Source organism: Neorhizobium sp. SHOUNA12A (assembly GCF_023006505.1).
In the GTDB taxonomy this organism is placed as follows: Bacteria; Pseudomonadota; Alphaproteobacteria; order Rhizobiales; family Rhizobiaceae; genus Neorhizobium.
In genome coordinates this window covers 1-56,175 of sequence record NZ_JALBGV010000001.1, presented here as the reverse complement: position 1 = coordinate 56,175, position 56,175 = coordinate 1, and the positions used below count along the sequence as shown (strand labels likewise).

At 61.7% G+C, this 56,175-nt stretch carries 55 protein-coding genes and 2 pseudogenes (1 of these 57 only partly in view); 41 read left to right on the top strand and 16 right to left on the bottom strand.

The genetic code is table 11. The features are described 5' to 3' along the window. The 17 genes from MOV63_RS00285 to MOV63_RS00205 all read left to right on the top strand — a co-directional run. On the top strand, positions 1-609 hold the 3' portion of the coding sequence (locus MOV63_RS00285) for a nucleoside hydrolase (RefSeq protein ID WP_247031025.1). It extends 333 nt beyond the left edge of the window; the window shows 609 of its 942 coding nt (coding positions 334-942); its start codon lies beyond the left edge, outside the window; its stop codon occupies positions 607-609. Next, complete coding sequence (locus MOV63_RS00280; protein WP_247031024.1) at positions 606-2,393, top strand: adenine deaminase; 1,788 nt, start codon at positions 606-608, stop codon at positions 2,391-2,393. Before MOV63_RS00285 ends, MOV63_RS00280 begins: the two co-directional genes overlap by 4 nt. Before the next feature lie 9 nt (positions 2,394-2,402). After that, positions 2,403-3,080, top strand: a complete 678-nt coding sequence (locus MOV63_RS00275; protein ID WP_247031023.1) for a phosphoribosyltransferase — start codon at positions 2,403-2,405, stop codon at positions 3,078-3,080. Positions 3,081-3,172: 92 nt separating this feature from the next. Beyond that, positions 3,173-4,222: a dipeptidase gene (locus MOV63_RS00270; RefSeq protein ID WP_247031022.1), complete on the top strand. Its 1,050-nt coding sequence runs from the start codon at positions 3,173-3,175 to the stop codon at positions 4,220-4,222. A 43-nt stretch (positions 4,223-4,265) separates the two neighbouring features. After that, positions 4,266-5,909 carry an ABC transporter substrate-binding protein gene (locus tag MOV63_RS00265; RefSeq protein ID WP_247031021.1) on the top strand — a complete coding sequence of 548 codons (1,644 nt, stop codon included), beginning with the start codon at positions 4,266-4,268 and terminating at the stop codon, positions 5,907-5,909. A gap of 80 nt (positions 5,910-5,989) precedes the next feature. Next, complete coding sequence (locus MOV63_RS00260) at positions 5,990-6,994, top strand: ABC transporter permease (RefSeq protein ID WP_405029286.1); 1,005 nt, start codon at positions 5,990-5,992, stop codon at positions 6,992-6,994. Beyond that, on the top strand, positions 6,991-7,935 hold the full coding sequence (locus MOV63_RS00255) for an ABC transporter permease (protein WP_247031019.1): 945 nt from the start codon (positions 6,991-6,993) through the stop codon (positions 7,933-7,935). Before MOV63_RS00260 ends, MOV63_RS00255 begins: the two co-directional genes overlap by 4 nt. After that, positions 7,932-8,777, top strand: a complete 846-nt coding sequence (locus tag MOV63_RS00250; RefSeq protein WP_038545527.1) for an ABC transporter ATP-binding protein — start codon at positions 7,932-7,934, stop codon at positions 8,775-8,777. The genes MOV63_RS00255 and MOV63_RS00250 overlap by 4 nt, the downstream gene beginning before the upstream one ends. Continuing rightward, complete coding sequence (locus tag MOV63_RS00245) at positions 8,774-9,523, top strand: ABC transporter ATP-binding protein (protein ID WP_038589931.1); 750 nt, start codon at positions 8,774-8,776, stop codon at positions 9,521-9,523. The genes MOV63_RS00250 and MOV63_RS00245 overlap by 4 nt, the downstream gene beginning before the upstream one ends. A gap of 81 nt (positions 9,524-9,604) precedes the next feature. Further along, complete coding sequence (locus MOV63_RS00240) at positions 9,605-10,534, top strand: LysR family transcriptional regulator (RefSeq protein WP_247031018.1); 930 nt, start codon at positions 9,605-9,607, stop codon at positions 10,532-10,534. A gap of 143 nt (positions 10,535-10,677) precedes the next feature. Continuing rightward, entirely contained in the window at positions 10,678-12,207 is a 1,530-nt protein-coding gene (locus MOV63_RS00235; RefSeq protein ID WP_247031017.1) for an ABC transporter substrate-binding protein, read from the top strand. Positions 12,208-12,427: 220 nt separating this feature from the next. Continuing rightward, complete coding sequence (locus MOV63_RS00230; RefSeq protein WP_247031016.1) at positions 12,428-13,378, top strand: ABC transporter permease; 951 nt, start codon at positions 12,428-12,430, stop codon at positions 13,376-13,378. Next, on the top strand, positions 13,375-14,193 hold the full coding sequence (locus tag MOV63_RS00225) for an ABC transporter permease (protein ID WP_247031015.1): 819 nt from the start codon (positions 13,375-13,377) through the stop codon (positions 14,191-14,193). The genes MOV63_RS00230 and MOV63_RS00225 overlap by 4 nt, the downstream gene beginning before the upstream one ends. A 21-nt stretch (positions 14,194-14,214) precedes the next feature. Then, positions 14,215-15,609: an amidase gene (locus MOV63_RS00220; RefSeq protein WP_247031014.1), complete on the top strand. Its 1,395-nt coding sequence runs from the start codon at positions 14,215-14,217 to the stop codon at positions 15,607-15,609. 220 nt (positions 15,610-15,829) lie between these two features. After that, complete coding sequence (locus MOV63_RS00215) at positions 15,830-16,177, top strand: YqjD family protein (RefSeq protein ID WP_038549630.1); 348 nt, start codon at positions 15,830-15,832, stop codon at positions 16,175-16,177. Positions 16,178-16,200: 23 nt separating this feature from the next. Continuing rightward, positions 16,201-16,632, top strand: coding sequence for a hypothetical protein (locus tag MOV63_RS00210; protein ID WP_157885166.1), 432 nt, complete (start codon positions 16,201-16,203; stop codon positions 16,630-16,632). 209 nt (positions 16,633-16,841) lie between these two features. Further along, positions 16,842-17,177 carry a hypothetical protein gene (locus tag MOV63_RS00205; protein WP_247031013.1) on the top strand — a complete coding sequence of 112 codons (336 nt, stop codon included), beginning with the start codon at positions 16,842-16,844 and terminating at the stop codon, positions 17,175-17,177. 26 nt (positions 17,178-17,203) lie between these two features. Here MOV63_RS00205 and MOV63_RS00200 read toward each other — a convergent pair whose 3' ends face one another. Together MOV63_RS00200 and MOV63_RS00195 are read right to left on the bottom strand one after the other, a co-directional pair. Next, complete coding sequence (locus MOV63_RS00200) at positions 17,204-17,770, bottom strand: RNA polymerase sigma factor (protein ID WP_038545503.1); 567 nt, start codon at positions 17,768-17,770, stop codon at positions 17,204-17,206. Continuing rightward, positions 17,767-17,949: a NepR family anti-sigma factor gene (locus tag MOV63_RS00195; RefSeq protein ID WP_037078171.1), complete on the bottom strand. Its 183-nt coding sequence runs from the start codon at positions 17,947-17,949 to the stop codon at positions 17,767-17,769. Before MOV63_RS00195 ends, MOV63_RS00200 begins: the two co-directional genes overlap by 4 nt. Positions 17,950-18,117: 168 nt before the next feature. Between MOV63_RS00195 and MOV63_RS00190 the strand changes: the two genes are divergently transcribed. From MOV63_RS00190 to MOV63_RS00180, 3 genes are all read left to right on the top strand, one after another. After that, a complete protein-coding gene (locus tag MOV63_RS00190; RefSeq protein WP_038545500.1) occupies positions 18,118-18,912 on the top strand; it encodes a response regulator in 795 nt (264 codons plus the stop codon). A gap of 81 nt (positions 18,913-18,993) precedes the next feature. After that, positions 18,994-19,158 (top strand): DUF1328 domain-containing protein, encoded by a 165-nt coding sequence (locus MOV63_RS00185; RefSeq protein WP_007758228.1) that lies wholly within the window; start codon positions 18,994-18,996, stop codon positions 19,156-19,158. Positions 19,159-19,261: 103 nt separating this feature from the next. Continuing rightward, on the top strand, positions 19,262-20,263 hold the full coding sequence (locus MOV63_RS00180) for a sensor histidine kinase (RefSeq protein ID WP_038549628.1): 1,002 nt from the start codon (positions 19,262-19,264) through the stop codon (positions 20,261-20,263). A gap of 359 nt (positions 20,264-20,622) precedes the next feature. On the opposite strand, the gene MOV63_RS00175 is transcribed toward MOV63_RS00180, so the two are convergent. The 3 genes from MOV63_RS00175 to MOV63_RS00165 form a co-directional block, all read right to left on the bottom strand. Then, a complete protein-coding gene (locus MOV63_RS00175; protein ID WP_038545496.1) occupies positions 20,623-21,549 on the bottom strand; it encodes an ABC transporter permease in 927 nt (308 codons plus the stop codon). Then, complete coding sequence (locus MOV63_RS00170) at positions 21,542-22,552, bottom strand: ABC transporter permease (RefSeq protein ID WP_038545492.1); 1,011 nt, start codon at positions 22,550-22,552, stop codon at positions 21,542-21,544. Before MOV63_RS00170 ends, MOV63_RS00175 begins: the two co-directional genes overlap by 8 nt. A 77-nt stretch (positions 22,553-22,629) precedes the next feature. Beyond that, entirely contained in the window at positions 22,630-24,339 is a 1,710-nt protein-coding gene (locus MOV63_RS00165) for a peptide ABC transporter substrate-binding protein (protein WP_038545489.1), read from the bottom strand. A gap of 335 nt (positions 24,340-24,674) precedes the next feature. On the opposite strand from MOV63_RS00165, the gene MOV63_RS00160 reads away from it, so the two are divergent. The 14 genes from MOV63_RS00160 (at position 24,675) to MOV63_RS00095 (ending at position 40,286) form a co-directional block, all read left to right on the top strand. After that, the gene (locus tag MOV63_RS00160; RefSeq protein ID WP_038545486.1) at positions 24,675-25,838 is read left to right on the top strand and encodes a M20 aminoacylase family protein; all 1,164 of its coding nucleotides are present in this window, start codon (positions 24,675-24,677) and stop codon (positions 25,836-25,838) included. Between the two features lie 16 nt (positions 25,839-25,854). Continuing rightward, entirely contained in the window at positions 25,855-27,702 is a 1,848-nt protein-coding gene (locus tag MOV63_RS00155; RefSeq protein ID WP_247031012.1) for an ABC transporter ATP-binding protein, read from the top strand. Between the two features lie 115 nt (positions 27,703-27,817). After that, on the top strand, positions 27,818-28,036 hold the full coding sequence (locus MOV63_RS00150) for a hypothetical protein (protein WP_247031011.1): 219 nt from the start codon (positions 27,818-27,820) through the stop codon (positions 28,034-28,036). A gap of 11 nt (positions 28,037-28,047) precedes the next feature. Further along, positions 28,048-28,617, top strand: a complete 570-nt coding sequence (locus tag MOV63_RS00145) for a Fic family protein (protein ID WP_247031010.1) — start codon at positions 28,048-28,050, stop codon at positions 28,615-28,617. Between the two features lie 128 nt (positions 28,618-28,745). Next, complete coding sequence (locus tag MOV63_RS00140; protein ID WP_038545477.1) at positions 28,746-29,699, top strand: sugar-binding transcriptional regulator; 954 nt, start codon at positions 28,746-28,748, stop codon at positions 29,697-29,699. A gap of 146 nt (positions 29,700-29,845) precedes the next feature. Then, positions 29,846-31,171, top strand: a complete 1,326-nt coding sequence (locus MOV63_RS00135) for a sugar ABC transporter substrate-binding protein (protein WP_247031009.1) — start codon at positions 29,846-29,848, stop codon at positions 31,169-31,171. A 217-nt stretch (positions 31,172-31,388) separates the two neighbouring features. Further along, positions 31,389-32,261, top strand: a complete 873-nt coding sequence (locus tag MOV63_RS00130) for a carbohydrate ABC transporter permease (protein ID WP_247031008.1) — start codon at positions 31,389-31,391, stop codon at positions 32,259-32,261. A gap of 9 nt (positions 32,262-32,270) precedes the next feature. Beyond that, entirely contained in the window at positions 32,271-33,095 is an 825-nt protein-coding gene (locus MOV63_RS00125; RefSeq protein WP_007760466.1) for a carbohydrate ABC transporter permease, read from the top strand. A gap of 11 nt (positions 33,096-33,106) precedes the next feature. Next, positions 33,107-34,111 (top strand): ABC transporter ATP-binding protein, encoded by a 1,005-nt coding sequence (locus tag MOV63_RS00120; protein ID WP_247031007.1) that lies wholly within the window; start codon positions 33,107-33,109, stop codon positions 34,109-34,111. Positions 34,112-34,134: 23 nt separating this feature from the next. Beyond that, positions 34,135-35,616, top strand: coding sequence for a mannitol dehydrogenase family protein (locus MOV63_RS00115; RefSeq protein WP_247031006.1), 1,482 nt, complete (start codon positions 34,135-34,137; stop codon positions 35,614-35,616). Positions 35,617-35,628: 12 nt separating this feature from the next. After that, complete coding sequence (locus MOV63_RS00110; protein ID WP_405029282.1) at positions 35,629-36,339, top strand: HAD family hydrolase; 711 nt, start codon at positions 35,629-35,631, stop codon at positions 36,337-36,339. 47 nt (positions 36,340-36,386) lie between these two features. Continuing rightward, positions 36,387-37,979: an FGGY-family carbohydrate kinase gene (locus tag MOV63_RS00105; RefSeq protein ID WP_247031004.1), complete on the top strand. Its 1,593-nt coding sequence runs from the start codon at positions 36,387-36,389 to the stop codon at positions 37,977-37,979. Positions 37,980-38,315: 336 nt separating this feature from the next. Then, a complete protein-coding gene (locus MOV63_RS00100; protein ID WP_247031003.1) occupies positions 38,316-39,389 on the top strand; it encodes a sensor histidine kinase in 1,074 nt (357 codons plus the stop codon). 183 nt (positions 39,390-39,572) lie between these two features. Further along, on the top strand, positions 39,573-40,286 hold the full coding sequence (locus MOV63_RS00095) for a sulfate transporter family protein (protein WP_247031002.1): 714 nt from the start codon (positions 39,573-39,575) through the stop codon (positions 40,284-40,286). A gap of 27 nt (positions 40,287-40,313) precedes the next feature. On the opposite strand, the gene nth is transcribed toward MOV63_RS00095, so the two are convergent. Further along, entirely contained in the window at positions 40,314-41,105 is a 792-nt protein-coding gene (gene nth, locus MOV63_RS00090) for an endonuclease III (protein ID WP_247031001.1), read from the bottom strand. A 36-nt stretch (positions 41,106-41,141) separates the two neighbouring features. Here nth and MOV63_RS00085 point away from each other — a divergent pair, with 36 nt between their 5' ends. From MOV63_RS00085 to MOV63_RS00075, 3 genes are all read left to right on the top strand, one after another. Beyond that, a complete protein-coding gene (locus MOV63_RS00085; RefSeq protein WP_247031000.1) occupies positions 41,142-41,624 on the top strand; it encodes a DUF2244 domain-containing protein in 483 nt (160 codons plus the stop codon). A gap of 148 nt (positions 41,625-41,772) precedes the next feature. Then, on the top strand, positions 41,773-42,654 hold the full coding sequence (locus tag MOV63_RS00080) for a bifunctional helix-turn-helix domain-containing protein/methylated-DNA--[protein]-cysteine S-methyltransferase (RefSeq protein WP_247030999.1): 882 nt from the start codon (positions 41,773-41,775) through the stop codon (positions 42,652-42,654). Between the two features lie 164 nt (positions 42,655-42,818). Beyond that, complete coding sequence (locus MOV63_RS00075) at positions 42,819-43,067, top strand: PilZ domain-containing protein (protein WP_038545439.1); 249 nt, start codon at positions 42,819-42,821, stop codon at positions 43,065-43,067. A gap of 49 nt (positions 43,068-43,116) precedes the next feature. Here MOV63_RS00075 and MOV63_RS00070 read toward each other — a convergent pair whose 3' ends face one another. Continuing rightward, complete coding sequence (locus tag MOV63_RS00070) at positions 43,117-44,049, bottom strand: sugar-binding transcriptional regulator (RefSeq protein WP_405029285.1); 933 nt, start codon at positions 44,047-44,049, stop codon at positions 43,117-43,119. Positions 44,050-44,284: 235 nt separating this feature from the next. Here MOV63_RS00070 and tal point away from each other — a divergent pair, with 235 nt between their 5' ends. Then, positions 44,285-45,250 (top strand): transaldolase, encoded by a 966-nt coding sequence (gene tal / locus MOV63_RS00065; protein ID WP_247030997.1) that lies wholly within the window; start codon positions 44,285-44,287, stop codon positions 45,248-45,250. Between the two features lie 110 nt (positions 45,251-45,360). Here the strand turns inward: tal and MOV63_RS00060 are convergent, their stop codons facing one another. Continuing rightward, positions 45,361-46,656, bottom strand: a complete 1,296-nt coding sequence (locus MOV63_RS00060; protein ID WP_247030996.1) for an MFS transporter — start codon at positions 46,654-46,656, stop codon at positions 45,361-45,363. 76 nt (positions 46,657-46,732) lie between these two features. After that, positions 46,733-47,134 (bottom strand): MarR family winged helix-turn-helix transcriptional regulator, encoded by a 402-nt coding sequence (locus MOV63_RS00055; protein WP_247030995.1) that lies wholly within the window; start codon positions 47,132-47,134, stop codon positions 46,733-46,735. 219 nt (positions 47,135-47,353) lie between these two features. On the opposite strand from MOV63_RS00055, the gene MOV63_RS00050 reads away from it, so the two are divergent. Beyond that, positions 47,354-48,751 carry a hypothetical protein gene (locus tag MOV63_RS00050; protein ID WP_247030994.1) on the top strand — a complete coding sequence of 466 codons (1,398 nt, stop codon included), beginning with the start codon at positions 47,354-47,356 and terminating at the stop codon, positions 48,749-48,751. A 133-nt stretch (positions 48,752-48,884) separates the two neighbouring features. On the opposite strand, the gene lysS is transcribed toward MOV63_RS00050, so the two are convergent. The 3 genes and pseudogenes from lysS to MOV63_RS00035 form a co-directional block, all read right to left on the bottom strand. Continuing rightward, positions 48,885-50,381: a lysine--tRNA ligase gene (gene lysS / locus MOV63_RS00045; protein ID WP_046600035.1), complete on the bottom strand. Its 1,497-nt coding sequence runs from the start codon at positions 50,379-50,381 to the stop codon at positions 48,885-48,887. A gap of 252 nt (positions 50,382-50,633) precedes the next feature. Next, positions 50,634-52,091, bottom strand: coding sequence for a glutamate--tRNA ligase (gene gltX / locus MOV63_RS00040; RefSeq protein ID WP_247030993.1), 1,458 nt, complete (start codon positions 52,089-52,091; stop codon positions 50,634-50,636). 129 nt (positions 52,092-52,220) lie between these two features. Next, positions 52,221-52,460: pseudogene (locus MOV63_RS00035) on the bottom strand (SLC13 family permease); the annotation flags it as partial. A gap of 125 nt (positions 52,461-52,585) precedes the next feature. On the opposite strand from MOV63_RS00035, the gene MOV63_RS00030 reads away from it, so the two are divergent. Further along, on the top strand, positions 52,586-53,128 hold the full coding sequence (locus MOV63_RS00030) for a glutathione peroxidase (protein WP_247030992.1): 543 nt from the start codon (positions 52,586-52,588) through the stop codon (positions 53,126-53,128). Positions 53,129-53,166: 38 nt separating this feature from the next. Here the strand turns inward: MOV63_RS00030 and MOV63_RS00025 are convergent, their stop codons facing one another. The 4 genes and pseudogenes from MOV63_RS00025 to MOV63_RS00010 all read right to left on the bottom strand — a co-directional run bounded on the left by MOV63_RS00025 (position 53,167) and on the right by MOV63_RS00010 (position 55,414). Continuing rightward, the gene (locus MOV63_RS00025) at positions 53,167-53,529 is read right to left on the bottom strand and encodes a hypothetical protein (RefSeq protein ID WP_247030991.1); all 363 of its coding nucleotides are present in this window, start codon (positions 53,527-53,529) and stop codon (positions 53,167-53,169) included. Further along, positions 53,526-53,732: pseudogene (locus MOV63_RS00020) on the bottom strand (DUF6516 family protein); the annotation flags it as partial. The gene MOV63_RS00025 and the pseudogene MOV63_RS00020, both read right to left, overlap by 4 nt. Positions 53,733-53,846: 114 nt before the next feature. Beyond that, the gene (locus MOV63_RS00015) at positions 53,847-54,614 is read right to left on the bottom strand and encodes a TerC family protein (protein WP_247030989.1); all 768 of its coding nucleotides are present in this window, start codon (positions 54,612-54,614) and stop codon (positions 53,847-53,849) included. 98 nt (positions 54,615-54,712) lie between these two features. After that, positions 54,713-55,414 (bottom strand): TetR/AcrR family transcriptional regulator, encoded by a 702-nt coding sequence (locus MOV63_RS00010; protein WP_038545406.1) that lies wholly within the window; start codon positions 55,412-55,414, stop codon positions 54,713-54,715. A gap of 134 nt (positions 55,415-55,548) precedes the next feature. On the opposite strand from MOV63_RS00010, the gene MOV63_RS00005 reads away from it, so the two are divergent. Continuing rightward, on the top strand, positions 55,549-56,175 hold a 627-nt coding region (locus tag MOV63_RS00005), incomplete at its 3' end, for an HlyD family secretion protein (RefSeq protein ID WP_247031124.1).

The window sequence follows — 56,175 nt, the reverse complement described above, 5'->3', positions numbered from 1 at the left end:
GGCAAAGGTAATGGTGAAGAGGGGGGCAAACGCCGCATCATGGCGCTTGGACCGCTCACCAATATCGCGGCAGTGGCGCTTGCCCGGCCGGATCTTGCAGCCAAGATCACCGATCTCACCTGGATGGGCGGCGGGGTCACCACCGGCAATCATACTGCATCCGCCGAGTTCAACGCCTTTGCCGATCCGGAAGCGCTGGCGATCGTGCTCGCTCACAAGATCCCGTTGCGGATGGTCGATCTCGATCTCTGCCGCAAGGTGCTCTGCGCGCCGGACGATGTCGCACCGATCCGGGCTGCCGGCGGGCGCAATGCAGAACTGGTTGCCGATCTTCTCGCCGGGTTCGTGGCGATCGCCACAAGCCGTGGGCGTCCGGCCATGGCGCTCTACGATGCGGTTGCGGCCGTCGCCTTTGCCTTTCCGGAACATGTCACCTGGCGCGAAGCGCGCATCGATGTCGAGCTTTCCGGCACGCTGACGCGCGGCCGCACCGTGGTCGAGACGCGCACTGGCCGGGGTGAATTCAACGCGGCCTATGGCGTCGATATCGACTTCGAAAAGGCGAGAGCCGTCATTCTTGAAACACTGCGGGCAGAGGCAAGCTGGTGAAGAGTATCATCTCGAGCGTACAGGAATTTACCGAACCGGGCTTGCGTGACCGTGCCGTCACCGCGGCACGCGGCGATGCGCCGTTCGACATCCTGATATCGGGCGGCACGCTGGTCGACATGGTGACGGGCGAGCTGCGCCCGGCCGATATCGGCCTCGTCGGGCCGGTAATCGCCAGCGTCCATGAGACCGGCTCCCGCTCGGATGCGGCCGAGATCATCGACGCTGCGGGCATGTTCATCTCGCCCGGTCTCATCGATACGCATATGCATATCGAAAGTTCGATGGTGACGCCGGCGACCTATGCGGGCGCCGTGCTGCCGCGCGGGGTGACGACCGTCGTCTGGGACCCGCATGAATTCGGCAATGTCCACGGGACCGAAGGTGTGGCCTGGGCACTGGAGGCGGCGAAGCCGCTGCCGCTGCGTGCCGTCGTTCTGGCGCCGTCCTGCGTGCCGTCGGCGCCCGGTTTGGAAATGGCCGGGGCCGATTTCGACGCGGCGACGATCGAGGAAATGCTGTTCTGGCCGAAGATCGGCGGGCTTGCCGAGGTCATGAACATGCGCGGCGTCATCGACCGCGATCCGCGTATGAGCGGCATCGTGCAGGCGGCGCTGGTGTCCGAAAAGCTGGTCTGCGGCCATGCCCGCGGCCTGGCTGGGCCGGACCTTGCGGCCTTCATGGCGTCGGGCATCACCTCCGACCACGAGCTCGTCTCCGCTGCCGACCTGATGGCCAAGCTGCGTGCGGGGCTGACGATCGAGATGCGCGGTTCGCACGATCACCTGCTGCCGGAATTCGTCGAGGCGCTCAACGCGCTTGGCCGCCTGCCGCAGACGGTGACGCTCTGTACCGACGACGTTTTTCCGGACGATCTCGTTCAGGGCGGTGGCCTCGACGACGTGGTGCGCCGGCTGGTGCGTTACGGCATGAAACCGGAATGGGCGCTGCAGGCGGCCACGCTCAATGCTTCCGTCCGCATCGGCCGCGCCGATCTCGGCCTGATCGCCGCCGGTCGGCGAGGCGATATCGTCCTCTTCGAGGATCTCACGAATTTCCGTGCCCGCCACGTCTTTGCCAGCGGCACGCTGATTGCGCGTGACGGCGGCATGACGGTCGAACTCCATGCGGCCGACCCCTGCATTCTGCAGGATTCGGTGAAGCTCAAGCCGCTTCAGGCGGAAGATTTCAAATTGCCCGCAAAGGGCCGCAAAGTCAGGCTCGCGACGATCGATCGTCCGCGCTTCACGAACTGGGGGCAGACGGATGCGGATGTCGTCGATGGTTACGTGGTACCCCCGGAAGGCACGACGTTAATCGCCGTGACCCACCGCCACGGCCGGGCCGACAGCCGCACCCGTCTTGGGTTTCTAACAGGCTGGGGCACGTGGAAGGGCGCATTCGCCACCACGCTTGCCCATGACAGCCATAACCTCACCGTCTTCGGGTCCGACCCGGCCGACATGGCGGCCGCCGCAAATGCGGTGATCGAAGCCAGCGGCGGTATGGCGGTGGCAACCGGCGGCAAGGTCGAAGTCCTGTTGCCGCTGCCGCTTTCCGGCCTCGTCTCGGGGGCGCCGATGGCGGAGGTGGCCGAAGGTTTCCAGAAAATCCGCACCACCATGGACGGTCTCGTCGACTGGCAGCCGCCTTATCTCGTGTTCAAGGCCTGTTTCGGCGCGACGCTTGCCTGCAATCCCGGACCGCACCAGACCGATCGCGGCATTGCCGACGTCGCCACCGGCACGCTATTGGAATCGCCGATCCTCGAAATTCTCGAATAGGAAAAGCGAATGCAGCCGCATGATTTCTGGCAGGACGTCCATCCGGCAGATTCGTTCGATCGGGCAGGGCCGTTTTCCGGCTTCTTCCCGGCAACGCTCGATGACGGCAGCCAGATCAGGCTGCCGATCCGGCCGCTTGCAGACGGGGAGCACGCGCTCGCCTCCCTCATCATCAACCAGGCGAGTTTCGATGTGCAGGACGCGCTTGCCGCCGACCTTGCGCCGAAGATCGCCGCCTTTCGCCCGGAAGTCATCGTCGGCCTGCCGACTTTGGGCCTGACGCTTGCCGCTGCCGTCGCCCGCGCGCTCGGCCACCTGCGTTATGTGCCGCTCGGGACCTCGCGAAAATTCTGGTACGACGAGAGCCTGTCGGTGCCGCTCTCCTCGATCACTACACCCGAACAGCAGAAGCGCCTCTATGCCGATCCACGCATGCTGCCGCTGATAAAGGGCGGGCGCGTGGCGCTGATCGACGACGTGATTTCCAGCGGCACCTCGATCGTTTCAGGCCTGACGCTGATGGCTTCGCTCGGTGTCGAGCCGGTGGTCATCGGTGCGGCCATGCTGCAATCGGAGCGCTGGCACGACAAGCTCGATGCGTTCGGCCCCGAATGGCGGCAGCGTGTGACGAGCGTTTTCAGGACCCCGATGCTGAAGAAGGCGGGCGAGGGGAGCTGGACGGCCTGACGCGTTTTCCGGCTTGCGAAAGAGGAGCGGCTGGCTAGGATCGGCGCATTGCTCACCTTGGAACTTTCACAAGAAAATCGGGAATAGACTTCATGGAACTGGTGTTCGACGGCCATAACGACGTGCTCCTGCGGCTCTGGCGGAACATGAAGGCGGGTGGCAACCCGATTGCCGAATTTACAAACGGCACCCCGAACGGCCATATCGACGGGCCGCGTGCCAAGGCCGGCGGTCTCGCCGGCGGCCTCTGCGCCATCTATATCCCGTCCGGCGAACTGGTTCTGAAGGAACCCGATCAGAACGGTCACTACGTCACGCCGCTGTCCGTCCCGCTCGATCATCTCCCGTCGCTGACGACCGCGCTCGAAATGGCGTCGATCGCGCTTCGCCTCGACCGCGCCGGCGCCTGGCAGCTCTGCCGTTCGACCTCCGACATCCGCAAGGCGATGGACGCCGGCCGTTTCGCCGCCGTCATGCATATGGAAGGCTGCGAGGCGATCGATGCGGATCTCGACAATCTCGAAGTCTTCTACGCGGCCGGCCTGCGTTCGCTTGGGCCCGTCTGGAGCCGCCACAACATCTTCGGCCACGGCGTGCCCTTCGCCTATCCGATGTCTCCCGACACCGGTCCGGGCCTCACGGATCACGGTTTCGAACTGGTCAAGGCCTGCAACACGCTCGGCATCCTGATCGATCTCGCCCACATCACCGAGAAGGGGTTCTGGGATGTCGCCAAGACTTCCGACCAGCCGCTGATCGCTAGCCATTCGAACGCGCATGCGCTGACGCCGGTCGCCCGCAACCTCACCGACAAACAGCTCGATGCCGTCAAGGAGAGCGGCGGCCTCGTCGGTCTCAACTACGCCGTGACCATGCTGCGCCGCGACGGGCGCGACAATGTTGCCACGCCGCTTTCGGACATGGTGCGCCATATCGACCACTTGGTGCAACGCATGGGCATCGATCACGTGGCGCTCGGATCGGACTTCGACGGCGCCTCGATTCCCGAAGAAATACATGATGCTGCGGGCAATCAAAATCTGGTTGCGGCGCTCAAGGGAGCGGGCTACGCTGACGCAGAGCTGAAAAAGCTATGCCGGGAAAACTGGCTCAGAGTTTTGGGGAAGGCCTGGCACGAATAGGCTTCTTTCCAAAGGTCCAACGAACAAAAACAGGGGAACTTACATGATCCATTCGCTCAACAAGAACCTTCGAGTGCTATCCACCAGCGCGGCACTCGGGCTGCTGCTATCGGTGGCACCGCAGGCCCTTGCCGCGACGCCGGCCGATACGCTTGTCGAAGGCTTTGCGATCGACGACATCATCACGATTGATCCGGGCGAAGCGTTCGAGTTGTCGACCGCCGAAATCACGGCCAATTGCTACAGCAAGCTCGTCATGCTGGACCCTGCCGATACATCCAAGGTGATCGGCGACCTGGCCGACAGCTGGACCACGTCCAGCGACGGCCTCACATATACGTTCAAGCTGAAATCCGGCCTGAAATTCGCGTCCGGCAACCCGATCACCGCCGCCGATGTTGCCTATTCCTTCGAGCGCGCGGTCAAGCTCGATAAGTCGCCGGCCTTCCTGCTCACCCAGTTCGGCCTGACGGGCGACAATGTCGCAGACAAGGCCAAGGCCACCGACGACACGACCTTCGTATTCACCGTGGACAAGCCCTATGCACCGAGCTTCGTGCTGAACGTGCTGACTGCCACGGTCGCTTCCGTCGTCGACAAGAAGGTCGTGACGGAACATGCCAAGAAGGTAACGCCGAATGCCGACTATAAATACGACACGGATTTCGGCAATGAATGGATGAAGACCGGCTATGCCGGCTCCGGTCCTTACAAGACGATGGCCTGGCGCGCAAACGAAGCCGTCATCATGGAGGCCAACCCCAACTACTACGGCGAAAAGCCGAAGCTGAAGCGGGTTATCTACCGTCACATGAAGGAAAGCTCGGGCCAGCGCCTGGCGCTTGAAAACGGCGATATCGACGTTGCCCGCAACCTGGAGCCGGGCGATCTCGATGCGGTTCAGAAGAAGAACGGCATCCGGCTCACGTCGGCACCCAAGGGTACGGTCTATTACTTCAGCCTGAACCAGAAGAACAAGAACCTCGCCAAGCCGGAAGTGGTTGAAGCGTTCAAGTATCTTGTCGACTACGAGGCAATCGGTGCGACGCTGATCAAGGGTATCGGCGAGATCCACCAGACGTTCCTTCCCAAGGGCCAGCTCGGCGCGCTCAACGAAAATCCCTACAAGTTGGACGTGGCCAAGGCCAAGGAGTTGCTGGCAAAGGCAGGCTTCAAGGACGGCTTCACTGTGAGCATGGATGTGCGCAATAACCAGCCGGTGACCGGCATTGCCGAAAGCGTGCAGCAGACGCTGGCGCAAGCCGGCATCAAGCTCGAGATCATCCCTGGCGACGGTAAGCAGACGCTGACCAAGTTCCGCGCCCGGACGCATGACATCTATATCGGCCAGTGGGGCTCGGATTATTTCGATCCGAACTCAAACGCCGAGACCTTCACGATCAACCCCGACAATTCGGACGGGGGCAAGACCAAGACGCTTGCCTGGCGCAATGCCTGGGAGGTTCCGAAGGAACTCTCGGACGCCGCCAAGGGTGCGCTGCTCGAAAAGGATGCCGGCAAGCGTGCCGCAATCTACGAAGACCTGCAGCGGAAGGTTCTGGCGCAGAGCCCGTTCGTGCTCATCTTCCAGCAGACGGAAGTGGCCGGCTATTCGCCCAAGCTCAAGAACTTCAAGCTTGGCCCGAGCTTCGATACGAACTTCGTCTATACGGTGTCGAAGGAATAGCCTGAAAGGCCGCTTCCTTGACCTTGATCGATACGACAGCAGCGACACGGCGCAGACGGCGCCGTGCATCGTCTTCCACAATGGCAGTGCTGCGGTTCATCGTGACCGCGGCCACCACATTCCTCGGCCTGCTTGCCGTCACCTTCTTTATCGGCCGCGTCGTGCCGATCGATCCGGCGCTCGCTATCGTGGGCGACCGGGCGCCGGCGCATGTCGTAGAGAGGGTGCGCGAAGAGCTGGGCCTCAACCTGCCCCTCTACCAGCAGTTCTGGATCTATCTCAAACAGGCCGTAACCGGTGATTTCGGTATCTCCGTGCTGACGACCAATCCTGTCATGGCCGATATTGCCCGGGTGTTCCCGGCGACGATCGAGCTTGCCACGATTGGCACGCTCATCGGAGCGCTGATCGGCGTGCCGCTCGGGGTGCTGGCGGCGGTCAAGCGGGGCAGCATCGCCGACCAGATCGTTCGCGTGATCGGCCTGATCGGTTATTCCGTGCCGATCTTCTGGCTGGGCCTTCTGTCGCTCGTGCTCTTTTATGCGCGCCTCAACTGGGTTGCTTATCCGGGCCGCATCGACATCGTCTACGAATACACGTTTACGCCGATTACCGGCTTCTATCTTCTGGACGCCATCTGGCAGGGCCAGTGGGACGTGGCCTGGGACCTGTTCCGTCACATCATCCTGCCGGGGTCGCTGCTCGGCTATTTCTCGCTCGCCTATATCAGCCGCATGACCCGTTCCTTCATGCTGAACGAACTGGCGCAGGAATATGTGGTCGCGGGGCGGGCCAAAGGGCTGTCGGAGACGCGGATCATCTGGTTCCACGCATTGCGCAATGCGGCAGTGCCGCTGGTGACGGTCATCGCGCTGTCCTATGCGGGTCTGCTCGAGGGTTCAGTGCTGACGGAAACGATCTTCTCCTGGCCCGGGCTCGGCCTCTACATCACCAATTCGCTGCAGAATGCCGATATGAATGCCGTGCTCGGCGGAACGATCGCCATCGGCGTCGTTTTCGTCAGCATCAATCTCTTCTCCGATCTTCTGTATCGGACGCTTGATCCCAGGACACGAAACCGATGAGCCGGCCCTCAATAGCCCTGGACGAGACACCGAAGCCCTATAGCCGCGAGTGGCTGCTGTCCGATCGGCCCGCCTCGCGCCGCCAAGCCCAACTCGGTCGCGCTTATGTGATCTGGCGCCGGTTCGCCGAGAACCGGCTTGCGCTGCTAGGCCTCGCCATCATCGTGCTGCTGCTGGTGGTGGCTGCGTTCGCCGACGTCCTGGCGCCGCATAACCCGGTGCAAGGCGACCTGCGCAATTCCCGCCTCTTGCCGCTCGGTTCGGCGGGTTATCTGCTCGGCACCGACGACCAGGGCCGCGATATCCTCTCGCGCCTCATCTACGGGTCGCGGCTGACGCTGCTGGTCGTCGTGCTGGTGGCGATCATCGCAGCCCCGATCGGGCTGATCGTCGGTACGGTCTCCGGTTATGCCGGCGGCTGGGTTGATGCGGTGCTGATGCGGATCACCGATATCTTCCTCGCCTTCCCGAAACTCGTGCTGGCGCTGGCGCTGGTAGCGGCCCTCGGTCCAGGCATCGAGAACGCCATTCTCGCGATCGCCGTCACCTCCTGGCCGCCCTATGCCCGCATCGCACGGGCAGAAACGATGACCTTCCGCAATTCGGAATTCATCTCGGCGGTGAAGCTGATGGGCGCTTCGCCCTTCCGCATCGTACTGCGCCACGTCATGCCGCTCTGCGTCTCATCGCTGATCGTGCGCGTCACGCTCGACATGGCCGGCATTATCCTCACCGCCGCGGGCCTCGGCTTCCTCGGTCTCGGCGCCCAGCCGCCGCTGCCCGAATGGGGCGCGATGATTGCCTCCGGCCGCCGCTTCATCCTCGATCAATGGTGGGTCGCCGCCATGCCGGGTTTTGCTATCCTGATCGTCAGCCTCGGCTTCAACCTGCTCGGCGACGGCCTGCGCGATGCGCTCGATCCGAAGGAGGCAGGCCAATGACGGTGTCAGTCAAGCCGCTCCTGACGGTCGAGGATCTGCGTGTCACCTTCCCGACCCGTACCGGCGACGTGCAGGCGGTGCGGGGCGTCTCCTTCGCGCTCGGCCGCGAACGGCTCGGCATCGTCGGCGAATCCGGCTCCGGCAAGTCGCAGACCGGGCGCGCGATCATGGGCCTGACCCCCGGTCACGCCAGGATCAGCGCACGAAAGCTGGCTTTCGGCGACCGGGATCTCCTGACCATGCCCGCCCGCGAGCGGCGCGACCTGCGCGGCAAGAAAGTGGCGATGATCCTGCAGGATCCGAAATATTCGCTGAACCCGGTAATGACCATCGGCCGGCAGATCGTCGAGACGCTGAAGACGCATGAAAAGATCTCGAACTCGGCGGCCAAGGCGCGGGCGCTCGCCATGCTGGAGGCGGTGCAGATAAGCGATCCAAAGCGGGTCTTTTCGCTTTATCCGCACGAGGTTTCCGGCGGCATGGGGCAGCGGGCGATGATTGCCATGATGCTGGTCTGCGGTCCGGAACTGCTGATCGCCGACGAGCCGACATCGGCGCTCGACGTCACCGTGCAGCTCGAAGTGCTGGATATCCTCGACAAGCTGGTGGCCGATCGCGGCATGGGGCTGATCTTCATCTCCCACGATCTCAGGCTCGTCTCTTCCTTCTGCGACCGCGTCATCGTCATGTATGCCGGCCGGATCGTCGAGGAACTGCCGGCCGCCAATCTCGCCGATGCGCAGCATCCCTATACGCGCGGGCTCTTGAACTGCCTGCCGACCATCGGTTCCGACCGGCATCCGCTGCCCGTCCTCGACCGCAAGCCGGAGTGGGCGTTATGACATCGGCTCTTTCCATCCGCGACATGGTCGTCACATACGATGAGTTTGCGGCACTCGATCATGTGAACTTCGATATCGGCACCGGCGAATCCTTCGGCATCGTCGGCGAATCCGGTTCCGGCAAGTCGACGCTTTTGCGTGCTGTCTCCGGCCTCGCGTCGTTCGACCAAGGCACGCTCAGCGTCAACGGCCGCCCCTATTCCGGACGCAAGCGCGACAAGGAGTTCTACCGCACCGTCCAGATGGTGTTCCAGGACCCTTATGGCTCGCTGCATCCGCGCCAGACGGTCGACCGGCTGCTGCTGGAACCGCTGGTCATCCACGGTTTCACCGATATCGAGACGCGCATCAACCGGGCGCTGGACGAGGTGGGTCTCGGGTCGGGCTTCCGGTTCCGTTATTCGCATCAGCTTTCCGGCGGCCAGCGGCAGCGCATCGCGATCGCCCGGGCGCTGATCCTGGAGCCGAAGATCCTGCTGCTCGATGAGCCGACCTCGGCGCTGGATGCCTCGATCCAGGCGGAAATCCTCAATCTGCTCGAACAGGCGCGCCGCGACCGCAACCTCACATTCGTGATGGTCAGCCACGATCTCGGCGTCATCAGCCATATGTGCGAGCGGCTGGCGGTGATGAAAAACGGCAAGGTTGTCGAGACGGTGCCGCGGAAAGCGCTGGAAAACCGCGAGTTTTCAGCCGATTATACCCGCCAGCTGCTCGTCGCCAGCGAAGGTTTTCGCCGCGGCTGACGAGCGTCTCGATTTTATCTATGTCACTATCCCGGAACCGCTCCCCGCTTTCGGGCGACATGTTTCAGTCGGCAGGATCGCATGCAGCTTCGGGCGCTTATGTATTTCGACGAACTGGTCCGCACCAATTCGATGCGGGCGGCGGCCGAGAATCTCAACGTCGCTGCGACCGCCGTCTCGCGCCAGATCGAGAACCTCGAACACTATTTCGGCACGCCGCTCGTCGAGCGCAGCAATCGCGGTATCAAGCTGACGGCGGCCGGCGAGCTGCTGGCGGCGCGGGCAGGGCGGACGCTGCGCGAACTCGAACATGTCCACCAGCTGATCGACGACCTGCAGGGCCTGCAGCGCGGTAAGGTGGTGATCTATGCGAACGGCGCGACGGTCGCCAACCTGATCGCGCCGGTGCTTGCGGAATTCAGCCTGCGTTATCCGAAGCTGCGGTTCGAGGTGGCGATCACCAGCGCTCGCGAGGCGGTCGAGGCGCTCGCCGCCGCCGAGGCAGATCTGGTCGTGACGCTGTTTGCACCAAAGATATCCGGGGTGAAGGTGCGACTGCGCTCCGAGATCACCTATGACGTCATCATGGCCGCCGACCATCCGTCCGCCGGTGCCAGGGAACTGACATTGCGCGATCTTGTCCACATGCCGCTCGCTCTTCCCGACAAGAATTTCGGCGCGCGACAGGCCTTTGAGGAACTGTTCGCCAAGGACGGGCTGGAGCTCGATCCGGTCTTCGTCACCGGTTCACTGGAGATGCTGAAGGAACTGGTGTTGCGCCGCGCGGCGGTCACGCTGCTGCCGGCCCTTGCGGTGCAGCGTGAAATCGATGCCGGCCAGCTTGCGGCGGTGCCGATCGCTGCCGGCAAGGCGGTACGCACGCCGATCGATCTCTGCGTCGCGCCGGACCGCCAGCTGTCGTTCGCGGCGAGCAAGCTCGTCGATTTCATCGAGCGCTTCATGCGCGGCGCCGATGCGCGCAAATCGGCACCTAAAAGGGCAAGCGCCTAATTGCGCCCTGTGTAGCGTTTTCGGCTACACAGAGAACACAAAATTCTGCATTGTGTGTGCACCTGCGAAATGACACACTTTGGGCAATCGACGATCCCGCAGGTGCCGATCAGGCGGGTCTCGTTCCAAAAAGGGGATGACGGATGGGCAGGATGACGTTTCTGGGCTCTGCGACCATATTGAAGAGTGCAGCTTTTGGCCTTGCGATGAGCGCGGGCCTGCTTTTGGACCAGACAGGCGCCGAGGCGGCGGCAAAGACCGCGATCACAGTCGGCATGGCGATCGAGCCGGCCGGGCTCGACCCGACGGTCGCAGCACCCGTCGCGATCGGCCAGGTGACCTGGCAGAACATTTTTGAAGGCCTGACGACCATCGACAAGGACGGCAAGATCAAGCCGCAGCTTGCCGAAAGCTGGCAGATCTCGCCGGATGGCTTGACCTATACGTTCAAACTCCGCCAGGGCGTCAAGTTCCATAACGGCGTTGCATTCGACAGTTCGGTTGCCAAGTTCTCCATCGATCGCGCTCGCGGCGCAGACTCGGTCAATCCCCAGAAGCGCTATTTCGCCTCGATCGACACGGTCGAAACACCGGATGCGGCGACGCTGGTGCTGAAGCTCAAGCAGCCGGCTGGCAGCCTGCTTTACTGGCTCGGCTGGCCGTCCTCGACGATCGTCGAACCGAAATCGGCCGCCGACAACAAGACGACCCCGATCGGCACCGGCCCGTTCAAGTTCGTCAGCTGGTCGAAAGGCTCCAAGGTCGATCTCGCCAGGAATGCCGACTACTGGAACAAGGCCGTCTCCCTGAAGCTCGATACAGCGGCCTTCCGTTTCATCAGCGATCCGCAAGCCCAGGCCGCGGCGCTGAAGGCCGGCGACGTCGACGCCTTCCCGGAATTCGGTGCGCCCGAACTGATCAAGTCCTTCGAGGGCGACAAGCGGCTGACGACCGTGATCGGCAATACCGAGCTCAAGGTCGTCGCCGGCATGAACAACACCCGCAAGCCGTTCAGCGACAAAAAGGTGCGCCAGGCTCTGATGATGGCGGTCGACCGCGCCACCGTCGTCGAGGGCGCCTGGTCCGGTTTCGGCACGCCGATCGGCAGCCATTACACGCCGAACGACCGCGGCTACCAGGACCTGACCGGCGTCTATCCCTATGATACGGCCAAGGCGAAGGCGCTGCTTGCCGAGGCAGGCTTCCCGAACGGCTTCACCTTCACCATCAAGGCGCCGCAGATGGCCTATGCGCAGCGCACCTCGCAGGTGCTGCAGGCGATGTTTGCGGAAATCGGGGTGACGATGAATATCGAGACCACCGAATTCCCGGCAAAATGGGTAGCCGACGTGCTGAAGGCCGCCGATTACGACATGACCATCGTCGCCCATGCGGAGCCGATGGACATCGACATCTATTCCCGCGATCCCTACTACTTCAACTATAAGAACCCGGCCTTCAACGAGGTCCTGAAAAAGGTCGAGATGACCTCCGACGCCGCCGGACAGGAAAAGCTCTACGGCGAGGCACAGACCATTCTCGCCAACGACGTGCCGGCGCTCTTCCTGTTCGTCATGCCGAAGCTCGGTGTCTGGGACGGCAAGGTGAAGGGCCTGTGGGAAAACGAACCCATCCCTTCGAACGTCCTGACGGATGTTCATTGGGTAGAGTGAAGTTTCACGCGATGAATTGGAGTAGGGTGCGCGCGGCATACCGATCTCCCCCCTTGAGGGGGAGATGCCCGGCAGGACAGAGGGGGGTGACCTCCTGGCATATTCTTGAGCCATTGGGTTTGCCGCACCGTCGCCACCCCCCTCTGTCACCTTTGGTGACATCTCCCCCTCAAGGGGGGAGATCAGCGGGAGCCTGCGGCACCGGCATGGAGATTTCCCCATGATCTCCATTCTCATCCGCCGAACCTTGAGCCTTGCCGTGACGCTGCTCATCGTCTCGCTGCTGATCTTCACCGTCATGGACCTGCTGCCCGGCGATCCGGCGGCGATCATGCTCGGCACCTCGGCGAGCCCGGAAACCCTCGCGGCGCTGCAGAAGCAGTTGGGTCTCGACCAGCCGCTCCCCGTTCGTTACCTCGCCTGGCTCGCCGGGGCCTTCCGGGGCGATCTCGGGCAGTCCTATACCTATGGCGTGCCGGTCGCGGGGCTGATTGGCGAGCGGCTCATCGTCACTTTGCCGCTGGCGCTGATCGCAATCGTGCTCTCGGTCTCGATCGCCATTCCTCTCGGCGTTCAGGCGGCGCGCAAGCACAATGGGGTCTTCGATTTCGTCGCCGGCCTGTTCTCCTATATCAGCATTGCGGTGCCGGCCTTCTGGGTCGGGCTGCTGCTGATCATCCTGTTCTCCACCATGCTCGGCTGGATGCCGGCGGGCGGGTTTCCTGGCTGGGATGCCGGGCTGCTTGCCGGCCTCAAGGCGCTCCTCCTGCCGGCCGTGGCGCTTGCCTTGCCGCAGGCCGGCGTGCTGACCCGCGTGGCGCGGGCCGCGGTTCTGGAGGTGATGAACGAGGATTTCGTGCGCACCGCCCGTGCCAAGGGCCTGAGCGAGGGCACCGCCATCTGGCGGCACGCAGTCCCGAACGCATTGGTGCCGGTGTTCACCATGCTCGGCCTGCAATTCACCTTCCTGATCGCCGGTGCGGTTCTGGTCGAAAACGTCTTCAACCTGCCGGGCCTCGGGCGGCTTGCCTATCAGGCGCTCTCCCAGCGCGACATCATCGTTATGCAGGATGTCGTGCTGTTCTTCTCGGCCCTGGTGATCCTGATGAATTTCCTGGTCGATCTCGCCTACTTGGTCGTCGATCCACGCCTCAGGGCCGGTGCTCAATGAGGAAACTGCTTCGCCGCCCCGTCTTCCTCATCGGGCTCGTCATCACGCTCGCGCTGTTTGCCATAGCGCTGCTGTCGCTCGTCTGGACGCCGTTTCTGCCCACCAAGATGAACATCGTCCACAAACTCAAGGCACCGCTCGATTTCGGTCTTCTCGGCACCGACCAGTTCGGCCGCGACGTTGCATCGATGCTGATGGTCGGTGCCTGGAACTCGCTGTCGACCTCCATTCTTGCAGTGCTTCTCGGCGCAAGCGTCGGCACGGCCATCGGCGTCGTCGTCGCCATGCGGCGCGGTTGGCTGGAGCTCGTCGTGATGCGCGGCTGCGACATCGTCTTCGCCGTTCCGCCGATCCTCTCGGCGATGATGCTCGGCGCTTTCATAGGATCGGGCCGGTTCACGGCGATCATCGCCATCGGTGTGTTCATGGTGCCGGTCTTTGCGCGGCTCGCGCTCGGCGCTGCCCTGCAGATCTGGACGCGGGATTATGTTACCGCCGCCGTCAGCATGGGCCGCCCGAAAGCCAAGATCACGCTCGTCCATGTGCTGCCGAACATCTCCAACCAGATCATCGTGCAGGTGACGATCCAGCTCGGCCTCGCGATCCTCACCGAGGCGGGCCTCTCATTCCTCGGCCTCGGCATGCCGCCGCCGACGCCCACCTGGGGACGGATGCTGGCCGATGCGCAGACCTTCCTCGGCCAGGCGCCGTGGCTGGCGCTGATGCCGGGGCTCGCCATCGCGCTGGCCGTGCTCGGCCTCAACATGCTCGGCGACGGCCTGCGCGACCTCCTCGATCCCCGCGACAATTCCTGATTTCGAAACGAAGATATTGCGATGAATGACCTCCTGAAACTGACGATCCGCGAACTGCTTGACCTTTATTCGGCCAGGAAGCTCTCGCCCTTAGAATACTGGCTGGCGGTCGAGGACCGTGTCGCCGCCTTCGAGCCGCATATTCAGGCGCTCTATCTCTACGATCCGGACAGTGCCAGGGCGCAGGCCGCAGCCTCCACCCAACGGTGGACAAAGGGAGCGACGCTTGGGCCGCTGGACGGCATCCCGGTGACGCTGAAGGAGCTGATCGCCACCAAGGGGCAGCCGGTGCCGCTCGGCACGGCGGCCGTCGAACTGGTGCCTGCCGCCGAAGACGCACCGATCGCCGCGCGCATGAGGGAGGACGGCGCGGTGATCTTTGCCAAGACCACCTGCCCGGACTACGGCATGCTCTCCTCCGGCCTGTCGAGCTTCCATCACCTCAGCCGCAATCCTTGGGATCTCACCCAGAACCCGGGCGGATCGAGCGCCGGTGCGTCGGCCGCCGGTGCCGCCGGTTTCGGACCCCTGCATATCGGCACGGATATCGGCGGCTCTGTGCGCCTGCCGGCCGGCTGGACGGGGTTGTTCGGTTTTAAGCCGAGCCAGGGCCGTATCCCGGTCGATCCGTATTATGTCGGCCGCTGCGCGGGGCCGATGACCCGCACGGTCGAAGATGCGGCCTTTTCCATGGCGACGCTGTCGCGTCCGGACTGGCGCGACGGCACGTCGCTGCCGCCCAACGATTTCGACTGGCTTAATTTCGATATCGACGTGAAGGGCATGAAGATCGGCCTGATGCTCGATGCCGGCATCGGCCTTGCAGTCGAGGACGAGGTTCGCGATTCGGTCGTGGCCGCCGCCAAGCGCTTTGAGGATGCGGGGGCGATCATTATTCCGGTAGAACCGGTCATGAACCGCATCATGCTCGACGGGCTCGACAGTTTTTGGCGCTCGCGGTTCTGGGGCGATATCGAGAAAATGCCGGAAGAGCGCCGGGCGCTGATCCTGCCCTATATCTACCAATGGGCGGAAGGCGGCACTTACATTTCCGGCGTCGAGGCGGTGCGCGGCTTCAACCAGACGATCGAAATGCGCAAGGCCTGTGGACGGCTGTTCACGACCGTCGACGCGGTGATCTCGCCGACCAATCCGATCGTCTCCTATCCGGCGGAGTGGGCCTCGCCCACCAATGATCCGGCTTTGCCCTTCGAACATATCGGTTTCACCGTACCGTGGAACATGTCGGAACAACCGGCCTCGTCGATCAATTGCGGCTTTTCGAAAACCGGTATGCCGATCGGCCTGCAGATCGTCGGCCCGCGCTATGACGACCTGCTGGTGCTGAAACTCTCCAGGGCCTTCGAGCAATGGACCGGGGGCATTTCGGCCTGGCCGGAGCCGCCGGCCGCCTGACTCCTCTGAACCTTTCCGGCTATTTCCGCCTGGGTGCAACCGCGCCGGGGAACAATCGCGCTGTTGCTGCGTTCACCGGCGGCGACAGGAAGCGTGAAGCGGGTAGCGTGCGTCGCTCGCTCGGGAGACCGACCCCGTTCCACGTTTTCGACGCCGTTTGATTCCGCGCAAAGCCTTCCGCGGCTCGCGTCCTCTAAGGTTCGCAAAACAGGAGATCGATATGCCCGCAGCCAACCCCACGACCGACTTCACCCGCAATGGCACCGGCCAGAACTCGGCAACCAGCAAGGACGTCGAAGCCCAGATCCAGCAGCTCCGCGACGATATCGCTGCACTGACGCGCAGCATTGCTGCCGTGGGCAACGAGAAGGCCAGCGAATACAAGGGTAAGGCCCGCCGGGTCGCCAACGATGCCGCCGACGCTTCGATGCATATGGTGGAAGCCGCGCGCGATCAGGCTCTGTCGATGGAAAAGGACCTGGAACGCCAGATCCGCACAAACCCTATCCAGGCCGTCGCGATCGCCGCCGGCGTGGGATTTCTCTTCGCGCTGTTGACGCGTCGCTGACGATGACAGGACTTGGTCCACTTTTGGCTTCACTCGCCGCGATGGATATCGCGGCGTTGACGCGCAAGCTCAAAAGAAATGCGATCCTCTATGCTTTCGTGCTGCTTTTCCTGCTGACGGCCTATGGACTGCTAGTGGCAGCGCTCGCAGTCTATCTCGCCGGCATATGGGGACCGCCGATGGCGCTGCTTGCAGTCGCCGGTGGCGCGCTCGTCCTGGCATTGATTATGTATCTCTGCGTCGTTATCGCCAATGCTTCCGAACAGCGCCGCAAGCGGGAAGCCGCGGCCTCCAACAGTTCCAAGGCGTTGATGATAACAGCGGCTCTGACGGCATTGCCGCTGCTGGTCAAATCACGTCCGCTGCTGCTCGTCGCGGTGGTCGGCGGTCTTGGCTTTCTCGCGGCGAAGTCCATGGGTGGTCCGGGCCGGCGACATTCCGAGCCCGCCGAATAAGCAGGTCTCGTCGCGCGACCAGCTGAACGGCCGCCTGCCGGGCGCAGGCGGCCATATTCCGCGTTGTGCTGGGGCCTGCTCTCGACGAAAGCGGGCTTCGCGAACAATAGCAGGCGGTTTGCGACCGCCCTGTGTCTTTTGTAAATGACCGGGCGTTCTTTCGATGGTCTAGCCGAATTTCGTTGTCGAATCTCGGGCGGACTTAATTGTTGCGAATCCTCGTTGTCGATCGGGAGTTCCTGGTGGCCATGGAAGTGGAGGCCGTGCTCACCGAGGCGCTTGCCTGCGAGGTCCAGGTCGCCACGCCACACACCTATATGGTGGAACTGGAAAGCGGCTGGTTCGACGTTATCGTCATCGATTCGAGGCTGATTGGTGGAGAGGCTGGGCTTCGGCTGAGAGCTTCAGGCTCGGGTCTGGTGTTCACCACGCTCAGCGTCGAGGACATGGATGGTCTGAAGGGCTGGGACGGAATAAGTGTCGTCGCCAAACCATTCAACGACCGCCACCTCGTCGAAGCCGTCAAAAACGCCACCCAGGTGTGAGCGGCGTTCTCTCAGATTTTTCAGGATCAGCTGCCAAAAGCACGTGACGTGATCGCCGCATCGCCTGCATCGGGGCCGTAGTCGCCCTCGCCGGAGACGCCCAGCAGCTCCTGCAGACGGGCGCGGGCGCGGCTGACGCGGCTCTTGATCGTGCCGACGGCGCAGCCGCAGATCGCAGCCGCCTCCTCATAGGCGAAACCGGCGGCACCCACGAGGATGATCGCTTCGCGCTGATCGTCAGGCAGCTTGTCGAGCGCCTTGCGGAAATCCTGCAGGTCGAGCCTGCCGTACTGTTCCGGATGGACCGAGAAACGCTCGCTGAACAGGCCGTCGCTATCCTGCACCTCGCGTCCGCGCTTGCGCATCTGGCTGTAGAATTCGTTGCGCAGGATGGTGAACAGCCAGGCCCGCATGTTGGTGCCTGCGGTGAAGCTGGTCTGGTTCGCCCAGGCTTTCATGATTGTATCCTGCACGAGGTCGTCCGCCTTGTCGTGCCGGCCTGTCAGGGATACCGCGAAGGCACGCAGATTAGGCAGCGACGCGAGAAGGTCGCGCTTGAAGCCGCGATCGTCGCTCTCGTCTTCCTTGCTCATTTTGCGTTCACCGGTTTGGCGTTCTTCTCAGCCTGTTCCAGGCGCTCGAGAAGATCGAGAAAACGATCCGGAATCCCTTCTTCCTGTACCGCGTCGTAGAAGTCCCTTAACTTGCGGGATATGGATGCATTCGGCGGCACCGCTCCGGGTCGGACTTCTTGGGATTGGATTGCTGTCATCTCTTCTTTTTTTCTGTTGTCGTCACTCATCACGCGGGCAGCCTGTTGCGATATCGTCGGGCAAAGGAATTCCTGGCGGCAAAAAAAGTTCCACTCTTGCGGAACTTTTTTTCAAGGCCCACGTTCATAACAGGTCAATTGCCCACCGGGCACCGAGGGAGATTTTGTATGTCACTCACCACACGCGTTGCGTCTCACCTTCCATATCTGCGTCGGTATGCTCGCGCCGTCACCGGATCACAGACCTCGGGAGACGCCTATGTTGCCGCGGTCCTGGAAGCTTTGATCGCAGACGTTTCGATATTCCCCGAAACGTCCAAGGACCGTGTTTCGCTCTATAAACTCTTTGTTACAATTTTTGGTTCCACGAACATTGAGATTCGCCCGATCGAATCGCCGTTTGCCTGGGAGCAGCGCGCGGCAGCCAATCTCTCGATGCTTCCCTCCCAGTCGCGGCATGCGTTCCTGCTTGTCTCGGTGGAGGGTTTCAGCATCGAGGAAGCCGCGGAGGTCCTGGATGTCAGCCCCGCTGAAGTGAACCGCCTGCTCGACGACGCGACCCGCGAAATCTCGCGGCAGGTCGCGACCGACATCATGATCATCGAGGACGAGCCGCTGATCGCGCTCGACATCGAACAGATGGTGCAGGATCTCGGCCATCGCGTCACTGGCATCGCCCGCACCCACAAGGAAGCGGTGTCGCTCTTCCAGTCCTCGCACCCGAAAATGGTGCTCGCCGATATCCAGCTCGCCGACGGCAGTTCCGGGATCGACGCGGTCAACGAAATCCTGAAGTCTTCGAGCGTGCCGGTGATCTTCATTACCGCTTTCCCGGAGCGGCTTCTGACCGGCGAACGCCCGGAACCAGCCTTCCTCGTTACCAAGCCCTTCAACCCGGACATGGTGAAGGCGTTGATCAGCCAGGCGCTGTTCTTCAACGAAGCCGTAAAGGCCGCCGCTTGATCCCATGGGCGGCGGGCGAGCGGACCAGGCCGGAACAAAATGCAACGGGTAGCGTTCTGGCGCATCCGAAGAGGAAAGCCCATGTTGTATTATGCTCTTGTCTGCCTGCTCGTCGCGATCTTCACCGGTGCGCTCGGCTTCAGCGGCATTGCGGGAACGGCAACCGGCCTCGCACAGCTTCTGTTTTTCCTGTTTCTCGCACTGTTGCTGATATCGCTGGTGGTCGGGTTGTTCCGGCGTGTTTGACGTCCTATAAAAGTCGGATAATCATACTCATAAATCCAGGTGTTTCTGCGCACAGCAGGTGCCCGGTTTCCCCCGCAAGCCCGCAGACGGAGTGAGTAACTTGGTGAATCCCCTGACATGGCAGCAGGCTGGTCAGAGTGATGACAAGTTACGCGAATTTTTCATGCCGGCGCTGGTGGATCTCGGCGCCAGCATCATGATCCAGGACGCAGGCCGCAATTATCTCTTCGTCACTCATCTTCCGGAGGTCTGGGCGGTCGAGCACGTCAGGACACCCACCGATGTCAGCCTGTTCGGCGACGAGGTCGGGGCAAAGCTCGCGACCCTCAAGGACGGCATGACGGAAGCCGGTCGCAAGGGCCATATCGAGATTACCATCGGCACCGAGCAGATCTACGAGTTCCGCGTCCAGACGGTGGAATTCTCCAATGGCGGCCTGCATTTCGTCACCACCATCATCGACCGTTCCGAGGAACGTCATCGCGAGCGGCTGCTGCGCGCGCTGCTGCGCGAGGTCAGCCACCGTTCCAAGAACCTGCTCGCCATCATCCAGAGCATTGCGCTGCAGACGGCCCGTTATTCAGGCTCGCTGGAACTATTTTTGCACAAGTTCCGGGGGCGGCTTTATTCACTCTCGCAGAGCCAGGACCTGATCACCGATTCCAGCTGGCGCGGCGCCTATTTTTTCGAACTGGTGCAGCAGCAGACGGAAAAGTACCTGCCCGAGAACAAGCATCTCGTGCGCGTCCACGGGGACAACATCCTTTTGACGCCGAACGCCTCGCTGCATATCGGACTGGCGCTGCACGAGCTGATCGTCAACGCGGTCAGCCACGGTTCGCTATTGCGCAGCGGTCGGGTGATCAACGTCACCTGCACCCGCATGCACCTCAACGGCCATGATTCGCTGGAGATGATCTGGGACGAAGTGCTGGATGCCAGCCGGAGCTCCGAAGATACCGAGGATTCATTGAAGGCGCATTTCGGCAGCACCGTGCTGGAGCGTGTCGTGCCGGCCTCCGTCAACGGCAAGGCGCAATACGTCATCTCCAACGATCGCATCAGCTATCGGCTGGTATTCCCGCTGGAGAGCGGCGGGGATTGAAGAATAGTCGTTGGTGAGAAGCTTTCCGGCTCATTGATGCCCCGCGACGTAAGTCTTTCCGAAAAGCTCGCTTGCGGCGCCATTATTCACCATGCCCCACAAAACTGAGCTGGCCCGGTTCCGGTTGACGGAGCCGAGCCAGTTCGTCTCTTCGAGGGGGATTGAAGAGTATGTCCGAAGGCTTTGTAGGGCGGGGGACGGGGGGTCGCCTTCGAACACTCACATAACGGACGCCTCGGGAATAGGTTCCTGCAGTTCCAATTTTTTTTGAGTTTTTTTTTCAGCGGTCTTTTTTCCGACTGGCGAATGAAGAATGGCGGCTTTGCAGCCGCCATTCCGATCGGGTCCGTGTGGCGGGCTCAGTGTTTCAGCGCTCTCGGATCGAGCGCGTCGCGGATCGCATCGCCCATGTAGTTGACGCTGAGTACAGTCAGCGAGATCGCCAGGCCCGGCCAGAGCACGCGCGAGGGTGTCAACTGCAGGAAGTTGGCGCCGTCGAACAACAGCCGTCCCCAGGTCGGGAAATCCGAGGGAAAGCCGAGACCCAGGAAGCTCAGTGCCGATTCCGTGATGATCGCCGAAGCGATGCCCAATGTCGCCGAAACCATGATCGAGCTCAGCACGTTGGGCAGGATGTGCCTGAGGATGATGCGATACTCCCGCATGCCGCTCGCCTTCGCCGCCAGGATGAATTCCTGGCTTTTGACGGCCAGCACATCGCCGCGCACGATACGGGCGGTGTGCATCCAGCTGGTGATCCCGATCACGAAGACGATCAGGATGAAGATGCCGGTTTCGGGTCCGAATGCCGCCCGCAAGGTATCGCGAAACAACATCAGGATGACGAGCAGCAGCGGCAGCAGCGGTAGCGCCAGGAACAGGTCGGTGATGCGCATCAGCGGACCGTCGAGCCTGCGGATATAGCCGGAGACTACCCCCACCAGCGTTCCGAGGAAAAGCGCCAGCAACATCGCCGTGATGCCGACCGCAAGCGAGATGCGGCCACCGGCGAGCACCTGGGCAAGCATGTCCTTGCCGAGGTTATCGGTGCCGAACGGATGTGCCCAGGAGGGCCATTGGTTCTTGTCGCGGATATTGATGGCGTTGGGGGCCACCCGGTGGATATACGGACCCACGAACACCGCCAGCACGATGAACGTGAAGACGATCAATCCGACTACTCCGCCCTTGTGGGAACGGAACTGGCGCCAGATGTCCGCGAGCGCCGACCTGGTGGGAGTTGCCGCCTTGGCGGGCGGGGCGGTTGTAAGCGTCGCATCAGTCATAACGGATCCTCGGGTCAAGAATGCCGTAAAGCACGTCGGCGATGAGGTTGAAGAGCACGATCAGCACCGCGAAGATGAAGGTCAGGGTCTGGACGAGCGGGATATCGGCCCCCTGAACCGCGATGATCAGCAATTGGCCGAGGCCATTCACGCGAAAGATCTGCTCGGTGATGATGGCGCCCGAGAAGATCGTCGGCACGCCGAGTGCGATCACGGTGACGACCGGGATCAGGCTGTTGCGCAGCACATGGATGAGCAGAACCGACTTTTCCTTGACGCCCTTGGCACGCGCGGTGCGCACGTAGTCCTGGTGCAGGTTGTCGAGCATCGAGGCCCGCACGAAACGGGTGATCTGCGAGGCGTTGAAAAGCGACAGAACGGTGACCGGCAAGGCCATCTGCTTGATCTGCTGCAGGAAGCTCGAGAAGTCGTTGACGACCAGGTTGGTGTCATAGACCGACGGGAACCATTGCAGCCAGGAGGAGAAGATGACGACCAGCAGCACGCCGGTGAAGAAGGTCGGCACCGAGTATCCGACCATCGACAGGAACGTGCCGATCTGGTCGAAGATCGAGTACTGCTTGTAGGCGGAGATGACGCCGATCGGAACGGCGATCATCACCCCGAACACATATGCGAGACCAACGACCCACAGCGTCTGGGGCAGGCGCTGGACGATCAGGTCGACCACCGGGCTGCGGGTCGCCCAGGACAGCACCCGCATGCGGGTACCATCGCCGAATTGCCAACCGGTCAGGCGTTCGAGGATGTTGAGTGGTTCGTTGATGAAGAATTGCTGCAGCCAGTAGAGGTAGCGGAAGAAGAATGGCTGATCGAGGCCGAGCGATGCGCGGATCTGTTCGCGGACCTCCGGCGGGATCGTCAACGGCAGGTCGCCGGTCGGATCGTTGGGGGCAAGATCGAGTAGCGCGAAAATGACGAAGCTAATGATCAGCAGCGTCGGGATTGCGAAGAGCAATCGTCGCAAGGTGTAGGTGAACATCAATAAGTCTCCAGACTAGCGCGGAGAAGAAAATGCGGGCGCCGGGCCTGCCGCAAGGGCAGGCCCGGCGATCGGCATCACTTCGTGCGCGACCAGTCGGCGACGTTCCACAGCTCGCTATCCCAGGCGTTCATCTTCACGCCGGCGAGCTTGAGAGAATGCGAGGAGACGCTGCCGCGGTGGACGAGCGGGATATGCGCGCCTTCTTCGGTCAGCATGTCGTTGAGCTGCTTGGCAAGCGCTGCGCGCTTGTCGAGCTCGGCGGTCTTCGAAAGTTCGCCGAGCAGCTTGTCATAGGCTGGGTTGCAGTAACGCGGAATGTTCTGGCCCTGCCAACCGTTCGCCGGGCCGGGAACCTTGTCGCACAGCCATTCTGCGAGATACTTTTCCGGATCGGTGCCGTCGAAGTTGTTGGTGTACATTTCGACGTCGGCATAGAACTTCTGGAAGGTGTCCGGGCTTGCCGGATCGCCGCCGAAGAAGACCGAGGCGCTGGCGTTGCGCAGTTCGGCGCCGACGCCAATCTGCGACCACATGTCCTTCACCAGTTCCTGGGTCGCCTGGCGAACCGAGTTGGTGGAGGTCGCATAGAGGTAGGAGAGCTTCACGCCGTTCTTGGCGCGGATGCCATCCGGGCCTTTCTTCCAGCCGGCATCGTCGAGCAGCTTGTTGGCGGCCACAAGATCCTGCTTCAGGCACCAGTTATCGTTCTTGGTGGAAGCGACGGCGGCCGGTGCGGGAACGATGTTGCAGGTCGCCTTGCCGGCTGCGCCGTATCCTGCCTCGACGATGATGCTGCGGTCGATGGCGAGCGAAAGCGCGCGGCGGACTGCCGGGTCGGAGAGCGAAGGATGCGGGCCGGCTTCCTTGGTGGAACGTTTTGCGCCAAGCGACGGATCGGCATTGTAATGGTTGAGATTGATACGTTCGACCTGGGTGCCGAATGCCGTTTCCAGCTTGCCTTTGCCGGCAGCGACCATCTTGGCGAGGATTTCCGGCTCTACCTGCATGTTCCAGGCATAATCGTATTCGCCGGTTTCGAGAACGGCGCGCGCCGCCGACGCAGCGTCGCCACCGCCCTTGAGGGTCACGGTTGCGAAGGCAGGCTTTGCCGCATCGCGGTAATTGGTGTTGGCGGTCAGCGTGATGACGTCGTTCGGCTTGAATTCCTTGACGACGAACGGACCGGTGCCGATCGGGCCGAAGTTGGCCGAGGTGCAGCCCGGGGCCTTGGCGCCGACGCAGTTTTCGAATTGCTTCTTCTGGATGACCGGCGACTGGGCGCCGACGAAAGCGCTGTAGGGATAGGGCTTCGGTTCGGTAAAGGTGATCTTGACCGTCTGCGGATCGGGAGCCTCGACGCTCTTGACGCCCTCGTACTGGGCGGCCTGGGCGCAACCGCCGTCCGGCGCGATGCAATATTTCCAGGTGAAGATGACGTCGTCAGCCGTAAAAGGCGTGCCGTCCGACCATTTGACGCCTGGCTTGATCTTCCAGGTCATGCTGAGCAGGTCCTTGGCGACGCCGCCGTTCTCGACGGTCGGGATCTCGGTGACCAGCATCGGCACGAGACTACCCTTCTCGTCGTAGCGGGCGAGCGGCTCGATGACCATCGAGGACGCGTAGACTTCCTTGGTGCCGCCGGAGAGGTAGGGGTTCATCGTCGAAACGGCCTGCCAGAACAGGATCTTCAGATCCCCGTCCGTGCCCCGTTCGGCATGCGCGGCGGCGCCGGCGAAGGTGAGGGCGGCAACTGTGCCGGCCAAAAGAAGTTTGAGGTTTTTCATGCTGCTATTCCCCTTGTCGTTCTCTTATGAGTTGTGGTTGGGCCTGCCGGTCGAGCCGGCTTTTTGTGCCTCGGGACTGCGAAGTCGCCTTCCTCAACTTATTGACTTCGCAGCGTATTTCCTGTCGGTTCCTCCTCCGAAACTACCTTAAGAACAAGTTACATCCTGCCGCTTTTGGCGAGCATGATCAAATTTTGAGCCATCTAAGCATAGGCCTATTTTCCGTTCAAGCCGGAAAATTGAAGCTTGCAAAATCGTGTCTTCGCGTCGCAATATCCGCCCGACATCCACCCTTGGCAGAGTGGAAATATGAAAAAAACAACGGGGTTATCACTATGCCGGTCATCAATCGCGTCGCCGAAATGCAGGATCAGGTCGCTGAATGGCGGCGCCATCTGCACGAGAATCCTGAGCTGCTCTACGACGTCCACGAGACCTCGAGATTCGTCGCGGAAAAGCTGCGGGCCTTCGGCTGTGACATCGTCGAGACCGGCATCGGCAGGACCGGTGTCGTCGCAATCATCAAGGGCAGCCAGGGCGATGGTCCGGTCATCGGTTTCCGCGCCGACATGGATGCGCTGCCGATCCTCGAGACCTCCGGCAAGCCCTGGGCTTCCAAGACGCCCGGCAAGGCGCATTCCTGCGGCCATGACGGCCACACCGCCATGCTGCTGGGTGCTGCGCAATATCTTGCCGAGACGCGCAATTTCAAGGGTTCGGTCGCGGTGATCTTCCAGCCGGCGGAGGAGGGCGGCGCGGGCGCACTGGCGATGATCAACGACGGCATGATGGAGAAGTTCGGCATCAAGGAAGTCTACGGCATGCATAACGAGCCGCGGCTTCCGGTCGGCAGTTTCTCCACCCGCAAGGGCGGCATCATGGCGGCGGCCGACACGTTCGAAATCACCGTCCACGGCCGCGGCAGCCATGCCGCGCAGCCGCACAATTCGATCGATCCGATCCTGGTGTCCTCACATATCGTGCTGGCGCTGCAGTCGATCGTCTCGCGCGAGACCGACCCCCTGAAGTCGCTGGTCGTCACCGTGGCCTCGATCCACGGCGGCGAGGCGAGCAACGTTATTCCCGCCTATGTCAAGATGACCGGGACGGTGCGCACGCTGCTGCCGGAAACTCGCGATTTTGCCGAGAAGCGCTTGAGCGAAGTGGCTCAATCAACCGCGATCGCCCATGGCGCGACGGCTGATGTCATGTATCGCCGCGGTTATCCCGTCACCTTCAACCACGACAACGAGACGGATTTTGCCATCGAGATCGCGGCCAAGGTCGCCGGTCCCAAGTCGGTGCTGACCGGCATGGCGCCGCATATGGGCGCGGAGGATTTTTCCTACATGCTGGAGAAGCGCCCCGGCGCCTTCATCTTCATCGGCAACGGCGATACCGCCAACCTCCACAATGCTGCTTATGACTTCAACGACGAGGCTATTCCTTTTGGCGTCAGCTACTGGATCACGCTCGCCGAAACCGCGCTCGCCGCCTGATCCGAAGGAGATTTCCATGCTGCTTTCCGGCACTTCCATGGAACAGGGCGGTGGTTCGGTGACCCCGGTCCTGTCTGTCCGCAATCTTTCCACCTCGTTCCGGGTGAACGACGAATGGCGCACGGTGGTGCGCAACATCTCGTTCGACGTGGCGCCGCGCGAGACGGTGGCGATCGTCGGCGAATCGGGCTCGGGCAAGAGCGTCACTTCGCTGTCCATCATGCGGCTGCTGCCGAAGAATTCGAGCAGGATCGAAGGCCAGGTTTTCCTCAACGGCCGCGAATTGCTGTCGCTGCAGGAGGAGCAGATGCGCCGCGTGCGCGGCAAAGACATCTCGATGATTTTCCAGGAGCCGATGACCTCGCTCAACCCAATTTTTCCAATTGGCAAGCAGATCGCCGAGGCGCTGACGGTTCATACCGACATCAGCAATGCCGATGCGAAGAAGGAAGTCATCCGCCTGCTCGAAAAGGTGCGCATCCCCAACGCCTTGTCGCGTTTCGACGAATATCCGCACCAGTTTTCCGGCGGCATGCGCCAGCGCGTTATGATCGCCATGGCACTGGCGGCGAGACCTAAGTTGCTGATCGCCGACGAACCGACCACCGCGCTCGACGTCACCATCCAGGGCCAGATCCTCGACCTCATCAAGGTGCTGCAGGAAGAGGAGGGCATGTCGGTCCTCTTCATTACCCATGACATGGGCGTGGTGGCCGAAGTCGCCGACCGCACCATCGTCATGTATCGCGGCGATGCGGTGGAGACGGGCGAGACCAGTGACATCTTCCACCGCGGCCAGCATCCTTATACCCGCGCGCTGCTGTCCGCCGTGCCGCGTCTAGGCTCGATGGGCGAGCGCAAGCTGCCGCTGCGCTTCCCGATCGTCGATATCAAGACAGGCGAACAGATGCTGCTTGCCGACGTCACCGACACGGTAGGCAAGGGCAAGACGCCGATCCTCGACGTCAAGGACCTGACCACCCGGTTCGACATCCATTCCGGCCTGTTCGGCCGCAAGTCCGGCGCGGTCCATGCGGTCGAAAAGGTCTCCTTCGATCTGTTCCCGGGCGAGACCCTGTCGCTCGTTGGCGAATCGGGTTGCGGCAAGTCGACCACCGGCCGTTCCGTCACCCGTCTGATCACGCCGACCAGCGGCGAGGTCACTCTCGATGGTTATGAGGTCATGAAGCTCGATCAGCCGACGCTGCGCCAGATGCGCCGGTCGATCCAGATGGTTTTCCAGGACCCGTTCGCCTCATTGAACCCGCGCATGAGCGTCGGTTCGGCTGTCATGGAGCCCTATGTCGAGCACAGCCTCGGCACCAAGCAACAGGCCCGCGACAAGGCGGCGAGCCTGATGGAGAAGGTCGGCCTTTCCGCCGATATGATGAAGCGTTTCCCGCACGAGTTTTCCGGCGGCCAGCGCCAGCGCATCGCGATCGCCCGCGCCCTGATGCTCGACCCGAAGATCATCGTCGCGGACGAGGCGGTTTCAGCTCTCGACGTGTCGATCAAGGCGCAGGTCTGCAACCTGCTCCTCGACCTGCAGCAGAGCCTCAATCTAGCATTCCTGTTCATCAGCCACGACATGGCGGTGGTGGAGCGTGTCAGCCATCGGGTCGCTGTGATGTATCTCGGCGAGATCGTTGAGATCGGCCCGCGGGCGGCAGTGTTCGAGAACCCGCAGCATCCTTATACGCGGAAGCTTATGTCCGCCGTGCCGATTCCGGATCCGTCCCGCCGGCGGATCAAGCGCAACATGTCGACCGACGAGATCAAGAGCCCGATCCGCCCGGTCAACTACGTGCCGCCAAAGCGGGAGTACCGCGAGGTGAGTGCGGGGCACGTGGTGCAGGTGGCGTGAGGGTTTTCAACCCTGTGATTGATCGCTGAGTTTGCCGGTCGCCCGGATTTCTGGTATCTTTATGGTGTCAGAAATCCGGGCGGTTTGCCGTCTTGATATGAGGATACTTTCTCACATGAGCGACAAGGACACGATCCGGCAACGCACGCTTGAAGCGGCGCACCTCCAAATGATCGAGGGCAATCCCCTCGATGCGGACGACATTGCCATGTTCGAAATGTTCGACCGTGAAGGGTTTTCGACGGAGGAGCAGTTGGCCTATGTTCGCGAAGACCTGAAAAAGCGAATGCAGCAAAAGAAAGAGTTGATTGTTTCCGCTGTCGCCAGACGATAGCCGCTGCCTAGATGAGCGACGATCCGTACGTCTATCCAGGTACGAAAATCTTACGAAACAAGCTGGATATCAGAGATCCCGCTGAACTGGATTTTGCCGAGCGTCGGTTCTCGACCATTCGTGTCCGGCAAGGCATTCCACGAGGCGACTTCGATCTCAAGCACCTGAAGGCGATCCACCGCCATCTCTTCCAGGATATCTATGAATGGGCGGGACAGATCCGCACCGTCGAGATTTCCAAAGGCGAAAGCCAATTCCAGTTCCGGCAATATATCGAAACCGGAATGGCAGATGTTCACCGCCGCATCGCGATGTCCGATTTTCTGCAAAATCTGGAGCGATCGGTGTTCGCGGCGGAGGTAGCCCGGATCATCGGTGATGTGAACTACGTCCATCCTTTTCGCGAGGGGAACGGCCGCACCCAGCTGCAATATCTGAAACTGCTTTCGGAGCGGGCAGGCCATTCGCTTGACCTGACGAAGATCGATGTGGTGGGATGGCTGGAGGCGTCGAAGGAGGCTCACCGCGCTCGATACGATCTCATGGGGCAGGTGATAGACGATGCGCTACGCATGACGTGAGGGGGGCGGCGGTCACAAGGGTCCCCTTGGGTTATACCGTAAAGGCTGCATCGCTCCGCCCCGTTCTTCCGGCCGTTTGACAGACCATCCGAAACCATGGCAGCAACAGGTGGAGGAGAATTTCTGCCATGGCAAAACGGTCTGATACGCAAGGGCGGCTCGACGATGCGGCGCGGGCCGGCTGGCTCTATTATGTCGCGGGGCGGACCCAGGACGAGATCGCCGCGGCCATGAGCATTTCGCGGCAGTCGGCGCAGCGGCTGGTGTCGCTCGCGGTTGCCGAACGGCTGATCAAGGTGCGCCTCGACCACCCGATCGCCGCCTGCCTGGAACTCGCCGAGGCGTTGCGCAAGAAATACGATCTCAAACATGTCGAAGTGGTGCCGAGCGATCCGGCAGGGAGTTCCAGCACCGTCGGGATCGCCGAAGCCGGCGCCGCCGAGATCGAGCGCTGGCTGAAGCGCCCGGACCCGATCGTCATCGCGGTCGGCACGGGGCGGACGCTGAAGGCTGCCGTCGACCAGCTGCCGCCGATGGAGTGCCCGCAGCACCGTATCGTGTCGCTGACCGGCAATATCGGGCCGGACGGATCGGCCGCCTTCTATAACGTCATCTTCTCGATGGCGGACGCGATCAAGGCGCGGCATTTTCCTATGCCGCTGCCGGTTCTCTGTTCCTCGGCCGAAGAGCGCGAAACCCTGCACGACCAGGCGCTGGTGCGCTCGACGCTCGAACTCGGCGCGCAGGCGGACGTTACCTTCGTCGGCATCGGCGAACTCGGGCCGGACGGCCCGCTCTGCGTCGACGGCTTCCTCGGCAAGGAGGAAATGCAAAAGCTCGTTCGAGAAGGTGCTGCCGGCGAGATTTGCGGCTGGGTCTATGACAACCAGGGCAAGCTTCTCGCCAATTCCATCAACGACCGCGTCGCCAGTGTGCCGATCCCTTCGCGGGAGACCTCCTCCGTCATCGGACTGGCGCTGGGGCGCAAGAAGTTTCAAGCGATTTCCGCTGCGCTCAAGGGCAATATCATCAACGGTGTGATCACCGACGAGGCGACTGCGGAGCAATTGCTCGGTCGCTGAGCAAAAATTATCCGTAACCAGATCAACGACATGACCTATGTCTGCTGCGCTGCAGCGACGAATGGCGATTGACTTTTTACGCCGTTTAACGAGTAATTGCCCATGAGCAAAGCGAATGCTCGTTACTCATCTTCTGGGAGGAAGATATGACATTGAAGACGATTTTGCTGGGCGCCTGCTCGGCGCTGGCGCTTGCCGGCCTTTTCTCCACTGCGGCTTCGGCTGAAACCCTCACCATCGCGACGGTCAACAACGGCGACATGGTCCGCATGCAGGGCTTGACTTCCGAGTTCACCAAGGCGAACCCGGATATCCAGATCAACTGGGTCACGCTTGAAGAAAACGTGCTGCGCGAGCGTGTCACCACTGACATCGCCACCAAGGGCGGCCAGTACGACATCCTGACGATCGGCAATTACGAAGTTCCGATCTGGGCGAAACAGGGCTGGCTGCTCGAGCTGAACAAACTCGGCGACAAATATGACGCCAACGACATCCTGCCGGCGATCAAGGGCGGTCTGACCGTCAACGGCAAACTCTATGCGGCGCCGTTCTACGGCGAGTCGGCGATGATCATGTATCGCAAGGACCTGTTCGAGAAGGCCGGCCTCAAGATGCCGGAAAACCCGACCTGGGAATTCATCGGCGATGCGGCTCGCAAGATCACCGACCGCAAGACCGACGTGAACGGTATCTGCCTGCGCGGCAAGGCCGGCTGGGGCGAGAACATGGCGTTCATCACGGCGCTCACCAATTCGTTTGGCGGCCGTTGGTTCGATGAAAAGTGGAACCCGCAGTTTGACCAGCCGGAATGGAAGGCTGCCTTGCAGTTCTATGTGGACCTGATGAAGGATGCCGGCCCGTCCGGCGCTTCCTCGAACGGCTTCAACGAAAACCTGACGCTGTTCCAGCAGGGCAAATGCGGCATGTGGATGGACGCCACGGTGGCCGCCTCCTTCGTCTCCAACCCGAAGGATTCCAAGGTTGCCGACAAGGTGGGTTACGCCCTCTTCCCGGTGAAGGGCGAGATGAAGAACCATGGCAACTGGCTGTGGTCGTGGAACCTCGCGGTCCCGAACTCTTCGAAGAAGGCTGACTCGGCGCAGAAGTTCATCTCCTGGGCAACCAGCAAGGAATACACCCAGCTCGTCGCCTCCAAGGAAGGCTGGGCCAACGTTCCTCCGGGCACCCGCACCTCGCTCTACAACAATGCGGACTATCAGAAGGCCGCCGCCTTTGCAGCCCCGACCCTTGCTGCGATGGGCGCTGCCGACATCACCAAGCCGACCGTCAAGCCGGTGCCCTATACCGGCGGCCAGTTCGTGGCGATCCCTGAATTCCAGGCGATCGGCACGAATGTCGGCCAGTTGTTCTCGGCAGTCGTCGCCGGCCAGTCCACGGTCGCCGATGCGCTTGCCCAGGCCCAGACGGCTACGACGCGCGAAATGAAGCGCGCCGGTTATCCGAAGTAAGCTCCAGAGCCACGGCTGTCCGGCATCCTGCGCCGGACAGCCGGATCTTGGCCTGGATCATCCGCCTTGAAGATTTGAGGTGGGCCGGTGATCAGGCGAGGCAATCCGGTAACAACCAGATAACAACAAAAAGCTGCATCCTGCGTCCGTCTCCTTCCCCAAAAGAAAAAGGCGCGGGATAACTGGAACGACTACGTTCCATGGGAGGGCGTCTGATATGGCAACGCAAAATACCAAGACGTTGGCGCGCCTGATGATGGCGCCCTCCGTTCTGCTTCTTCTCATCTGGATGATCGTGCCACTGGCGATGACGCTGTGGTTCTCGTTCCAGAACTACAATCTGCTCGATCCGTCCAATGTCAGCTTCACGGGTCTGTTCAACTATCAGTTCTTTTATACCGACCCCGCCTTCTTCCAGTCGATCTGGAACACGCTGGTCATCGTCGGCGGAGTGCTGCTGATCACCGTCATCGGCGGCATCGCCATCGCGCTGCTTCTCGACCAGCCCATCTTCGGGCAGGGCATCGTCCGCATCCTGATCATCTCGCCTTTCTTCGTCATGCCGCCGGTTGCGGCGCTGGTGTGGAAGAACATGATCATGAACCCGAGCTACGGCGTATTTGCCGATATATCGAGGTTCTTCGGCCTTCGCCCGGTCGACTGGTTCGCGCAATATCCGCTGTTTTCGATCGTCGTCATCGTCGCCTGGCAGTGGCTGCCGTTCGCAACACTCATTCTGCTGACCGCGCTGCAGTCACTCGACGGGGAGCAGAAGGAAGCGGCGGAGATGGACGGCGCCAACTTCCTCAACCGCTTTATCTACCTGGTGGTGCCGCATCTCGCGCGGTCGATTACGGTCGTCATCCTCATCCAGACGATCTTCCTGCTCGGCGTCTATGCGGAAATCCTGGTCACCACCAATGGCGGCCCCGGTTACGCCTCCACCAACCTCGCCTTCCTGATCTACCGCACGGCGCTCCTCGGCTACGACGTCGGCGGCGCCTCGGCAGGCGGCATTATCGCAGTCGTGCTCGCCAATATCGTCGCCTTCTTCCTGATGCGCGCCGTCGGCAAGAACCTGGACCGGTAGGAGAAGATCATGGCACGCAACGTTACGACAAGACACAAGATCACCGCCACGGTCGCCGCCTGGATCGTCGCGCTGATCATCTTCTTCCCGATCCTTTATACGATCATCACCAGCATCAAGACCGAGCCGGAAGCGATCGCGGGTTTCAGCCTGTGGCCCTCCGGCACGTTCGAGAACTACATTACCGTCCAGACCCAGCGCGATTACCTGAAGCCGTTCATGAATTCGGTGATCCTGTCGGTCGGCTCGACGATCCTGGCGCTGATCATCGCGATCCCGTCCGCCTGGGCCATGGCATTCTCGCCGACCAAGCGGACCAAGGACATCCTGATGTGGATGCTGTCCACCAAGATGATGCCGGCGGTCGCAGTCCTGGTGCCGATCTATCTTCTGTTCCGTGATTTCGGCCTGCTCGACAGCCGCATCGGCCTGACCGTGATGCTGACGCTGATCAACCTGCCGATCGTGGTGTGGATGCTTTATACCTACTTCCGCGAAATCCCCGGCGAGATTCTGGAAGCGTCGCGGATGGACGGAGCGGGGCTCTGGCAGGAGATCGTCTACGTGCTGACGCCGATGGCGGTGCCGGGCATCGCCTCGACGCTGCTCCTCAACATCATCCTCGCCTGGAACGAGTCGTTCTGGACGATCCGGCTGTCGACCACCAATGCGGCGCCGCTGACGGCCTTCATCGCCTCGTTCTCCAGTCCGCAAGGCCTGTTCTGGGCAAAACTCTCGGCCGCATCGACCATGGCGATCGCGCCGATCCTCATCCTCGGATGGTTCTCACAGAAACAACTCGTTCGCGGCCTCACTTTTGGCGCGGTTAAGTAAGGAAAACGGACATGGGCAGCATCACGCTCCAAAAAGTGTCGAAAGTGTTCGGCGAGGCCAAGGTCATTCCGTCGATCGATCTCGAAATCAATGACGGTGAATTCGTCGTCTTCGTCGGCCCCTCGGGTTGCGGCAAATCCACCCTGCTGCGCCTGATCGCCGGCCTGGAAGACGTGTCCGGTGGCCAAATCCTGATCGACGGCAAGGACGTCACCCAGGCAGCCCCCGCGGAGCGCGGCCTTGCCATGGTGTTCCAGTCCTACGCGCTCTATCCGCATATGAGCGTGCGCAACAACATCGCCTTTCCGCTGAAGATGGCGAAGATGGAGAAATCCGCGATCGACAAGAAGGTGACGGATGCGGCTCGCGTGCTGAACCTCACCGACTATCTGGAACGTCGTCCCTCGCAGCTTTCCGGTGGCCAGCGCCAGCGCGTCGCGATCGGCCGGGCGATCGTGCGCGAACCCTCGGCCTTCCTGTTCGACGAGCCGCTTTCCAACCTCGACGCTGCGCTGCGCGGCACGATGCGTCTGGAGATCAGCGACCTGCACCACCAGCTCAAGACGACGATGGTCTACGTCACCCACGACCAGGTGGAAGCGATGACGATGGCCGACAAGATCGTGGTGCTGAACCGCGGCAATATCGAGCAGGTCGGTTCGCCGCTCGAACTCTACAAGAGCCCGCGCAACCTGTTCGTCGCCGGCTTCATCGGTTCGCCGCATATGAATTTCGTCGACGGCGCCTATGCGCAGTCGAAGAATGCCAAGACCGCCGGCATCCGGCCGGAACACTTGAACCTTTCGAAGGACAGCGGCATCTGGCGCGGCACCGTGAAGGTCGCCGAACATCTCGGCGCCGACACGTTCCTGCATCTCGATGTCGAGGGTATCGGCCAGATCACCGCGCGCTGCGACGGGGAGTTCGGCGCCTATCACGGTGACACGGTCTACATGACGCCCGATGAGGCCAAGCTCCATCGGTTCGACGACAAGGGCCTCGCCCTGAAGGCCTGACGGGCCATATCGGAGTAAAGACAATGACTGTGAAGCTTTCGCTGGCGAGCTTGAGTGACGCTGCGGCCACCGCCGCCGTGCCGGCCTATGATCCGAAGAACCTGACTGCCGGCATCTTGCATTTCGGCGTCGGCAATTTCCATCGCGCCCACCAGGCGATCTATCTCGATGACCTGTTCAACACCGGCAAGGCGCATGACTGGGCAATCATCGGCGCCGGCGTGATGCCATCCGATGGCGCCATGCGTGACAAGCTGAAGGCCCAGGATTTTCTGACCACCGTCGTCGAGCAGGATAATAACAGGACCGCCGCCCGCGTGACCGCGCCGATGATCGACATCATCGCTCCTGGCGACGTCGCGACCGTGATCGAGACACTGGCAGACCCGAAAATCCGTATCGTTTCCATGACGATCACCGAAGGCGGCTATTTCATCGACGCTTCCGGCCGGTTCAACCCCGCCCACCCGGCGATTGCCGAGGACGGTCGGAACCCTTCGAGCCCGAAGACCGTCTTCGGCCTGATCCTCGCCGGCCTCAAGGAGCGCAAGGCGCGCGGGATCGCCCCATTCACCATCATGTCCTGCGACAACATTCCCGGAAACGGCGAGGTGACGGAGAACGCCGTCATCGGTCTTGCCAAGCTTTCCGACCCGGGCTTCGCCCACTGGATCCACGAGAACGTCGCGTTTCCGAGTTCGATGGTCGACCGCATCACGCCGGCGACGGGTAGCCGCGAAATCGATATCCTCAAAAACGATTTCGGCATCGACGACAACTGGCCGGTGTTCTGCGAGGAATTCAAGCAGTGGGTGATGGAGGACAAGTTCCCCGCGGGCCGGCCTCGGCTGGAAGAAGTCGGCGTCCAGTTCGTGCCCGACGTAGCGCCCTATGAGCTGATGAAGCTGCGCATCCTCAACGGCGGCCATGCGGCGATCGCCTATCCGGCCGCCCTTCTCGACATCCATTTCGTGCATGAGGCGATGGAGCACCAGCTGATCCGCGGCTTTCTCGAAAAATTGGAGAAGGACGAGATCATTCCGGTCATCCCGCCGGTGCCGGATACCAACCTCGTCGACTACTACAAGCTGATCGAGCGGCGGTTCTCCAACCCGAAGATCGGCGACACGATCCCGCGGCTGGCGCAGGACGGTTCCAACCGCCAGCCGAAATTCATCCTGCCGTCCACTGCCGACCGGCTTGCCAAGGGACAGGACATCATCGGCCTGTCGCTGGTCTCGGCACTGTGGTGCCGCTATTTCGCCGGCACGTCCGACAGCGGCAAGGAAATCGTCTTCAACGACACCAGCGCCGACCGCCTGAACGCCGCCGCGCTGAAAGCCAAGGATAACCCGGATGCCTTCCTTGCGCTTGGCGACATTTTTGGTGACGTTGCGAAATCCGAGTTGTTCCGCACCCGCTTTGCGCATGCGCTGAAGATGCTCTGGGAGCAAGGGACGGCAAGGACGCTGGAACTCTATCTTGGCGGCAAGCTGGTCAAATAGCGGGGAATGGACGTGCAACAGGCGGCGGGCCCACTGGTGATCTTCGATTGCGACGGGGTTCTCGTCGACAGCGAGCCGGTTTCTGTGCGCGTGCTGGTCGATGCGCTGCGCCGCAAGGGCGTCGAGATGGATGCGGCGGAGGCCTATCGCCGCTTCCTCGGCCGCAGCCTCGGCACCGTCACGAAAACGATGCGCGAGGAATTCGGCGTCGAGGCCGACGATACGTTTCTCGAAGACATGCGCCGCGATCTCTATGCCCGGTTCCGCGCCGAACTGCAGCCGATGCCTGGCATAACCGAAGCGTTGGATGCCTTGAATTTCCGCCGTTGCGTCGCCTCGTCCAGCCAGCCGGAGCGCATCCGCCTGTCGTTGACGCTGACCGGCCTGATCGACAAGCTGGAGCCGAACATCTTTTCCGCCACGATGGTGGAAAAGGGCAAGCCGGCGCCGGATCTCTTCCTGCATGCGGCGAGCGAAATGGGGGCCGATCCAAAAGACTGTATCGTCATCGAAGACAGCCCCGCCGGCATCGAGGCGGGCCACAGCGCGGGCATGTCGGTCTTTGCCTTCGTTGGCGGTTCGCATGCCTCGGTTCCCGGTTACCGGGAGCGGATCGATGTGCTTTTACCGGAAGTCGTGTTTGACGCGATGCCGGATTTGATCCACCTTGTCCAAAAACATATAGAGGGTCGCAACGGCTCCGTTTCTTCGACCACGCTTTAGCGCGATCCTTGAAACTGCCGGGCGACAGGGACAGGAAACAAATCCGGATGCGTGATTACCTCGTTGCGGTCGATATCGGCACCGGCAGCGCCCGCGCCGGCGTCTTTGATCGCGGCGGGCGGCTGCTTGCCAAGGCGAAACATCCGATCGCGATGTTCCGTCCCAAACAAAATCACGCCGAGCATGATTCAGAGGACATCTGGGCCGCCACTTGCCGCGCGGTAAGGGAGGCGATGGCTGAAGCCGGGATCGCCGCCGACCGTATCGCCGCGATCGGCTTCGATGCCACCTGCTCGCTCGTCGCTCGCGACCGCGAGGGCCAGCCGCTTACGGTTTCCACGACCGGCAAGGCCAATCAGGACACTATCGTCTGGCTCGACCATCGGGCGATCAAACAAGCCGACCAGCTTTCCGCCACCGGCCACAAGGTGCTCGAATTTTCCGGCGGCTCGCTGTCGCCGGAGATGGAAATGCCGAAGCTGATGTGGCTGAAACAGCATTTGCCGCAGAGCTGGGCGAAGGCGGGTTATTTCTTCGATCTCGCCGATTTCCTCACCTGGAAGGCGACCGGCTCGCCCGCCCGTTCCCGCTGCACGCTGACGGCCAAGTGGAATTATCTCGCCCACGAAAACCCCGGCTGGAGCGCCGATTACCTGGCGCTTGCCGGCCTCGAAGACCTGCTCGCAAAGGGCGGTTTGCCGGATGAGACCGTCGGCGTCGGGACAAGTCTGGGAAGCCTCAGCCGCCAGGCAGCCGAAGAGCTTGGCCTTGATAGCCGGGTGCAGGTAGCGCCCGGCATGATCGACGCCTATGCCGGCGCCTTCGGCGTCCTCGGCGGAGTTTCCGGCGGTGCCTCCGAAGGTTCGAAGCTCGAAACCAGCGTGGCGCTGATCGGCGGCACGTCGAGCTGCATCGTCGCCTTCACCAGGGATTCCAAACCCGGCCGCAGCCTCTGGGGTCCCTATTACGAGGCGATATTGCCCGGCCACTGGCTGGTCGAGGGCGGGCAATCGGCGGCGGGTGCGCTGCTCGATCATATCGTGATGATGCACGCGGCCGGCGGTGAACCGACGGCGGAACTGCATGGCCGCATCATCGCCCGCGTCGGAGAGTTGCGCAGCGAGACCGAGGGCGATATCGCCCCGAACCTCCATGTCCTGCCGGATTTCCACGGCAACCGCTCGCCGCTTGCCGACCCGCATGCGACCGGCGTCATCAGCGGCCTGACGCTCGACACCTCCTTCGACGGCCTCTGCCGGCTCTACTGGCGCACCTGCGTCTCGATCGCCCTTGGTATCCGCCACATTCTCGATGCGCTATCGGGCTACGGCTACCGCTTCGAAACCCTCCACGTCACCGGCGGCCACGTCAACAACCCGCTGCTGGTCGAACTCTACGCCGACGTCACCGGCCGCAAGGTGGTGATCCCGGAAAACCGGGACGCGGTGCTGCTCGGCACGGCGATGGCCGCCGCCGTTGCCGGCGGGGTGTTTGGTTCGCTGTTCGAAGCGGGGCAGGCCATGGATGCGGGCGGGACGGAGCGGCTGCCGGACCCGGCGCGAGCCGAGCGATACGGTCTGGATTACCGGCGGTTCCTGGCGATGGTGCGGCATCGGGAGGAATTGCGGGGGATGGGGTAGGGAGGATTGCTCAAGGTGGTTGGTGCCGGCGGCAGTGTTTCGGCGTCAGCCGGGTCTTAGCCACGCTTTACTGCCCTCGATCCGCTATTATTCCTGGCGAAGAAGCCAGAGGTAGTTTCATCTCGGCCGCCATCGATGCGCATGTGCTTGCCTATGGAGCTGCCGCAAGGACGGAGCTTGGCGGTAGAAATATCGATCCCGGTTCTCAATTCGATGTGTGGCCCATGCGGGTAATTTGCCGCGCGACACGGGCTCTGGCGCAGGATAAGGTCAGACTGGGATTTCGATCTCTCCTGGCTCAACAGTATGTCAATTCCGGATCGGAAATTTGCAACCATGTTTGATTTTCGCAAAGTCGAAGATGCGCAGACGCTTGCCCAAGCCATCGTCAACACCATTCACGATCCGCTTCTGGTGCTCGATGAACGATTCCGCGTCCTGGAAGCCAGCCGGTCCTTCTATGAAACTTTCAAGGTTGAGGCGGAACAAACGCGAGGCCGCCTGCTCTACTCTCTTGGCGACGGACAATGGGACATTCCCGCATTGCGCACGCTGCTGGAAACGATCATTCCGGCCCAGACCGCCATGGACGGTTTCGAAGTCGAGCATGATTTTCCGGGTGTCGGACATAAGACCATGCTGCTGAACGCGCGGCAGGTAGTCTATGCGGAAGAGGCAGGTAAAACCATCCTGCTTGCCTTCACCGATATCAGCACGCGCCGATTGATCGAGCGTGAAAAGCAGGTGCTGCATGAGCGCACCGAGGATCTGCTGCGCCAGAAGGAAACGCTGCTGCAGGAGATGCAGCACCGTGTCGCCAACAGCCTGCAGATCATCGCCAGCATCCTGCTGCTCAAGGCGCGGGCGGTTACCTCGGACGAAACCCGCCGGGATCTTCACGATGCGCATCAGCGCGTCCTGTCAGTCGCGGAAGTGCAGAAGCACCTGCATCAGTCCGGTGGCGTCGACCAGATCGAAGTGGCGTCCTATCTCACGACGCTTTGCAACAGTCTCGGCTCGTCGATGACCGGCGAAAGCCAGCCCGTTCTGATCAAGGTCGCGGCAGAGGATGGAAAGGTCGGTTCCGACCAGGCGGTCAGCCTGGGACTTATCGTCACCGAGCTGGTCATCAACGCGGTGAAATACGCCTTCCCACTTCAAAATGTGAATGCGGCCATTCTGGTGTCCTATGAGGCCAACGGCAGCGATTGGAAATTGACCGTTTCCGACAATGGCGTGGGCAAGGACGTGACGGCACCGCCCAAATCCGGCGGCGGCCTGGGAACGGCGATCGTGACTGCGCTGGTCAGGCAACTGGGCGCACAGATAGAGACGAGCGGTGGCGAGGGCGGAACCACTGTTATCATCACCCGCGTCACTTTCAAGTCCCGCCTTCGGGACGCGGCCTAGGCTGGCCCGCCTTCCACCAAGGTCCGACCGCCAGCCAAGCCCGGGGCCTTCGATGCGGGCTCCTTGAGTGACAACTTGCCGACCACATCGTGGTGGGAGGTGAAGAGCAATTCCCCTCACTCATCCGAGCTTGCTCCCACCCCTCCTCAAACCTACATCTCCTCCGCCAACCTGGAGACGCCGATGATTTTCGACGCCGCACGCCTTTCGCTCGCCAACCTTTTCGCACCTGAAACCCGTTCCGTGTTCTGGAAGACGCTGGGGCTCACCGCCCTCGTGCTGATCGGTCTCTGGTTCACCCTCCGCGAAGTCTTCATCCTTTATGCCTGGCCGTGGTTTGCGGCCTTCTTCCCCGATCTGCCGGATTGGGCGGGTTGGCTCACCCTGTTTGCGGCGATCGCTGCCAGCATCGGGCTGGCGCTGGCGCTCGCTCTGCTGATCGCGCCGATCACGGCGCTGATCGCCGGCCTGTTCCTCGATGATGTCGCCGAAGTCGTCGAAAAGCGCGATTATCCGACCGATACGCCCGGCAAGGCGATGCCGCTCGCCCAGGCGATCATCGGCTCGATCCAGTTTCTGGGCGTCGTCATCGTCGGCAATATCGTCGCACTTTTCCTGTTGTTCATCCCCGGCATCAACCTGATCGCCTTCTTCATGGTGAACGGCTATCTGCTCGGCCGGGAATTTTTCGAGTTCGCGGCGATGCGGTTTCGCACGCCTGCGGAAGCACGCGCCTTCCGCTCGAAACATTCCTCCACCGTATTCCTGGCAGGCCTTCTGATCGCGTGTTTCCTGGCGGTCCCGATCGTCAACCTGCTGACGCCGCTGTTTGCCGCGGGCCTGATGGTGCATCTCCACAAGGCGGTCTCCAAGCGCGATCCTGGCTTCAAGCTTTAAGCAGGCGCCGCCGAGGCAATCGCGGCCCTACTCGACGGGCTCGCCGATGAGCTGCTGCGGCAATTCCACAAGCGGTGCCGGCACGTCGACGGTTTTTTCCGGCGAGCGGCAGAGATCGGCGATGACGCAGCGCTCGCATTCCGGTTTTCGTGCCTTGCAGCAATAGCGCCCGTGCAGGATCAGCCAGTGGTGGGCGTGGAAGAGATACTGGTCGGGGATCACCTTCAGGAGGTTCTCCTCGACCTCGTCGGGCGTCTTGCCCGGCGCCATCAAGAGCCGGTTGGCGATGCGGAAGACATGCGTATCGACCGCGAGCGTCGGCACGCCGAAGGCCATCGACATCACCACATTCGCCGTCTTGCGGCCGACGCCCGGCAGACGGATCAGCTCTTCGCGCGTCCTCGGCACTTCGGAACCGAACTCGTCGATCAGCATGCGACAGAGCGCGATGACGTTCTTCGCCTTGTTGCGATAGAGCCCGATCGTCTTGATATACTGGGTGACGCCTTCTTCTCCGAGGGCGAGCATCTTTTCGGGCGTATCGGCGACCTTGAACAGCGCCCGTGTCGCCTTGTTGACGCCCGCATCGGTCGCCTGGGCGGACAGTGCCACCGCCACCACCAGCGTGAACGGGTTCACGTGCTCCAGCTCACCCTTCGGCTCCGGCCGCTGCACCGAAAAGCGGCGAAAAATCTCCTCCATCTCCGCTTTCGAATAGGCGGATTTGAAGCGCTTGGGTTTGGGTGCGGCCTTGCGCTCGGGCGCGTGATTTGACTTTTGCGAGGTGCTGGTTTTGGATCTGATCTTTGGAGTCGCCATATGCCTGTATAGGCATCCCGCAGGAGGGAAATCAACGTGGACGTTTCCGAGGATCAGCCTGTTTTTGCAGCCGAACTGACGCCCTACCGTTCGCTCGGCACAACGGGCTTTCGCGTCGTTCTGGTGTTGACGGGCGGCATCTGCGTTTTCTATGGCGGCTTTTTCCTGATTACCGGCGCTTATCCGATCGGCTTCTTCTTCGGGCTGGATTTCCTCGGCCTCTATATCGCGCTGAAGATGAGCTACCGTTCGGGCCGGGCGCGGGAGGAAGTGACGGTCTCGCGCAGCAAGCTGTCGATCCGAAAATTCTCGCCGGCGGGGCGTGTAGTGGAACATCGCTTCAATCCGTTCTGGGCACGCTTCAATGTCCGCCGCCACGAGGAGTTCGGCATCACGTCCATGTCTGTGACGGGCGAGGGACGCGGCACCGATATCGGCTCCTTCCTCAATCCGGACGATCGCGAAAGTTTCGCCAAGGCCTTCAAGGGCGCGCTCGCCACGGTCAAACAACGGATCTGAGCGGCGAGAAAACCGGCGATCGGGCAAGAAACGGGTGGTTTCGGCGAGGCTGAAGGCGCATTTAGAGGGCATATCAGTTGCACAGCGATTTTTTGCGCGCCCCCAGCTTCGGCTTTATCGGCGTGCGGCGCTGTAGAGGAGACAAGCCATGAATGCTCTCGCCAAGATCGACTCGTTGCCCATCGACGTGACGCCCGAAGGCTCGGATTACGAAACCGTCCGCCGCGTCATCGAGATGATCACGCTCGACTACCGCGATCAGCCGTCGCTCGAGGCGATCGCCTCGGAGCTCGGCCAGTCGCCGACACAGCTGCAGAAAGTGTTCACCCGCTGGGCCGGGCTGTCGCCGAAGGCCTTCCTCCAGGCCGTCACCCTCGACCATGCCAAGCGCCTGCTCGGCAAGGAGGAACTGCCGCTGCTCGAAGCCTCCTACGAACTCGGGCTTTCAGGTCCGGGACGATTGCATGATCTGTTCGTCACTCATGAGGCGATGTCGCCCGGCGAATGGAAAGCGCGCGGCGGCGGCCTGACGATCCGCTACGGCTTCCATTCGTCGCCCTTCGGCCAAGCGCTGGTCATGGCGACCGACCGCGGACTTTCAGGCCTCGCCTTTGCCGATCTCGGCCACGAGCAGACGGCGCTCGACGACATGATGCGCCGCTGGCCGAATGCCGAATATGTTCCCGACCAGGAGATGACAGCACCCTATGTCGGCCGGGTCTTCGACCGTGCGAACTGGTCCTGCGATCAGCCGCTGAAGGTCGTGCTGATTGGCACCGATTTCCAGGTGCGCGTCTGGCAGAGCCTGTTGAAAATCCCGTTCGGCAAGGCCGTCACCTATTCCGACGTCGCCAACGATATCGGCCAGCCGACCGCCAGCCGCGCGGTGGGTGCAGCTGTTGGAGCCAACCCAATTTCGTTCGTGGTTCCCTGCCATCGGGCGCTCGGCAAGAGCGGAGCGTTGACGGGGTATCACTGGGGGCTGACGCGCAAGCGGGCGATCCTGGGCTGGGAAGCGGGGAATGCGTGAGGGGCCGAACGTCTGAGCTCAGCGTTCAGGTTCCATTGCCGGGCCGCGAGCCGGCAGATACCACGTCGCCTGCAAAAGTCATGGACGGCCTCTGAGGATTGCGGGATTGCCCATTGGGGCATATAAGTGATGCCTGAAATATAATCGTCGAAGGGCGCGGTCAGGTGCATGAGCGCAGATACCAGAGATCGAAAAGCTTTCTAGGCGCCAAGATCGTCTTCAATGGCGATCATTCGGCCTTCGACTGCATCGTCAAGGAAATCTCAGCCGGCGGTGCATTGATCAAGATCGAGAACGCATTGTCCGTGCCGGAAAGCTTCGGTCTCGCCCTGTCAGATGGTCGACGTTTCGAATGCGAAGTCCGCTGGCGGCGGATCAATTCCCTCGGAGTGGAGTTCCTGACCGCAGCCTGATTGCCCGTTCGTTGAAGCGCAGCCTGTGTCAGGCCAACCCTTGTGCTCCTTAGGAAGGTTCGTTCAACCTTAACAACTCCTTCGCCGCCGTCTCATCCGTAATCAGCGTATTGCACCCGACCCTGCGGATCGTCGCGCGGATCGCTACCGCGCGGTGCGCGCCGCCGGAGGAGAGCACGATGTGTTTGGCCTGTCTCAGCGTATCCAGATCCACCGACATCACCCGCTCGTTCAGCTTGTGATCCACCGAGCGGCCTTCTTCATCGAGAAAATTGAACATTGTGTCGCATACGCAGCCGGCCGCGATCAGCCGGTCGAGCTCGGCCTTGGAGATGAAGCCTTCCGACAGCGAGGTCGAATGTGGCCCGATATCGCCGCAGCTCACCACCGCGAGGTCGAGATTTTCGGCGAGATCGTAGATCGTGTTGAGCCCGCATTGCTCGATCAGCGCTCGCTTGGTCTTGACCGAGTCGACCAGAAGCGGCGCCAGGAACATGTAACATTCGGCGCCCAGCTGGCCGGCGAAACGCCAGGTGTAGTCGATCGGATTGGTCTGGTGGACGGCAACGATGCCGCCGAGCAGTGAGACGACCTTGCAGTTCTTCCGCCGCGGCGGGCGAAAGCTGCCGAGCGAGGCGGTCATGGTGCGGCCCCAGCCGACGCCGATCGTCATGTCGTCCTGCACCACTTCGGAAAGGAATTGCCCGAGCGCCAGCCCGACCGAGCTGGCGAGCGCCGCAGCGCTGTTGTCGCGCGGGGCCGGCACGACCACGGCCTCGTCCAGCCCGTAGGCCTTTTCTAGCCGGATCGCCAGTTCGACGCAGGTGTCGATGCCTTCGCTGATCCAGATCTGGACCTCGGAGCGCTTCATCGCCTCGTCGAGCAGGCGGATCACCGTCGAGCGGCTCAAGCCCAGCCGTTCGGCGACATCTTTTTGCGTCAATCCCTGGTTATAATAAAGCCATGCCGCCCGCAGCCGCATGGAGGCGGCTTCGGAATAGGCGGTATGGGTCTCGTGTCTGAGCCTAGCCAACGGGCCTCCCGGGACAATGATGGACAAGCCTCATGATATTTGTTCCAACTGACACATATGTCAATTCCGAAGAACAAATGTCTTGACTTTTTGATCGCCGACAGGGGATAATTCTTGCCAACGCGCCGGAGGAGCCAAATCGCGCAACAGGCGTTTAGTTCTCCATATATCGAGGAATATTCGGATGACGTCTAAACTAGAGCAGCTTCGTTCCATGACCACGGTCGTTGCCGATACTGGCGACATCGAGGCGGTCGCCCGCCTGAAGCCCGTGGATTGCACCACCAACCCGACCATCGTTCTGAAGGCGCTCGGCACGCCCATCTTCGCCGACAAGGTCAAGGAAGCGATTGCCTGGGGCCGCAAACAGTCGGGCAATCCGGACGCCGTCGTGTCCGCCGTCGCCGACCGTCTGGCGATCACCGTCGGTGCCGCCCTGTCCGAGCTGGTGCCGGGCCGCGTTTCAACCGAAGTCGATGCCGACCTGTCCTTTGACACGGAAGCGTCGATTGCCAAGGCTCGCCATATCATCGCCGCCTACAAGGAGCGCGGCATCGAGCGTGATCGCATCCTGATCAAGCTCGCCTCCACCTGGGAAGGCATTCGCGCCGCCGAAGTGCTGCAGAAGGAAGGCATCGACTGCAACCTGACGCTGCTCTTCAGCCAGGCCCAGGCAATCGCCTGCGCAGAAGCCAAAGTGTTCCTGATCTCGCCCTTCGTCGGCCGCATCCTCGACTGGTACAAGAAGTCGACCGGCCAGGATTACACGGCCGAGACCGATCCGGGCGTCGTCTCGGTGCGCGCCATCTACAATTACTACAAGGCGAACGGCATCAAGACGATCGTCATGGGCGCCTCCTTCCGCAACGCGGGTGAAATCGAAGCGCTGGCGGGCTGCGACCGCCTGACGATCAGCCCAGCTCTGCTCGACGAGCTCGACAAGGACACCGGCAAGCTGGAGCGCAAGCTCGTGCCGGAAACCTTCAACGCGGAGCCGTTGCAGTCGCTCGACGAGAAGTCCTTCCGCTGGATGCTGAACGAGGACGCGATGGCGACCGAAAAGCTGTCGGAAGGCATTCGCGCCTTCGCCAAGGACCTCGCGTCGCTGCGCCAGATCATCAAGAAGGAACTGACCCTCGCCGCAGCCTGATACCAGCTTCCACCGCCGGCATGAAGAAAGGCCCGTCTCGCGACGGGCCTTTCTGTATTCATTCGCGGCAGCCGGATGAGGGGCAAGCTCACCGGCAGACCGAGAGAAGATCAGGCCGGCTGCGGCACCAGCTTGGCGGTGCCCGGCTTGCGCAGCAGCAGGACGGAAACCGCGGCGATCATGCACATCACGCCGGCGATCTGCAGGGCCGGCATGTAGGTGTTGAAACCGCTCTTCAGGTAGCCTGCGCCATAGGCCGCGGTGGCAGCGCCCAGCTGGTGCCCGGTGAACACCCAGCCGAACACCATGCCGGCCTTTTCGCGGCCGAATTTGTCGGCGGCGAGCTTTACCGTTGGCGGCACGGTGGCGATCCAGTCCAGCCCGTAGAAGACGGCGAAGGCCGACAGTTCATAGAAGCTGAAGCCGGAGACAGAGAGGTAGATCAGCGACAGGCCGCGCAGCCCATAATACCAGAAGAGCAGGATGCGGTTGTCGTATCGGTCGGAAAGCCAGCCGGACATGATCGTGCCGAAGAAATCGAAGATGCCAAGCACGGCCAGCGTGCTGGCGGCGGCCAGCGGCGCCATGCCGAAATCGCCGCAGATCGAGATCCAGTGGGTCTGGATAAGGCCATTGGTGGAAAGCCCGCAGACGAAGAAGGTGCCGAACAGAACCCAGAAGGTGCCGCTGGCCGAGGCGCTCTTCAGCGTGGTGATCGGCGAGATCAGCGTGGTCAGCAGCTTGTGATCCTGCTTCGGTGGCTTGGAGACGGTCGTCTCGCCATAGGCCGGCAGGCCGACATCGGCGGGATGGTCGCGCATCAGCGCCAGCACCAGGATCATGGCGGCGCTGATGGCGACGGCGGTCAGCGCCAGTGCCGCGCGCCAGCCATAGGTTTCGCTCAAGTCCGCCAGGAGCGGCAGGAAGACGAGCTGGCCGGTCGCATTGCTGGCGCTCAACATGCCCATGACGAGGCCGCGACGTTGCGAAAACCAGCGGGAAGCTACCGTTGCGCCAAGCACCATGGCGGTCATGCCAGTGCCGACGCCGATGACGATGCCCCAAAGCGCCACCAGCTGCCAGACCTCGGTCATGAATAGTGAAACGACGATGCCGCCCAGGATCAGCGCCAGCGCGGTCGTTACGACCTGGCGGATGCCGAAATGGTTCATGAAAGCGGCGGCAAACGGAGCAAGCAGCCCGAACAGCAGCAAACGCACCGCCATGGCGGACGAGATGTCGGCGATATCCCAGCCGAACTCCTGATGCAACGGCTGGATCATCACGCCGGCCGAGCCCATGGCGCCGGCGGTCGCGAGCATCGTCAGGAATGTGGTGATGGCAACCACCCACCCGTAGTGCAGGTTTCTGGCCGCCATCCATTGGGCGGCGCGATTGGAGATCATGGTTCTGTCCCTTTCCTGGTCGTTGCCGCACCGGCAGCATGTGAATTTCGGGTATATGCCCGCTTTTGCATAAAAATCAGAGAGCCGCCAGCAGCTCCTGCAATTGTCTGGTTTTCTCAGTCCCGAGCCGGGCTTCGATATCGTCCTGGACGCTGTCCCAGAGGGGAGCGCCCTGCTTCAGGATCGCCGCACCCTTCGGCGCCACCGTCAGCATCGCCTCGCGCTGATCCTCGCCATGGCCGATCGTCACCAGGCCCATGCGCTCCAGCACCTTGGTATTGCGGCCGACCGTCGAACGGTCCAGTTCCACCTGGACGGCGAGATCGGTCAGCGAGATCGGCGCCAGCCGGTTGATGTTGCGCAGCAGGCTGAATTGCCCGATGTTGACCCCGAGCGGCGCGAGGGCCTCGTCGTAATAGGACGAGACCTTTCGGGAGGCTTTGCGCAGCAGGATGCAATGGCATGTGTCGTTCGGCATATAGCGGGTATATACCCGCGGTTCGATTTGCGCAAGAGGGGCGCATCAAAAGCTGGAACGTTTCGGAATGGCGCAGGCCGACCCGAAGAAAGACCTCCAGGGCACAAAAAGAATGGCCCGGCTTAAAGCTTCCTCAACAAGAATAGGCGACTATCCCGGCACTATTCCATCCTGTTGTTTTGCGTAGATATGGAGTTTGATCATGCCGGAGCTCGGCAAGTGAAGGGTCTGAAGTTCCGGTTTTCCAAGAAGCTCGTCTTCATCCTCATGGGCAGTATCGTCGTTCTCGGCGGTGGCAGCGGTGCGGCTGCTGTGCTCATCGGCACGGACAAGATCCTCGGCCCCTCCTATCTGGAGATCAACGGGCTCGAATGTACCGCGCTGGAAACGGTCAAGATCAAGCGCGATCAGCGTTACTGGATCCGCAAATACGTGGTGAGCGACGGAACCGGCGACGGTCTGGCGCGCATCCGCACGGCCTTGCGTGTCGCCAAGGCGGTCCAGGAAAAGGAAAAGGCGGATCTCGTCCAGGTGGCGATGATCGACAAGGCCGGCCCCCGCGATCGCGCTCAGATGCGCGGCCGTGCGATCGGTGCCCAGGTCGTCTATATTCCGGATCCCAACAAGGCGCCCGAAGGCGCCGACGTGAGGCCTTACTCAGCCTATTACCTCGACGGCGCGGCCAATTCGAACGGCGAATATTACGGCATGCGCATCGACCTGCCGCTTGAGGATGTCGAGACGCTCACCGCACGGCTGACCGACCACGCCGATTGCGTCGAACCTGTCGTCGCGGCGCCGGAAGGTGAGCACGGCGCTTCCGCCAGCCATGGCGAAAAGCCGAAAAGCCACGGAGCAATGAGCGAAAAGCCCGCTTCCGGTCATGGCGAGCCTGCAGCCGACCCGCATGGAGCGCCAGCCGATGCGCATGGTGCTCCGGCCGAAGGCCATGGTGACGAAATTGCGGCCAAGGAAAGCGGCGGTTTCTTCAGCTCCATCACCGGCATGATCTTCGGCTCGAAGGCGGAAGCGCCGGCAGAAGCCGCACACGCGCCCGAGGGCGGTGCCGCCGCCGCTCAAACCCATGCTGCCGCTCCGGCTGCCGCCGCCCATCCGGCTCCGGCCGCGGTCACGCATCCGGCACCTGTAGCACAGAACAAGGCTGCCGCCGATCAGGGCCAAGGCAAGCAGAAGCCGGCCGCACCTGCTCAGGTCGCATCCGCCGAACCGAAAAAGCAAGAGGGTGGTTTTCTCGCCTCGATAACCGGCATGTTCTCCGGCAGCGGCGAACAGGAGAAGGCCGACGCACCCCAGGCCGTAGCCAAGCCAGCCAAGCCGGCAGAGCCCGCGCCCGCGCCTCGCACGTCTGCGGAAGGCGGCAAGCGCTGGTCCAAGCAGACCGATGTGGATACTGTCGTTTCAGGGACCAAACCGCCCGAAGCGCCGCATGCCGACGCGGCTCCGGCAAAGACCAGCGGCTCAACGGACGCTGACGCCGCTGGCGCCGAATGGCTCGCAAAGCTCAGGGGCCAACCGGCTCCCGCCGCACCCGCAAAACCCGCAGAGGCGGCTTCAGCTTCGGATGCGAAGGGCCCGGTGGCCAAGGTTGTGCATTGAGTAGGGGGAGGTCTTAGCCTCCCCACGTCATCCTCGGGCTCGACCCGAGGATCCAGCATCCGCAGTGCCCAGCCGGTGGATCCTCGGGTCGAGCCCGAGGATGACGACCGTAGGGTGGCAGAGGCGAACCCTATCAGTCCGCCTTGGCGCGGCGTGCCGGGAACAGGATCACGTCTCGGATCGAGGGCGAATCCGTCAGCAGCATGACGAGGCGGTCGACGCCGATGCCGAGGCCGCCGGCGGGCGGCATGCCCTGGTCGATCGCATCCAGGAATTCGTCGTCGAGCTGCTTGTCCTTTTCGCCGCGGGCATGCGCCTGCTCCAGCTGTTCGACCATGCGCTTGCGCTGCTCTTCCGGGTCGTTGAGTTCGGAAAACGCGTTACCCAGTTCCCAGGCGTTGCAATAGGTCTCGAAGCGCTCGACGAGGCGCGGTTCGCCTGGCACTTCCTTGGCGAAGGGCGAGATGTCCTTCGGGAAATGCGTCACGTGGCTCGGCTGGATCAGCGTGCCCTCGACCTTTTCCTCAAAGATGAAGGCGAGGCATTCGCCCCAGGTCCAATCCTTCTCGACCGCAAAGCCAGCGGCCTTGGCGGCGGTGCGGGCTTCCTCGTCGGTCTTCATGGCAAGGAAGTCGATACCGGTCGCTTCCTTCACCGCATCGGGCATTGGCACGCGCTTGAACGGGCCCTTGAAGGAGAGTTCCTTGTCGCCGAACTTCACTTCGGTCGTGCCGTGGATGGTCATGGCCAATGTCGAGAACATGCGTTCGACGAGGTCCATGATGTCCTCGTAGTCGGCATAAGCCCAATAGCACTCCATCATCGTGAATTCGGGATTGTGCCGGGTCGAGACGCCTTCGTTCCGAAAATTGCGGTTGATCTCGAATACCTTGTCGGTGAGGCCCGAGACCAGCGTGCGCTTCAGAAACAGTTCCGGCGCGATGCGCAGATACATGTCGAGCTTCAGCGTGTTGTGATGGGTTTTGAACGGCTCGGCTGTGGCGCCGCCATAGACCGAATGCAGCATGGGGGTTTCGACTTCCATGAAGCCGTCGTTTTCCATGAAGCGACGGATGCCCGAGACTATGCGGCTGCGCTGCTGGAAGCGGAGCTTCGACTCTTCGTTGGTCATGATGTCGAGATGGCGCTTGCGATAGCGCAGCTCGACATCCGACAGGCCGTGCCACTTCTCCGGCATGGGGAGCAGCGACTTGGTGAGCATGGTGATGTTCTGGGCGTTGATGGTCAGCTCGCCGCGCTTGGTGCGGCGCACGACGCCTGTGACGCCGACGATGTCGCCAATATCGACCATCGGCAACAGGTCGCGGGCTTCCTGCGGGGTGGTATCCTTGTGCGAGAAGATCTGCACCTTGCCCGATGCGTCATGGATATCCATGAACATGCCGGAATTGCGCGAGGAATAGACCCGGCCGGCGACGGTGACGATGTCCTGTGTCTCGACGTCCGCCTCGAGGTTCTTGTATTTCTCGGCCAGCTCCGCATTGGTCATCGTCCGGTGGAAATGCGCCGGATAGACATCGCCGATCTTTTCACGAAGCAAAGCGAGTTTCTGGGCGCGCACCTGTGTGGCGTCGGAGGAGAGGGCGGTTTCGGTCGTGTTCTCGGTCATCGTGTTTCGCCTTCTTCGGGCTGTCTTCGTTGCGGTTACCCCCCCTGCCCTGCCGGGCATCTCCCCCTCAAGGGGGGAGATCTGATGGAGCTTGCTCATCGCCCTCTCTCTGTCATCGCATGCCCAGCATTCGACGCTGGTTAGGGCGGAGGTGGCGCCTCCGGTTGATCTCCCCCCTTGAGGGGGAGATGCCCGGCAGGGCAGAGGGGGGTATGCTGTACATCCACCTTCAATATGAAGGCATGCGGTTTCTTACTTTCCGTCGCCCACCATGGATGCCACCACTGTCGCTGCAATCTTCAGCCTCTGGCGCACCACGGACCGGCCGAGCAGCGCCATCGAATCGAACAACGGCAGCGAGCGCGACGAACCCGACATGGCGACGAACAGCGGCGGGGTGACGACACGCAGTTTCTTGGCGAGCTTGTCGGCCACGGCGCGCAGTTCAGCGTCGATCGTCTCGACATTCCATTCCAGGATCTTTTCCAGATCCGTCTGAACGGTGGTGAGGATTTCAAGCGTCTCGGCGGGGCTGGTCTTCAGGCCTGCAAACGAGGCCGGCGTCAGGCCGACATCGGAGGACAGCAGGAAGCCGGCAAGGTTCGGCAGTTCGCCGAGCTTGGAAATGCGGCTCTGCGAGTGTTTCAGGCCTTCCGTCAGCCGGCTGTTCTCCATGGCCCATTCCAGCGTGCGGGCGACGAATTCGTCCGGCGTCAGCTTTTCGCGGATCCAGCGGCCGTTCAGCCAGTCGAGCTTCTGGATGTCGAAGATCGCGCCGGCCTTGGAGAGGTTGTCCGGATCGAACTTCTCGATGAGCTCGTCCATGGTCAGCATCTCTTCGCCTTCGGCGATCTGGATGAAGAACAGGCCCAAAAAGTTCATCAGCGCTTCCGGCAGGTAGCCGAGCGCGGAATAATAGGAGATCGAGGTCGGGTTCTTGCGCTTCGACAGCTTCGACTTGTCGGCGTTCCTCATCAGGGAGAGGTGCATGAACACCGGCTGTTCCCACTCGAAATAGCGGTAGAGCAGGATGTGCTTCGGCACCGAGGCCAGCCATTCCTCGCCACGCGCAACATGGGTGATCTTCATCAGATGGTCGTCGATGACGTTCGCCATGTGATAGGTCGGCATGCCGTCGCCCTTGATCAGGACCTGCATGTCGACCGAATCCCACGGGATCGAAACGTCGCCGTAAACGCCGTCATGGAAGTCGCAGGAGCCCTCTGTCGGGATCTTCATGCGGATGACCGAGCCTTCGCCCGCCGCCATCTTGGAGGTCACTTCCTCGGCCGTCAGGTTCAGGCAAAGACCGTCGTATTTCGGCGGCTTGCCGCTAGCGCGCTGGCCCTCGCGCATCTGCTCCAGGCGTTCCGGCGTGCAGAAGCAGCGGAAGGCGTGGCCCTTGTCGAGCAGCTGCTGGGCATAGGGCTGGTACATGTCCTTGCGGTCGGACTGGCGGTAAGGGCCATAGGGTCCGCCGACATCCGGGCCTTCGGCCCAGGTCAGGCCCGTCCAGCGCAGCGCGTCCAGAACCTTCTGCTCGAATTCTTGCGTCGAGCGCGTCGCGTCGGTATCCTCGATGCGCAGGATGAATTCGCCGCCATGTTTCTTGGCGAAGAGATAGTTGAAGAGCGCGATATAGGCGGTGCCGACATGCGGCTCGCCGGTCGGCGAGGGGGCGATGCGGACGCGGGGCTTCGTGGCGATCATGAAGAATGCTCTATCTGTGGCGGCCGGGAAGGCGCCAAACCTGTTTTTGAAATGCGGATTGGCGCAGGCTTAGGCCATATTCAGCCGCAAGCGTCAAGGTTTTTGGCGTCAAGGTACTTGGCCGCAGCCCTACCTCACCGGCCAGACATAGAGCAGCGCCGGCACGCTGACGAGGATGATCAGGAAAGAAAGCGGCAGACCGAGGCGGGGATAGTCGGAGAACTTGTAGCCGCCGGGGCCGAAGACCAGCGTGTTGCACTGGTGGCCGACCGGGGTGAGGAAATCGCAGCCGGCGCCGATCGCCACCGCCATCAGAAACGCCTCCGGCCGAAAACCGAGACTGGTGCTCGCGGCGATCGGGCCCATCAATGCGGAGACGAGTTCAAAGTTCCGGCGCGACTGATCGACAGGGCGCCCGTCCACTGGACAACCGGTGCCGCTTCGATAGGGTGTCGCGGCAAAACGACCAGATTGTTTTAAATGGAGATTTGTCGATGACTGATGTTTTGAACGTGCCGGTGAAGCTGGCCGATGGCCGCGAGACCACGCTTTCGGAATACAAAGGCAAGGTGATGCTGGTTGTCAACGTCGCCTCGAAATGCGGCCTGACCAAGCAGTATGAAGGCCTCGAAAAACTCTACGAAGACAAGCGCGGCGATGGTTTCGTGATCACCGCTTTCCCGGCCAACAACTTCAAGGGCCAGGAGCCCGGCACGGATGCCGAGATCGTCGAATTCTGCCAGCTCACTTACGATGTAAAATTCCCGATCTTCTCGAAGATCTCCGTCAAGGGCGAGGACAAGCACCCGCTCTACCAGGGTCTCACCGGCTCCGGCGTGCCGACCACCGGCGACGGTCCGATGAAGGAAAAGCTGCGGGGCTTCGGCATGGAAGTCGAAGACGGCGAGATCGTCTGGAATTTCGAGAAATTCCTGATCGGCCGCGACGGCGAGATCAAGGCCCGCTTTGCGCCTGATGTCGATGCGCAGGACAGCCGGCTGGTCGACGCGGTCGAAAGGGAACTGGCGAAGAGCTGAGTGGCCCGGCAAAGCCGGAGCAATTCTTTGCCTTCCAACTAGGCCGCTTCAGTGATCGCCATTTCTGCCGTGATGCGATCCCAGGGAACCTTGACCAGGCCCTCCGCGGTCTTTTCGATTAGACCGACCTCGGCCAGGGCGACCACGTCGGCATGGACCCCGCGATAATCCCGCTTCAGGGAATGAGCGAGCTGGCGGATCGAGGAGGTGCCAGCCGCTTTCAGGGCGCGCAGAAGCCGCCAGCGATTGCCGGTCAGCACCTTTAAGAGAAGATCCATGCTTTCGAAGGCAATCTCGCCCGGCTGCAGGCTGAAATCGCCGGCGTCGATCCGCGCTCCAGCCCTTGTCGCGTTTTCGAAAAACGCGTCCATATTAGAAACGTGGATCCGAACTTCGCTCATACCTTCAACTCCCGGCGGACATCGTCTTCGAAATCCCCGATCATCCGTTCGAGGCTCTCGAAACGATAGGGTTCCTCATGATCGCGATAATGGCGGTGATCGCCTTTGCCAGCTTCGTTGTCGTAGCCAATAATTCGCTCTCCCGGGCGTCCGAAGAAAAGCGAATATTTCAATCCATGTGGACGTTCCGCGTTGGGATCCGGAAGCTGCCAGACCTTCCATGATCAGGGTCGCTCGCGCCATTTGATGCTTTATCTAGCATATGCTGAATATGGCATCAAGGCGATGCTCGACTTGACGGAAGGGAAACGTCACCATCAGTGCAGCGTCGTCCCGCTGCCCTTTTTCTTCTTGCGGGCGTTGCGCGCCACCATGTTGAGCACCTCGACGCCGGCGGAAAAGGCCATGGCGGCGTAGATATAGCCCTTGGGCACGTGCACGCCAAAACCTTCGACGATCAGGGTGCCGCCGATCATCAGCAGGAAGGCGAGCGCCAGCATGACGATGGTCGGGTTCTTCTCGATGAAATTGGCAAGCGGAGTGGCGGCGATCAGCATCACCGTGACGGCGGCGATGACGGCGACGACCATGATCGGCAGGTGAGGGGTCATGCCGACGGCGGTGATGATGCTGTCGATCGAGAAGACGAGATCGAGCAGCAGGATCTGGCCGATTGCAGATGCGAAGCTCATCTTGAGCACGTCCTTGCCGGCGCCGACCAGGTCTTCCTTATGGTCGTCGACATCGACGGAGTGGTGGATTTCCTTGGTCGCCTTCCAGACAAGGAAAAGGCCGCCGGCGATCAGGATCAGGTCTTTCCAGGAGAAACCATGGCCGAAGGCCTCGAAGATCGGGTTGGTGAGCTGGACGATCCAGGCGACGGTGCCGAGCAGTGCGAGCCGCATGACAAGCGCCAGGCCGATGCCGATCCTGCGGGCGCGCTCGCGGCTTTCAGGCGGCAGCTTGTTGGTGAGGATCGAGATGAAGATCAGGTTGTCGATGCCGAGCACGACTTCCATGACGACGAGGGTGACGAGCGCCACCCAGGCGGCCGGATCCTGAACCAGCGCGACGATATCCTGCATCAACATTCCCTTCTTTCAATCGCAAGGCGTAATTGCCGTCCCGATTTAAGGACTGGAGATGCAAAGACAAGAGGAGGTTGCGTTACAACCTCCTGAAATCAGGCATGTTCTTTGGTTTTTGTCGTCACGGAAGCGTTATGCAGGCCGTAGGCTGCCATGAATACCCGGATCGCACCCGTAACAGCACGGTCGATTTCGCGGAAGGGCGGCACGTCATCGAGATCGCCAAACAGGCGGAACTTGAAAAATGTGCCGCTCGACATATCGATGAACTGACGCGCCGCCAGGTCGGTATCCTCGATCTTCAGATTGCCGAGCGCGATATGACGCTTAAGGAAATCCTCAAGAACTGTGCGTACGTTTTGAGACGGTGAGTTGAAGAAGTGATGACAGATGTTTGGAAGACGATCGACGACGCCGATGACGGTGCGCATCGCGCCGATCACCTGCGGAGAGGTGATATGGGTCACAAATCCCATCCCGAAGCGGTAGAGACCGTCCTCGACTTCCTCACTGCCTGCGAGGATGTCGCGCATACGCAGGGTGATCCGCTCGCGTTCGCGCGCCACGATCGCCCCGAACAGGTCTTCCTTGTTCTGGAAGTAAACGTAGATCGTGCCTTTAGAAACGCCCGCCTCGCGGGTGATGTCGTTCATGCTCGCCGCGTCGAAGCCGAGCTTCATAAAGACGCTCTTTGCCCCGTCGATAATCTGTTCGCGTTTCGCCGGGTCTTCGCCCGCTGCGAAACGTCCGGCGGCAATCGGATCGTTTTTTTCCAGTTTCCTTGTCTGCCTGGCCATTTCGATGCCCTTTTTTAACCTTTTCGAACCGAGCGGTTCGATTGCTCTTGATATGTGTCATCGAAAGGTCTAAGTCAAGGTCGCTGAACCGATCGGTTCGATGAAATAAGACGCTCCCAAGACGGTATATGAAGATGACGGCCTCTCACAATACCGGCGCATTGCGCGCCGTGACGACGGAAAATGTCGACCTTTCGGAGGCTGAAGCCCGCAAGGCTTCGCCTGCGGCTGAACAGCCTGCGGCTGCCGAGGCGATTGCGGCCCCGGCCGCTGCCAAAGCGCCGGAAAAGAAGAAGCGCCGCGGTCTCCTGCTGCCGATCATCGCGCTTGCCCTCCTTGGTGGCGCCGGCTGGTACGGCTATAACTGGTGGATCGACGGCCGGTTCCTGGTTTCGACGGACGATGCGTATGTCGAAGGCGATATCGCGGTCATCTCGCCGAAGGTTTCCGGTTACGTCGCCAAGGTGAACGTCGTCGAGAACCAGGCCGTCAAGGCCGGCGATTCGCTCGTCACGCTGGACGACGGCGACTACCAGCTCGCACTTCGCAAGGCGCAGGCCGCCATAGAATCCGCCAATCTCGCAGTGTTGCGGATCGACGCGCAGATCGTCGGCGGCGAAGCGGCGCTGAAGCAGTCCCAGGCCCAGCAAGGCGCTCTCGAAGCTGCTGTCCGCGGCGCCGAGATCATCCAGAAGCGCGCGACGAGCCTGCAGGCAAGCGCCGTCGGCACCGCCGCCGCGCTCGACAGCGCCCAGATTGCG

Excerpts from the sequence above, each read along its gene's own strand:
- MOV63_RS00275 (WP_247031023.1), top strand. The coding sequence starts at position 2,403 with ATGCAGCCGCATGATTTCTGGCAGGACGTCCATCCGGCAGATTCGTTC.
- MOV63_RS00270 (WP_247031022.1), top strand. The coding sequence starts at position 3,173 with ATGGAACTGGTGTTCGACGGCCATAACGACGTGCTCCTGCGGCTCTGG.
- MOV63_RS00265 (WP_247031021.1), top strand. The coding sequence starts at position 4,266 with ATGATCCATTCGCTCAACAAGAACCTTCGAGTGCTATCCACCAGCGCG.
- MOV63_RS00260 (WP_405029286.1), top strand. The coding sequence starts at position 5,990 with ATGGCAGTGCTGCGGTTCATCGTGACCGCGGCCACCACATTCCTCGGC.
- MOV63_RS00255 (WP_247031019.1), top strand. The coding sequence starts at position 6,991 with ATGAGCCGGCCCTCAATAGCCCTGGACGAGACACCGAAGCCCTATAGC.
- MOV63_RS00250 (WP_038545527.1), top strand. The coding sequence starts at position 7,932 with ATGACGGTGTCAGTCAAGCCGCTCCTGACGGTCGAGGATCTGCGTGTC.
- MOV63_RS00245 (WP_038589931.1), top strand. The coding sequence starts at position 8,774 with ATGACATCGGCTCTTTCCATCCGCGACATGGTCGTCACATACGATGAG.
- MOV63_RS00240 (WP_247031018.1), top strand. The coding sequence starts at position 9,605 with ATGCAGCTTCGGGCGCTTATGTATTTCGACGAACTGGTCCGCACCAAT.
- MOV63_RS00235 (WP_247031017.1), top strand. The coding sequence starts at position 10,678 with ATGGGCAGGATGACGTTTCTGGGCTCTGCGACCATATTGAAGAGTGCA.
- MOV63_RS00230 (WP_247031016.1), top strand. The coding sequence starts at position 12,428 with ATGATCTCCATTCTCATCCGCCGAACCTTGAGCCTTGCCGTGACGCTG.
- MOV63_RS00225 (WP_247031015.1), top strand. The coding sequence starts at position 13,375 with ATGAGGAAACTGCTTCGCCGCCCCGTCTTCCTCATCGGGCTCGTCATC.
- MOV63_RS00220 (WP_247031014.1), top strand. The coding sequence starts at position 14,215 with ATGAATGACCTCCTGAAACTGACGATCCGCGAACTGCTTGACCTTTAT.
- MOV63_RS00215 (WP_038549630.1), top strand. The coding sequence starts at position 15,830 with ATGCCCGCAGCCAACCCCACGACCGACTTCACCCGCAATGGCACCGGC.
- MOV63_RS00200 (WP_038545503.1), bottom strand. The coding sequence starts at position 17,770 with ATGAGCAAGGAAGACGAGAGCGACGATCGCGGCTTCAAGCGCGACCTT.
- MOV63_RS00195 (WP_037078171.1), bottom strand. The coding sequence starts at position 17,949 with ATGACAGCAATCCAATCCCAAGAAGTCCGACCCGGAGCGGTGCCGCCG.
- MOV63_RS00190 (WP_038545500.1), top strand. The coding sequence starts at position 18,118 with ATGTCACTCACCACACGCGTTGCGTCTCACCTTCCATATCTGCGTCGG.
- MOV63_RS00185 (WP_007758228.1), top strand. The coding sequence starts at position 18,994 with ATGTTGTATTATGCTCTTGTCTGCCTGCTCGTCGCGATCTTCACCGGT.
- MOV63_RS00175 (WP_038545496.1), bottom strand. The coding sequence starts at position 21,549 with ATGACTGATGCGACGCTTACAACCGCCCCGCCCGCCAAGGCGGCAACT.
- MOV63_RS00170 (WP_038545492.1), bottom strand. The coding sequence starts at position 22,552 with ATGTTCACCTACACCTTGCGACGATTGCTCTTCGCAATCCCGACGCTG.
- MOV63_RS00165 (WP_038545489.1), bottom strand. The coding sequence starts at position 24,339 with ATGAAAAACCTCAAACTTCTTTTGGCCGGCACAGTTGCCGCCCTCACC.
- MOV63_RS00160 (WP_038545486.1), top strand. The coding sequence starts at position 24,675 with ATGCCGGTCATCAATCGCGTCGCCGAAATGCAGGATCAGGTCGCTGAA.
- MOV63_RS00155 (WP_247031012.1), top strand. The coding sequence starts at position 25,855 with ATGCTGCTTTCCGGCACTTCCATGGAACAGGGCGGTGGTTCGGTGACC.
- MOV63_RS00150 (WP_247031011.1), top strand. The coding sequence starts at position 27,818 with ATGAGCGACAAGGACACGATCCGGCAACGCACGCTTGAAGCGGCGCAC.
- MOV63_RS00145 (WP_247031010.1), top strand. The coding sequence starts at position 28,048 with ATGAGCGACGATCCGTACGTCTATCCAGGTACGAAAATCTTACGAAAC.
- MOV63_RS00140 (WP_038545477.1), top strand. The coding sequence starts at position 28,746 with ATGGCAAAACGGTCTGATACGCAAGGGCGGCTCGACGATGCGGCGCGG.
- MOV63_RS00135 (WP_247031009.1), top strand. The coding sequence starts at position 29,846 with ATGACATTGAAGACGATTTTGCTGGGCGCCTGCTCGGCGCTGGCGCTT.
- MOV63_RS00130 (WP_247031008.1), top strand. The coding sequence starts at position 31,389 with ATGGCAACGCAAAATACCAAGACGTTGGCGCGCCTGATGATGGCGCCC.
- MOV63_RS00125 (WP_007760466.1), top strand. The coding sequence starts at position 32,271 with ATGGCACGCAACGTTACGACAAGACACAAGATCACCGCCACGGTCGCC.
- MOV63_RS00120 (WP_247031007.1), top strand. The coding sequence starts at position 33,107 with ATGGGCAGCATCACGCTCCAAAAAGTGTCGAAAGTGTTCGGCGAGGCC.
- MOV63_RS00115 (WP_247031006.1), top strand. The coding sequence starts at position 34,135 with ATGACTGTGAAGCTTTCGCTGGCGAGCTTGAGTGACGCTGCGGCCACC.
- MOV63_RS00105 (WP_247031004.1), top strand. The coding sequence starts at position 36,387 with ATGCGTGATTACCTCGTTGCGGTCGATATCGGCACCGGCAGCGCCCGC.
- MOV63_RS00100 (WP_247031003.1), top strand. The coding sequence starts at position 38,316 with ATGTTTGATTTTCGCAAAGTCGAAGATGCGCAGACGCTTGCCCAAGCC.
- MOV63_RS00095 (WP_247031002.1), top strand. The coding sequence starts at position 39,573 with ATGATTTTCGACGCCGCACGCCTTTCGCTCGCCAACCTTTTCGCACCT.
- nth (WP_247031001.1), bottom strand. The coding sequence starts at position 41,105 with ATGGCGACTCCAAAGATCAGATCCAAAACCAGCACCTCGCAAAAGTCA.
- MOV63_RS00080 (WP_247030999.1), top strand. The coding sequence starts at position 41,773 with ATGAATGCTCTCGCCAAGATCGACTCGTTGCCCATCGACGTGACGCCC.
- MOV63_RS00070 (WP_405029285.1), bottom strand. The coding sequence starts at position 44,049 with ATGCGGCTGCGGGCGGCATGGCTTTATTATAACCAGGGATTGACGCAA.
- tal (WP_247030997.1), top strand. The coding sequence starts at position 44,285 with ATGACGTCTAAACTAGAGCAGCTTCGTTCCATGACCACGGTCGTTGCC.
- MOV63_RS00060 (WP_247030996.1), bottom strand. The coding sequence starts at position 46,656 with ATGATCTCCAATCGCGCCGCCCAATGGATGGCGGCCAGAAACCTGCAC.
- MOV63_RS00055 (WP_247030995.1), bottom strand. The coding sequence starts at position 47,134 with ATGCCGAACGACACATGCCATTGCATCCTGCTGCGCAAAGCCTCCCGA.
- lysS (WP_046600035.1), bottom strand. The coding sequence starts at position 50,381 with ATGACCGAGAACACGACCGAAACCGCCCTCTCCTCCGACGCCACACAG.
- gltX (WP_247030993.1), bottom strand. The coding sequence starts at position 52,091 with ATGATCGCCACGAAGCCCCGCGTCCGCATCGCCCCCTCGCCGACCGGC.
- MOV63_RS00030 (WP_247030992.1), top strand. The coding sequence starts at position 52,586 with ATGACTGATGTTTTGAACGTGCCGGTGAAGCTGGCCGATGGCCGCGAG.
- MOV63_RS00025 (WP_247030991.1), bottom strand. The coding sequence starts at position 53,529 with ATGAGCGAAGTTCGGATCCACGTTTCTAATATGGACGCGTTTTTCGAA.
- MOV63_RS00015 (WP_247030989.1), bottom strand. The coding sequence starts at position 54,614 with ATGCAGGATATCGTCGCGCTGGTTCAGGATCCGGCCGCCTGGGTGGCG.
- MOV63_RS00010 (WP_038545406.1), bottom strand. The coding sequence starts at position 55,414 with ATGGCCAGGCAGACAAGGAAACTGGAAAAAAACGATCCGATTGCCGCC.